This is a genomic window from Pontibacterium granulatum (assembly GCF_029961155.1).
Taxonomy (GTDB): Bacteria; Pseudomonadota; Gammaproteobacteria; order Pseudomonadales; family Balneatricaceae; genus Pontibacterium; species Pontibacterium granulatum.
The window spans coordinates 1-53,602 of the sequence record NZ_JASBRH010000012.1; the positions used below are offsets into that span (position 1 = coordinate 1).

General features: G+C 54.3%; 66 protein-coding genes. 48 read left to right on the top strand and 18 right to left on the bottom strand.

Annotation, left to right across the window (positions count from 1 at the left end; translation table 11 throughout):
* The 29 genes from QKW35_RS12325 to rplQ all read left to right on the top strand — a co-directional run.
* Positions 1-97, top strand: a 97-nt coding sequence (locus tag QKW35_RS12325) for an EF-Tu C-terminal domain-related protein (protein WP_486644356.1), incomplete at its 5' end; no start/stop codon positions are given.
* Positions 98-256: 159 nt separating this feature from the next.
* Positions 257-568: a 30S ribosomal protein S10 gene (gene rpsJ, locus QKW35_RS12330; RefSeq protein ID WP_027857456.1), complete on the top strand. Its 312-nt coding sequence runs from the start codon at positions 257-259 to the stop codon at positions 566-568.
* 123 nt (positions 569-691) lie between these two features.
* On the top strand, positions 692-1,330 hold the full coding sequence (gene rplC / locus QKW35_RS12335) for a 50S ribosomal protein L3 (protein WP_282353474.1): 639 nt from the start codon (positions 692-694) through the stop codon (positions 1,328-1,330).
* Positions 1,331-1,341: 11 nt separating this feature from the next.
* On the top strand, positions 1,342-1,947 hold the full coding sequence (gene rplD, locus QKW35_RS12340; protein ID WP_282353476.1) for a 50S ribosomal protein L4: 606 nt from the start codon (positions 1,342-1,344) through the stop codon (positions 1,945-1,947).
* Positions 1,944-2,240 (top strand): 50S ribosomal protein L23, encoded by a 297-nt coding sequence (gene rplW, locus QKW35_RS12345; RefSeq protein WP_282353477.1) that lies wholly within the window; start codon positions 1,944-1,946, stop codon positions 2,238-2,240. The genes rplD and rplW overlap by 4 nt, the downstream gene beginning before the upstream one ends.
* A gap of 15 nt (positions 2,241-2,255) precedes the next feature.
* Positions 2,256-3,083 (top strand): 50S ribosomal protein L2, encoded by an 828-nt coding sequence (gene rplB, locus QKW35_RS12350; protein WP_282353478.1) that lies wholly within the window; start codon positions 2,256-2,258, stop codon positions 3,081-3,083.
* A gap of 19 nt (positions 3,084-3,102) precedes the next feature.
* Entirely contained in the window at positions 3,103-3,378 is a 276-nt protein-coding gene (gene rpsS / locus QKW35_RS12355; protein ID WP_282353480.1) for a 30S ribosomal protein S19, read from the top strand.
* Positions 3,379-3,391: 13 nt separating this feature from the next.
* Positions 3,392-3,721: a 50S ribosomal protein L22 gene (gene rplV, locus QKW35_RS12360; RefSeq protein WP_282353706.1), complete on the top strand. Its 330-nt coding sequence runs from the start codon at positions 3,392-3,394 to the stop codon at positions 3,719-3,721.
* Positions 3,722-3,743: 22 nt separating this feature from the next.
* Positions 3,744-4,424, top strand: a complete 681-nt coding sequence (rpsC, locus tag QKW35_RS12365) for a 30S ribosomal protein S3 (RefSeq protein ID WP_282353482.1) — start codon at positions 3,744-3,746, stop codon at positions 4,422-4,424.
* Between the two features lie 11 nt (positions 4,425-4,435).
* The gene (gene rplP, locus QKW35_RS12370) at positions 4,436-4,849 is read left to right on the top strand and encodes a 50S ribosomal protein L16 (protein WP_282353483.1); all 414 of its coding nucleotides are present in this window, start codon (positions 4,436-4,438) and stop codon (positions 4,847-4,849) included.
* Positions 4,849-5,040, top strand: a complete 192-nt coding sequence (gene rpmC, locus QKW35_RS12375; RefSeq protein ID WP_282353484.1) for a 50S ribosomal protein L29 — start codon at positions 4,849-4,851, stop codon at positions 5,038-5,040. The genes rplP and rpmC overlap by 1 nt, the downstream gene beginning before the upstream one ends.
* Before the next feature lie 2 nt (positions 5,041-5,042).
* Complete coding sequence (rpsQ, locus tag QKW35_RS12380; RefSeq protein WP_282353485.1) at positions 5,043-5,306, top strand: 30S ribosomal protein S17; 264 nt, start codon at positions 5,043-5,045, stop codon at positions 5,304-5,306.
* Positions 5,307-5,380: 74 nt separating this feature from the next.
* Entirely contained in the window at positions 5,381-5,749 is a 369-nt protein-coding gene (rplN, locus tag QKW35_RS12385; protein ID WP_282353487.1) for a 50S ribosomal protein L14, read from the top strand.
* Between the two features lie 96 nt (positions 5,750-5,845).
* Positions 5,846-6,160, top strand: a complete 315-nt coding sequence (rplX, locus tag QKW35_RS12390; RefSeq protein ID WP_282353488.1) for a 50S ribosomal protein L24 — start codon at positions 5,846-5,848, stop codon at positions 6,158-6,160.
* A 12-nt stretch (positions 6,161-6,172) separates the two neighbouring features.
* Positions 6,173-6,712 carry a 50S ribosomal protein L5 gene (gene rplE / locus QKW35_RS12395; RefSeq protein ID WP_282353489.1) on the top strand — a complete coding sequence of 180 codons (540 nt, stop codon included), beginning with the start codon at positions 6,173-6,175 and terminating at the stop codon, positions 6,710-6,712.
* A gap of 12 nt (positions 6,713-6,724) precedes the next feature.
* Positions 6,725-7,030, top strand: a complete 306-nt coding sequence (rpsN, locus tag QKW35_RS12400) for a 30S ribosomal protein S14 (protein ID WP_282353490.1) — start codon at positions 6,725-6,727, stop codon at positions 7,028-7,030.
* A gap of 81 nt (positions 7,031-7,111) precedes the next feature.
* Positions 7,112-7,504 (top strand): 30S ribosomal protein S8, encoded by a 393-nt coding sequence (gene rpsH / locus QKW35_RS12405; RefSeq protein ID WP_282353492.1) that lies wholly within the window; start codon positions 7,112-7,114, stop codon positions 7,502-7,504.
* 11 nt (positions 7,505-7,515) lie between these two features.
* Positions 7,516-8,049, top strand: a complete 534-nt coding sequence (gene rplF / locus QKW35_RS12410) for a 50S ribosomal protein L6 (RefSeq protein WP_282353494.1) — start codon at positions 7,516-7,518, stop codon at positions 8,047-8,049.
* A 13-nt stretch (positions 8,050-8,062) separates the two neighbouring features.
* Positions 8,063-8,413, top strand: coding sequence for a 50S ribosomal protein L18 (gene rplR / locus QKW35_RS12415; protein WP_282353496.1), 351 nt, complete (start codon positions 8,063-8,065; stop codon positions 8,411-8,413).
* Between the two features lie 11 nt (positions 8,414-8,424).
* Positions 8,425-8,925 carry a 30S ribosomal protein S5 gene (rpsE, locus tag QKW35_RS12420; protein ID WP_282353497.1) on the top strand — a complete coding sequence of 167 codons (501 nt, stop codon included), beginning with the start codon at positions 8,425-8,427 and terminating at the stop codon, positions 8,923-8,925.
* Between the two features lie 6 nt (positions 8,926-8,931).
* The gene (rpmD, locus tag QKW35_RS12425) at positions 8,932-9,114 is read left to right on the top strand and encodes a 50S ribosomal protein L30 (RefSeq protein ID WP_282353499.1); all 183 of its coding nucleotides are present in this window, start codon (positions 8,932-8,934) and stop codon (positions 9,112-9,114) included.
* A 14-nt stretch (positions 9,115-9,128) separates the two neighbouring features.
* The gene (gene rplO, locus QKW35_RS12430) at positions 9,129-9,563 is read left to right on the top strand and encodes a 50S ribosomal protein L15 (protein WP_282353501.1); all 435 of its coding nucleotides are present in this window, start codon (positions 9,129-9,131) and stop codon (positions 9,561-9,563) included.
* A complete protein-coding gene (gene secY / locus QKW35_RS12435) occupies positions 9,564-10,892 on the top strand; it encodes a preprotein translocase subunit SecY (RefSeq protein ID WP_282353502.1) in 1,329 nt (442 codons plus the stop codon).
* Positions 10,893-10,912: 20 nt separating this feature from the next.
* Positions 10,913-11,029 carry a 50S ribosomal protein L36 gene (gene rpmJ, locus QKW35_RS12440; protein WP_007021200.1) on the top strand — a complete coding sequence of 39 codons (117 nt, stop codon included), beginning with the start codon at positions 10,913-10,915 and terminating at the stop codon, positions 11,027-11,029.
* Between the two features lie 153 nt (positions 11,030-11,182).
* Positions 11,183-11,539, top strand: coding sequence for a 30S ribosomal protein S13 (gene rpsM, locus QKW35_RS12445; protein WP_282353512.1), 357 nt, complete (start codon positions 11,183-11,185; stop codon positions 11,537-11,539).
* Between the two features lie 25 nt (positions 11,540-11,564).
* Complete coding sequence (gene rpsK / locus QKW35_RS12450) at positions 11,565-11,954, top strand: 30S ribosomal protein S11 (protein WP_193952514.1); 390 nt, start codon at positions 11,565-11,567, stop codon at positions 11,952-11,954.
* Positions 11,955-11,972: 18 nt separating this feature from the next.
* Complete coding sequence (gene rpsD, locus QKW35_RS12455; RefSeq protein ID WP_282353520.1) at positions 11,973-12,593, top strand: 30S ribosomal protein S4; 621 nt, start codon at positions 11,973-11,975, stop codon at positions 12,591-12,593.
* Positions 12,594-12,619: 26 nt separating this feature from the next.
* Positions 12,620-13,624 carry a DNA-directed RNA polymerase subunit alpha gene (locus tag QKW35_RS12460; protein WP_282353522.1) on the top strand — a complete coding sequence of 335 codons (1,005 nt, stop codon included), beginning with the start codon at positions 12,620-12,622 and terminating at the stop codon, positions 13,622-13,624.
* Between the two features lie 40 nt (positions 13,625-13,664).
* On the top strand, positions 13,665-14,060 hold the full coding sequence (rplQ, locus tag QKW35_RS12465; protein WP_282353524.1) for a 50S ribosomal protein L17: 396 nt from the start codon (positions 13,665-13,667) through the stop codon (positions 14,058-14,060).
* A gap of 186 nt (positions 14,061-14,246) precedes the next feature.
* Here rplQ and uvrA read toward each other — a convergent pair whose 3' ends face one another.
* A complete protein-coding gene (gene uvrA / locus QKW35_RS12470; protein WP_282353525.1) occupies positions 14,247-17,069 on the bottom strand; it encodes an excinuclease ABC subunit UvrA in 2,823 nt (940 codons plus the stop codon).
* Positions 17,070-17,303: 234 nt separating this feature from the next.
* Here uvrA and ssb point away from each other — a divergent pair, with 234 nt between their 5' ends.
* Positions 17,304-17,864: a single-stranded DNA-binding protein gene (gene ssb / locus QKW35_RS12475; RefSeq protein WP_282353526.1), complete on the top strand. Its 561-nt coding sequence runs from the start codon at positions 17,304-17,306 to the stop codon at positions 17,862-17,864.
* 56 nt (positions 17,865-17,920) lie between these two features.
* Here ssb and ohrR read toward each other — a convergent pair whose 3' ends face one another.
* Positions 17,921-18,367: a transcriptional regulator OhrR gene (gene ohrR, locus QKW35_RS12480; RefSeq protein ID WP_282353527.1), complete on the bottom strand. Its 447-nt coding sequence runs from the start codon at positions 18,365-18,367 to the stop codon at positions 17,921-17,923.
* A 360-nt stretch (positions 18,368-18,727) separates the two neighbouring features.
* Between ohrR and QKW35_RS12485 the strand changes: the two genes are divergently transcribed.
* Entirely contained in the window at positions 18,728-18,955 is a 228-nt protein-coding gene (locus QKW35_RS12485) for a hypothetical protein (protein WP_282353529.1), read from the top strand.
* 42 nt (positions 18,956-18,997) lie between these two features.
* Here QKW35_RS12485 and gcvA read toward each other — a convergent pair whose 3' ends face one another.
* The 7 genes from gcvA to QKW35_RS12520 form a co-directional block, all read right to left on the bottom strand.
* Complete coding sequence (gene gcvA / locus QKW35_RS12490; protein WP_282353531.1) at positions 18,998-19,903, bottom strand: transcriptional regulator GcvA; 906 nt, start codon at positions 19,901-19,903, stop codon at positions 18,998-19,000.
* Between the two features lie 28 nt (positions 19,904-19,931).
* Positions 19,932-21,215: an amidase gene (locus QKW35_RS12495; RefSeq protein WP_282353533.1), complete on the bottom strand. Its 1,284-nt coding sequence runs from the start codon at positions 21,213-21,215 to the stop codon at positions 19,932-19,934.
* The gene (locus tag QKW35_RS12500; RefSeq protein ID WP_282353534.1) at positions 21,209-22,396 is read right to left on the bottom strand and encodes an oxamate carbamoyltransferase subunit AllG family protein; all 1,188 of its coding nucleotides are present in this window, start codon (positions 22,394-22,396) and stop codon (positions 21,209-21,211) included. The genes QKW35_RS12495 and QKW35_RS12500 overlap by 7 nt, the downstream gene beginning before the upstream one ends.
* 51 nt (positions 22,397-22,447) lie before the next feature.
* Positions 22,448-23,059, bottom strand: coding sequence for an NAD-dependent dehydratase (locus QKW35_RS12505; RefSeq protein WP_282353535.1), 612 nt, complete (start codon positions 23,057-23,059; stop codon positions 22,448-22,450).
* Positions 23,060-23,101: 42 nt separating this feature from the next.
* Complete coding sequence (locus tag QKW35_RS12510) at positions 23,102-23,977, bottom strand: NAD-dependent epimerase/dehydratase family protein (RefSeq protein WP_282353537.1); 876 nt, start codon at positions 23,975-23,977, stop codon at positions 23,102-23,104.
* Between the two features lie 42 nt (positions 23,978-24,019).
* Positions 24,020-25,003, bottom strand: coding sequence for a PDR/VanB family oxidoreductase (locus QKW35_RS12515; protein ID WP_282353540.1), 984 nt, complete (start codon positions 25,001-25,003; stop codon positions 24,020-24,022).
* Positions 25,004-25,122: 119 nt separating this feature from the next.
* The gene (locus tag QKW35_RS12520) at positions 25,123-26,316 is read right to left on the bottom strand and encodes an aromatic ring-hydroxylating oxygenase subunit alpha (protein WP_282353541.1); all 1,194 of its coding nucleotides are present in this window, start codon (positions 26,314-26,316) and stop codon (positions 25,123-25,125) included.
* A 334-nt stretch (positions 26,317-26,650) separates the two neighbouring features.
* On the opposite strand from QKW35_RS12520, the gene gloA reads away from it, so the two are divergent.
* A complete protein-coding gene (gloA, locus tag QKW35_RS12525; RefSeq protein ID WP_282353543.1) occupies positions 26,651-27,061 on the top strand; it encodes a lactoylglutathione lyase in 411 nt (136 codons plus the stop codon).
* A 55-nt stretch (positions 27,062-27,116) separates the two neighbouring features.
* Here gloA and QKW35_RS12530 read toward each other — a convergent pair whose 3' ends face one another.
* From QKW35_RS12530 to QKW35_RS12555, 6 genes are all read right to left on the bottom strand, one after another.
* Complete coding sequence (locus QKW35_RS12530) at positions 27,117-27,614, bottom strand: universal stress protein (protein WP_282353545.1); 498 nt, start codon at positions 27,612-27,614, stop codon at positions 27,117-27,119.
* Between the two features lie 26 nt (positions 27,615-27,640).
* A complete protein-coding gene (locus QKW35_RS12535) occupies positions 27,641-28,945 on the bottom strand; it encodes a TRAP transporter large permease (RefSeq protein WP_282353547.1) in 1,305 nt (434 codons plus the stop codon).
* Positions 28,946-28,955: 10 nt separating this feature from the next.
* A complete protein-coding gene (locus tag QKW35_RS12540; protein ID WP_282353548.1) occupies positions 28,956-29,504 on the bottom strand; it encodes a TRAP transporter small permease subunit in 549 nt (182 codons plus the stop codon).
* Positions 29,505-29,685: 181 nt separating this feature from the next.
* Positions 29,686-30,690 carry a TRAP transporter substrate-binding protein gene (locus tag QKW35_RS12545; RefSeq protein ID WP_282353551.1) on the bottom strand — a complete coding sequence of 335 codons (1,005 nt, stop codon included), beginning with the start codon at positions 30,688-30,690 and terminating at the stop codon, positions 29,686-29,688.
* Between the two features lie 357 nt (positions 30,691-31,047).
* Entirely contained in the window at positions 31,048-31,938 is an 891-nt protein-coding gene (locus QKW35_RS12550) for a LysR substrate-binding domain-containing protein (protein ID WP_282353552.1), read from the bottom strand.
* Between the two features lie 107 nt (positions 31,939-32,045).
* Positions 32,046-33,119 carry a substrate-binding domain-containing protein gene (locus QKW35_RS12555; protein WP_282353553.1) on the bottom strand — a complete coding sequence of 358 codons (1,074 nt, stop codon included), beginning with the start codon at positions 33,117-33,119 and terminating at the stop codon, positions 32,046-32,048.
* Positions 33,120-33,256: 137 nt separating this feature from the next.
* Here QKW35_RS12555 and QKW35_RS12560 point away from each other — a divergent pair, with 137 nt between their 5' ends.
* The 6 genes from QKW35_RS12560 to rfbD all read left to right on the top strand — a co-directional run bounded on the left by QKW35_RS12560 (position 33,257) and on the right by rfbD (position 40,472).
* Entirely contained in the window at positions 33,257-33,754 is a 498-nt protein-coding gene (locus QKW35_RS12560; RefSeq protein WP_282353554.1) for a formate dehydrogenase subunit gamma, read from the top strand.
* Positions 33,754-35,331 carry a formate dehydrogenase beta subunit gene (locus tag QKW35_RS12565; RefSeq protein ID WP_425608003.1) on the top strand — a complete coding sequence of 526 codons (1,578 nt, stop codon included), beginning with the start codon at positions 33,754-33,756 and terminating at the stop codon, positions 35,329-35,331. The genes QKW35_RS12560 and QKW35_RS12565 overlap by 1 nt, the downstream gene beginning before the upstream one ends.
* Positions 35,331-38,213: a formate dehydrogenase subunit alpha gene (gene fdhF / locus QKW35_RS12570; protein WP_282353556.1), complete on the top strand. Its 2,883-nt coding sequence runs from the start codon at positions 35,331-35,333 to the stop codon at positions 38,211-38,213. The genes QKW35_RS12565 and fdhF overlap by 1 nt, the downstream gene beginning before the upstream one ends.
* Before the next feature lie 3 nt (positions 38,214-38,216).
* On the top strand, positions 38,217-39,068 hold the full coding sequence (fdhD, locus tag QKW35_RS12575) for a formate dehydrogenase accessory sulfurtransferase FdhD (RefSeq protein WP_282353558.1): 852 nt from the start codon (positions 38,217-38,219) through the stop codon (positions 39,066-39,068).
* 22 nt (positions 39,069-39,090) lie between these two features.
* Positions 39,091-39,306, top strand: coding sequence for a formate dehydrogenase subunit delta (locus QKW35_RS12580; RefSeq protein ID WP_282353559.1), 216 nt, complete (start codon positions 39,091-39,093; stop codon positions 39,304-39,306).
* Between the two features lie 236 nt (positions 39,307-39,542).
* On the top strand, positions 39,543-40,472 hold the full coding sequence (gene rfbD / locus QKW35_RS12585; RefSeq protein WP_282353560.1) for a dTDP-4-dehydrorhamnose reductase: 930 nt from the start codon (positions 39,543-39,545) through the stop codon (positions 40,470-40,472).
* 7 nt (positions 40,473-40,479) lie between these two features.
* On the opposite strand, the gene QKW35_RS12590 is transcribed toward rfbD, so the two are convergent.
* Entirely contained in the window at positions 40,480-40,869 is a 390-nt protein-coding gene (locus QKW35_RS12590; protein WP_282353561.1) for a SirB2 family protein, read from the bottom strand.
* 123 nt (positions 40,870-40,992) lie between these two features.
* Between QKW35_RS12590 and moaA the strand changes: the two genes are divergently transcribed.
* The 9 genes from moaA to fusA all read left to right on the top strand — a co-directional run bounded on the left by moaA (position 40,993) and on the right by fusA (position 50,637).
* Positions 40,993-42,003 carry a GTP 3',8-cyclase MoaA gene (gene moaA / locus QKW35_RS12595; RefSeq protein WP_282353562.1) on the top strand — a complete coding sequence of 337 codons (1,011 nt, stop codon included), beginning with the start codon at positions 40,993-40,995 and terminating at the stop codon, positions 42,001-42,003.
* A 117-nt stretch (positions 42,004-42,120) separates the two neighbouring features.
* Entirely contained in the window at positions 42,121-42,660 is a 540-nt protein-coding gene (moaB, locus tag QKW35_RS12600) for a molybdenum cofactor biosynthesis protein B (protein ID WP_282353563.1), read from the top strand.
* 36 nt (positions 42,661-42,696) lie between these two features.
* Positions 42,697-43,914, top strand: coding sequence for a molybdopterin molybdotransferase MoeA (locus QKW35_RS12605; RefSeq protein ID WP_282353566.1), 1,218 nt, complete (start codon positions 42,697-42,699; stop codon positions 43,912-43,914).
* A gap of 303 nt (positions 43,915-44,217) precedes the next feature.
* Positions 44,218-45,336 (top strand): 1-acyl-sn-glycerol-3-phosphate acyltransferase, encoded by a 1,119-nt coding sequence (locus QKW35_RS12610; protein ID WP_282353568.1) that lies wholly within the window; start codon positions 44,218-44,220, stop codon positions 45,334-45,336.
* Positions 45,337-45,351: 15 nt separating this feature from the next.
* Positions 45,352-45,834: a cyclic pyranopterin monophosphate synthase MoaC gene (gene moaC / locus QKW35_RS12615; RefSeq protein ID WP_282353569.1), complete on the top strand. Its 483-nt coding sequence runs from the start codon at positions 45,352-45,354 to the stop codon at positions 45,832-45,834.
* Between the two features lies 1 nt (position 45,835).
* Entirely contained in the window at positions 45,836-46,090 is a 255-nt protein-coding gene (gene moaD, locus QKW35_RS12620; RefSeq protein WP_282353570.1) for a molybdopterin converting factor subunit 1, read from the top strand.
* 3 nt (positions 46,091-46,093) lie between these two features.
* Entirely contained in the window at positions 46,094-46,831 is a 738-nt protein-coding gene (locus QKW35_RS12625) for a lysophospholipid acyltransferase family protein (RefSeq protein ID WP_282353571.1), read from the top strand.
* A gap of 196 nt (positions 46,832-47,027) precedes the next feature.
* Positions 47,028-48,326 (top strand): NCS2 family permease, encoded by a 1,299-nt coding sequence (locus QKW35_RS12630; protein WP_282353573.1) that lies wholly within the window; start codon positions 47,028-47,030, stop codon positions 48,324-48,326.
* Between the two features lie 220 nt (positions 48,327-48,546).
* Complete coding sequence (gene fusA, locus QKW35_RS12635) at positions 48,547-50,637, top strand: elongation factor G (RefSeq protein WP_282353575.1); 2,091 nt, start codon at positions 48,547-48,549, stop codon at positions 50,635-50,637.
* Between the two features lie 304 nt (positions 50,638-50,941).
* On the opposite strand, the gene fabB is transcribed toward fusA, so the two are convergent.
* Together fabB and fabA are read right to left on the bottom strand one after the other, a co-directional pair.
* Entirely contained in the window at positions 50,942-52,159 is a 1,218-nt protein-coding gene (gene fabB / locus QKW35_RS12640) for a beta-ketoacyl-ACP synthase I (protein WP_282353577.1), read from the bottom strand.
* Between the two features lie 149 nt (positions 52,160-52,308).
* On the bottom strand, positions 52,309-52,824 hold the full coding sequence (fabA, locus tag QKW35_RS12645) for a 3-hydroxyacyl-[acyl-carrier-protein] dehydratase FabA (RefSeq protein WP_282353579.1): 516 nt from the start codon (positions 52,822-52,824) through the stop codon (positions 52,309-52,311).
* Positions 52,825-52,949: 125 nt separating this feature from the next.
* On the opposite strand from fabA, the gene QKW35_RS12650 reads away from it, so the two are divergent.
* Positions 52,950-53,576 carry a thiopurine S-methyltransferase gene (locus QKW35_RS12650; RefSeq protein WP_282353580.1) on the top strand — a complete coding sequence of 209 codons (627 nt, stop codon included), beginning with the start codon at positions 52,950-52,952 and terminating at the stop codon, positions 53,574-53,576.
* The last annotated feature ends 26 nt before the right edge of the window (positions 53,577-53,602 follow it).

Consider the following 53,602-nt stretch of genomic DNA (forward strand, 5'->3'; position numbering starts at 1 on the left):
GATCAACCCAATCGCGATGGAAGAAGGTCTGCGCTTCGCTATCCGTGAAGGTGGTCGTACCGTAGGTGCAGGTGTTGTATCTAAGATCATCGAGTAATTCTCTCTGATCTGAAAAAAGGCTCCCATACGGGAGCCTTTTTTTTGGTTAAAAAATAGACTTGACCGTATATGCATATGCAAGTAGTATTTGCGTCCCCTACACCGTAGGGGTGGTCGGCATATGCCGTAATATAATTCGTTAGGAATTGTGATCGAAATGCAGAATCAGAAAATTCGTATTCGTCTGAAAGCCTTTGATCATCGCCTGATTGACTCCTCTGCGCAGGAAATCGTAGATACTGCGAAGCGCACAGGTGCTCAGGTGCGTGGCCCGATCCCACTTCCAACCCGTAAAGAGCGCTACACAGTGCTGGTTTCTCCTCACGTGAACAAAGATGCACGTGACCAGTATGAAATCCGTACTCACAAGCGTGTTCTGGACATCGTTGAGCCAACTGAGAAAACAGTTGACGCACTGATGAAGCTGGATCTTGCAGCGGGTGTAGAAGTGCAGATCAGCCTCGGCTAATCAAAAAAGGCACTGCGCAGATTTAATTTATTAATGAAGCGCTTTTTTAGTGTGGAATGCTCTGGAAAGGGCAGCCGTAGTGGGTAACAGCCCCGTACACAACTGGCAAGAGGTTTTAAGAAAATGTCTGTAGGTCTTATCGGACGTAAAGCGGGTATGACACGCATCTTCACTGAAGATGGTCAGTCCGTGCCAGTCACCGTCATCGAAGTGGAACCGAACCGTATCACTGCTGTGAAAGCAGAAGATACCGACGGCTACGCAGCGATTCAGGTTACTACTGGCTCTAAGAAGGCGAACCGCCTGTCTAAGCCAGAAGCGGGTAACTTCGCAAAAGCTGGTGTAGAAGCAGGTCGTGGTTTGTGGGAGTTCCGCCTGTCAGGTGGCGAAGAAGTCAACGTTGGCGATGAGCTGACTGTTGCGCGCTTCGAAGCAGGTCAGAAAGTAGACGTTACTGGTCAGTCTAAAGGTAAAGGTTTCCAGGGTGGTGTTAAGCGCTGGAACTTCTCTACCCAGGACGCGACTCACGGTAACTCTCTGTCTCACCGTGCTCCGGGTTCTATTGGTCAGTGTCAGACTCCTGGCCGCGTGTGGAAAGGCAAGAAGATGGCAGGTCACATGGGTGCTGCACAGGTAACTGTTCAGACTCTGGAAGTCGTTCGCGTTGACGCAGAACGTAACCTGCTGTTGATCAAAGGTGCTGTTCCGGGCGCAACCGGCGGTGACGTAATCGTTAAACCGGCTGTTAAAGTCGGCGCCTAAGGGGGTTTGAAATGAATCTGAATTTGGCTGGAGCTAACGGTTCGGTAGAAGTTTCCGACCTGGCTTTTGGTAAAGAATTCAACGAAGCGCTGGTGCACCAGGTTGTGACTGCATACCTGGCTGGCGCTCGTCAGGGTACTAAAGCCCAGAAAAACCGCTCTGCGGTATCTGGTGGTGGTGCAAAGCCTTGGCGTCAGAAGGGCACTGGTCGTGCTCGTGCGGGTACTTCCCGTTCTCCAATCTGGCGTTCTGGTGGCGTAACTTTCGCTGCACAGCCACGTGACCACGCTCAGAAAGTAAACAAGAAAATGTACCGCGCTGCTATGCGTTGCATCTTCTCTGAGCTGGTTCGTCAGGACCGCCTGGTGGTAGTAGAAGATTTCGCTCTGGAATCTCCTAAAACTAAACAGTTTGTAGCTAAGCTGAACGAGCTTGAGCTGTCTAACGTACTGCTGATCACTGAAGACGTAGAACAGAATCTGTACCTGGCTGCGCGCAACGTACCTCACGTTGATGTGCGCGACGCTGCAGGTGTAGACCCAGTAAGCCTGGTCGGTTTCGACAAGGTGCTGGTAACTGTTGCTGCACTGAAGAAGGTTGAGGAGGTGCTCGCATGAACCAGGAACGCATCTTTAAAGTGCTGTTGGGTCCGCACATCTCTGAGAAGGCGACCATCGTAGCTGAAGGTTCTCAGCAGGTGGTGTTCCGCGTTACTAAAGACGCTACCAAACCAGAAATCAAGAAAGCTGTTGAAGAGCTGTTTGACGTTAAAGTTTCCGGCGTCAACATCGTCAACGTTAAGGGCAAAACCAAGCGTACAGCGCGTGGTTTCGGCAAGCGCAACGACGTACGCAAAGCATACGTTTGCCTGGCTGACGGCTCTGAGATTGATTTCATCGGTGGCGAGTGATTGGGGGTTTAGAAAATGGCAGTGATTAAAACTAAGCCGACCTCTGCTGGACGTCGTCACGTTGTTAAAGTAGTTGGTGCTGACCTGCACAAGGGTAAGCCACACGCTGCGCTGGTTGAGAAGAAATCCAAAACCGGCGGTCGTAACCACTACGGTCGTATCACTACCCGTCACGTTGGTGGTGGTCACAAACAGCAGTACCGTGTTATCGACTTCCGTCGTAACAAGGACGATATCCCTGCAGTTGTTGAGCGTCTGGAATACGATCCAAACCGTTCCGCACACATCGCTCTGCTGAAATATGCTGACGGTGAGCGTCGTTACATCATCGCACCTAAAGGTGTGGTGGCTGGTGCCAAGATTTCTTCCGGTCAGGATACTGAAATCAAGCCAGGTAACTGCATGCCACTGCGCAACATCCCAGTAGGTTCTGTTGTGCACTGTATCGAGCTGAAACCTGGTAAGGGTGCTCAGATGGCTCGTTCCGCGGGTACTTCTGCTCAGCTGGTTGCGCGTGAAGGTGCATACGCGACTCTGCGTCTGCGTTCCGGCGAAATGCGCAAGGTACTGGTTGAATGTCGTGCGACTCTGGGTGAAGTAAGCAACTCTGAACACTCCCTGCGTCAGCTGGGTAAAGCTGGTGCTAAGCGCTGGCGTGGTGTTCGTCCAACCGTTCGCGGTGTTGCTATGAACCCGGTAGACCACCCACACGGTGGTGGTGAAGGTCGTACTTCCGGTGGTCGTCACCCAGTGACACCATGGGGTGTGCCTACTAAGGGTCACAAGACTCGTAAGAACAAGCGTACCGATAAGCTGATCGTACGCCGTCGTCAAGCCAAATAATTAGGTTGAGGATACAGTTGTGCCACGTTCACTGAAGAAAGGTCCATTTATCGACCTTCACCTGCTGAAAAAGGTAGAGGCTGCAATTGAGAGCAACGACCGTCGTCCGATTAAGACTTGGTCTCGTCGCTCTACCGTCTTCCCGAACTTTGTCGGTTTGACGATTGCAGTACACAACGGTCGCCAGCACGTTCCAGTGTACATCACTGAGGACATGGTCGGTCATAAACTGGGCGAGTTCGCTGCTACACGTACTTACCGTGGCCACGCAGCGGATAAGAAAGCCAAGCGATAAGAGGAGTTAGATGATGGAAGTTGCCGCTAAATTAAAAGGCGCCCGCATCTCCGCTCAGAAAGCCCGTCTGGTAGCAGACCAGATCCGTGGCAAGTCTGTCGGTGAAGCTCTGGACATCCTGGCGTACAGCCCGAAAAAAGGTGCGGCGCTTGTCAAGAAAGTACTGGAGTCTGCGATTGCAAACGCAGAACACAACGAAGGTGCTGACATCGACGAGCTGCGCGTTTCTACTATCTTCGTTGACGAAGGTATGACTATGAAACGCATCAAGCCGCGTGCAAAGGGTCGCGCAGATCGTATTCTGAAGCGTTCCTGCCACATCACCGTAAAAGTGGCTGACTAAGCGACTGCTAGGAGAGTTTGTTATGGGTCAGAAAGTACATCCGACCGGTATCCGACTTGGTGTCGTGAAAGACCACACTTCTGTGTGGTACGCGGACAAGTCAGAATACGCAAGCAAGCTGCTGAATGACCTCGAGGTACGTGCGTACCTGGAGAAGCAGCTGGAAAAAGCATCTGTAAGTCGCATCGAAATCGAGCGTCCTGCACAGAATGCTAAGATCACCATTCACACCGCTCGTCCGGGCATCGTGATTGGTAAGAAAGGTGAAGATGTGGAGAAGCTGCGTAACGCTGTTTCTCAGATGATGGGCGTGCCTGTTCACATCAACATCGAAGAAGTTCGCAAACCTGAACTGGACGGCAAACTGGTAGCGCAGAGCGTTGCTAGCCAGCTGGAACGTCGTGTTATGTTCCGTCGCGCTATGAAGCGTGCGGTACAGAACGCTATGCGTCTGGGTGCTAAAGGCATCAAGATCCAGGTTAGCGGTCGTCTGGGTGGCGCTGAGATCGCGCGTACTGAGTGGTATCGTGAAGGCCGTGTGCCGCTGCACACTCTGCGTGCTGACATCGATTACGCTACTTACGAAGCGCACACCACATACGGTGTGATCGGCGTTAAAGTCTGGATCTTCAAGGGTGAGGTTCTCGGTGGTATCGAACAGGTACGCGCTGAGAAGAAAGCACCTAAGAAGAAAGGTAAGTGAGGTAGACGTCGATGCTGCAACCTAAACGACTGAAATACCGTAAGGTAATGAAGGGCCGCAACCGCGGTCTGGCTCAGCGCGGTAGCAAAGTAAGCTTTGGCGAATTTGGTCTGAAAGCTACTAGCCGTGGTCGCATCACTTCCCGTCAGATCGAGGCGGCTCGTCGTACCATGACACGTCACGTGAAACGTGGTGGTAAGATCTGGATCCGCGTATTCCCTGACAAGCCAATTACCGGCAAGCCTCTTGAGGTTCGTATGGGTAAAGGTAAGGGTAGCGTTGAGTACTGGGTAGCTCCAATTCAGCCAGGTCGTATCCTGTTTGAAATGAGCGGTGTACCTGAAGAGCTGGCATCCGAGGCATTTGGCCTGGCTGCTGCTAAGCTGCCTGTTTCTACAACTGTTGTTAAGCGTACGGTGATGTGATGAAAGCGAACGAACTACGTGAGAAGTCCGTTGATGAGCTTCAGCAGGAACTGTTGGGTCTTCTGAAAGAGCAGTTTAACCTGCGCATGCAGAAAACCACCGGTCAGCTGGCACAGAATCACCTGTTGGGCCAGGTTCGTCGCGACATCGCTCGCGTGAAAACTGTACTCAACGAAAAGGCAGGTAACTAAGAATGAGCGCAGAAAAACGTACTCGTACTGTTACTGGCCGTGTTGTCAGTGACAAGATGGATAAAACCATCACAGTTCTGGTTGAGCGTAAAGAGAAGCATCCGATTTACGGAAAATTCATGAAACGCTCCACCAAACTGCACGCTCACGATGAGAAGAATGAGTGTCAGCAGGGCGATCTGGTAACCATCGCGGAAACCCGTCCTCACTCCAAGTCTAAAACTTGGGCACTGGTTCGTATTGAAGAGCGCGCAGCGAAGGTGTAATATACGCACCCTCGCTCCAATTGTCGGCCCGTCGTTTTGACGGCGGGCTCAACACAGAGTTTGTGGAGTAGACCATGATTCAGACTGAATCTATGCTTGACGTCGCTGATAACAGCGGTGCTAAGCGTGTACAGTGCATTAAGGTCCTGGGCGGTTCTCACCGTCGTTACGCAAGCGTCGGTGACATCATTAAAGTTACCGTCAAGGAAGCAATTCCGCGTGGCAAAGTGAAAAAAGGTCAGGTCCTGAAGGCTGTTGTGGTACGTACCCGTAAGGGTGTTCGTCGTCCAGATGGCTCAGTAATCCGCTTTGATACTAACTCAGCGGTTCTGCTGAACGCTAACGACGCACCAATCGGTACTCGTATCTTTGGCCCAGTAACGCGTGAGCTTCGTTCCGAGAAGTTCATGAAAATCGTTTCCCTGGCGCCTGAAGTGCTGTAAAGATCAAACTCCGAGAAGTTTGATTTATGTAAAAACGCTAACGCCGTAAGGCGTTGGCGTTTTTGAGCATGAGAAGGACGTAGGAAAGAGGTAATTATGCGTAAAATTCGACGCGACGATGAAGTCATCGTTATCGCAGGTAAAGACAAGGGCAAGCGTGGCAAAGTCATGCGTGTCCTGGATAACGACAAAGTTGTCGTTTCCGGCATCAACATGGTGAAAAAGCACACCAAGCCTAACCCGATGCTGGGTAAAGCAGGTGGCATCGTAGAGAAAGAAGCTGCTCTGGCTGTATCCAACGTTGCTATCTTCAACCCACAGTCCGGCAAGGGCGACCGTGTTGGCTTCAAGCTTCTTGAAGACGGCTCTAAGGTTCGCATCTTCAAGTCCACCGGCGAAGTGATCAGCTAAGGGGTTGATGATATGTCTCGATTGAAAGCGCTTTATAAAGAATCTGTTCAGCAGCAGCTGAAAGATGACCTGAACAGCCCTAACATCATGGCTGTGCCTCGTCTCACCAAAATCACTCTGAACATGGGTGTGGGTGAAGCACTGGGCGACAAAAAACTGCTGGAAAACGCAGTTGCAGACATGACTAAGATCGCTGGTCAGAAGCCAGTTGTAACTCTGGCACGTAAATCCATCGCGGGCTTCAAAGTTCGTGAAGGTTGGCCGATCGGTTGTAAAGTTACCCTGCGTGGCGACCGTATGTGGGAATTCCTGGATCGTCTGGTAGACATCTCCATCCCGCGTATCCGTGACTTCCGTGGTCTGAACCCTAAGTCATTCGACGGCCGCGGTAACTACAGCATGGGTGTTAAAGAGCAGATCATCTTCCCTGAGATCGATTACGACAAGGTAGATAAACTGCGTGGTATGGATATTACCGTTACCACCACTGCTCAGAACAATGACGAGGGTCGTGCCCTGCTGGCTGCCCTGGGCTTCCCATTCAAGAAGTGATAGGGGTTTATCATGGCTAAAGAATCTATGAAGGCACGCGAAGTTAAGCGTGCAAAAGCAGTTGCTAAGTACGCTGAAAAGCGTGCTGCACTGAAAGCAATTATCCTGAGCGCGTCTGCATCTGAAGATGAGCGCTGGGATGCACAGGTTGCGTTGCAGAAATTGCCACGTGACGCTAGCCCGGTTCGCCGTCAGCGCCGCTGTCAGGTTACAGGTCGTCCACACGCGGTTTACCGCAAGTTTGGCCTGTGCCGTAACCAGCTGCGTGAAGCCGCTATGCGCGGTGACGTACCGGGTCTGAAGAAGGCTTCCTGGTAGTCCCCAGGTAGTCCCATGGTAAGCGCGACGGACTGGGCCTGAGGCTACCGCGTCGCGCTGCACAACGAGGAAGTAAAAAGCATGAGCATGCAAGATACACTGGCGGATATGTTCACCCGTATCCGTAACGGTCACATGGCTGAAAAGCAGGCCGTATCCATGCCGTCTTCCAAAATGAAGGTTTCTGTCGCTAAGGTTCTGGAATCTGAAGGTTACATCTCCGGCTACTCCGTAGAAGAAGGTGTAAAACCAGTTCTGACCATCGACCTGAAATACTTCGAAGGTAAGGCGGTTATCGAAGAGATCAAACGTGTAAGCCGTCCAGGTCTGCGTATCTACAAAGGCGCTGGTGAGCTGCCTAAAGTAGCAGGCGGTCTGGGTGTTGCGATCATCTCTACGAGCAAAGGTGTCATGACTGATCGCGCAGCACGTTCTGCGGGTGTCGGTGGCGAAGTAGTCTGCACGGTATTCTAAGAGGTTATCCAATGTCTCGTATTGCGAAGAACCCTATTGCTGTACCGGCAGGTGTTGAGCTGAAAATCGACGGCCAGTCAGTTAATGTAAAAGGTAAAAACGGTCAGCTGAGCTTTGATGTTCACCCGTCCGTAGAGATCCAGCAGGGCGAAGCAGGCCTGACGTTTGCGGGCCGTGACGGCTCCAAGCAGGCGACTGCTCTGGCAGGTACCAGCCGCGCACTGATCAACAACATGGTTGTTGGTGTAAGCGAAGGCTTCAAGAAAACTCTGCTGCTGCAGGGTGTTGGTTACCGTGCTGCTGTTAAAGGCAATGCACTGAACCTATCTCTGGGTTTCTCTCACCCAATCGATTATGAGCTGCCTGAAGGTGTCACAGCTGAAGTTCAGGGCCAGACAACTGTAGTTATCAGTGGTAACGACAAGCAGGTTGTAGGTCAGGTTGCAGCTGAGGTGCGTGGCTTCCGTCCACCAGAGCCTTACAAAGGTAAAGGTGTTCGCTACGCTGATGAATATGTTCGCCGTAAAGAAGCGAAGAAAAAGTAAGTAGGGCAGTATCATGAACGCTAAGAAACAAGCTCGTATTCGTCGTGCGCGCCGTTCTCGCCTGAAAATGCGTGAGCTGGGTGCTGCGCGTCTGTGCGTTAACCGCACACCGCGTCACATCTACGCGCAGGTGATCTCTGCTGATGGTGGTACCGTTGTTGCGGCTGCTTCCACCGTAGAAAAAGATCTGCGTGAATCCACTACCGGTAACGTTTCCGCTGCTCAGAAAGTGGGCGAGCTGATCGCTTCTCGTGCGAAAGAAGCCGGTGTTACTAAAGTTGCTTTTGACCGCTCTGGTTTCAAATACCATGGTCGTGTAAAAGCACTCGCTGACGCAGCCCGTGAAGGCGGCCTGGAATTCTAAAGGGGTCGAAAATGGCAAATCACGAACAGAAAGACGGTGACCTGCAGGAAAAGCTGGTTCAGGTTAACCGTGTCGCTAAAGTGGTTAAGGGTGGCCGTATCTTCGGTTTCACCGCTCTGACTGTAGTTGGCGATGGTAACGGCCGCGTAGGTTTCGGTCGTGGTAAAGCGCGCGAAGTACCTGTTGCTATTCAGAAGGCAATGGATCAGGCGCGTCGTAACATGGTTCAGGTTGAACTGAACGGTGACACTCTGCAGTACCCTGTGAAAGCCCGTCACGGTGCTTCCAAGGTATACATGCAGCCTGCTTCCCAGGGTACTGGTGTAATCGCAGGTGGTGCAATGCGTTCCGTACTGGAACTGGCAGGTGTACACAACGTACTGGCGAAGTGCTACGGCTCTACTAACCCTGTAAACGTTGTTCGCGCGACCATTAAAGGTCTGGCGGAGATGCGTTCTCCAGAAGATGTAGCTGCTAAACGTGGCAAGTCTGTAGACGAAATCCTGGGGTAATCGATAATGGCTAAAACTGTAAAAGTTACTCTGGTACGTAGCCCTATCGGTATCCTGCCTAAGCACAAACTGTGCGTTAAGGGTCTGGGTCTGCGCCGTATTGGTCACACAGTGGAGCTGGAAGATACTCCGTCCGTGCGTGGCATGATCAACAAAGTCAACTACATGCTGAATGTAGAAGGCGAGTAAGGGGAGTTCGTCACATGCGTCTGAACACTCTGAGCCCGGGTGAAGGTTCCAAACACGCACCAAAACGCGTTGGTCGTGGTATTGGTTCCGGTCTGGGTAAGACTTGTGGCCGTGGTCACAAAGGTCAGAAATCCCGCTCCGGCGGTTCTGTAAAACCAGGTTTTGAAGGCGGTCAGATGCCGTTGCAGCGTCGTCTGCCAAAATTCGGTTTTATTTCCCGTAAAGCACGTTACGCTGCTGAGATTCGTCTGAACGAACTGGCATCTGTAAATGCTGACGTAATTGATCTGGCTGCGCTGAAAGAAGCAGATATCATCAAGCAGGAAATCAAAGTTGCTAAGGTGATTCTGTCTGGCGAGATCAACAAAGCTGTCACCATCAAAGGTCTGAAAGTGACTAAAGGTGCACAGGCTGCAATCGAAGCTGCGGGCGGCAAAGTCGAGGCGTAAATGGCTAAGCAAGGACCAGTACCAGCAGGCGTACAGAGCGGACTCGGCGAGTTGAAATCTCGTTTGCTGTTCGTGCTACTGGCGATCGTTGTATACCGTATCGGTGCTCACATTCCGGTACCCGGTATCAACCCTGATCGTCTGGCTGCGCTGTTTGACCAGAATCAGGGCACGATCCTGAGTCTCTTTAACATGTTTTCCGGTGGTGCGTTGGAACGAATGAGTATCCTCGCGCTGGGCATCATGCCGTACATCTCTGCATCTATCATTATGCAGCTCATGACGGTCGTCAGCCCAACCCTGGAAGCGCTGAAAAAAGAAGGCGAGGCAGGCCGTCGTAAGATCAACCAGTACACCCGTTACGGTACCGTACTGCTTGCGACTGTTCAGTCTTTCGGTATGGCTGTTGGCCTGGCAAACCAGGGTGTGGCGTTCAGCGCCGATGTCAGCTTCTACTTTGTAGCAGTTGTGACATTGGTAGCCGGCGCGGTATTCCTGATGTGGCTGGGTGAGCAGGTGACCGAGCGAGGTATCGGTAACGGTATTTCGGTTCTGATCTTTGCGGGTATTGTGGCTGGATTGCCTGGTGCAATCGGCCAGTCCTTTGAATCAGCACGTCAGGGTGATCTGAATATCCTGGCGCTGCTGGCCATCGCTGTATTGGCGGTAGCCACTGTTGGTTTTGTAGTGTTTATGGAGCGCGGTCAACGCCGTATCACCATTAACTATGCAAAGCGTCAGCAGGGGCGTCGCGTTTACGCGGCACAGACCAGCCACCTTCCTCTGAAGGTAAACATGGCTGGTGTTATTCCGCCGATCTTTGCATCCAGCATCTTGCTGTTCCCGGCTTCTGTTGGTCAGTGGTTTGGCCAGTCTGAAGGTATGGAATGGCTGCAGGATGTCGCGCTGGCGCTTGGACCAGGTCAGCCGCTGTATATCCTGTTGTTTGCGATTTCTATCATTTTCTTCTGCTATTTCTACACGGCAATTGTTTTCAATCCGCGTGATGTGGCAGATAACCTGAAGAAATCAGGTGCCTTTATTCCCGGGATTCGTCCAGGGGAGCAGTCAGCGCGTTACATCGATACCGTGCTGAGCCGACTGACGTTGTTCGGTGCCCTGTACATCACTGCTGTGTCTCTTATGCCGCAGGCTCTGGTGGTTGCATGGAATATTCCGTTCTATTTCGGTGGTACCTCCCTGCTGATCGTCGTGGTAGTCGTGATGGACTTCATGGCTCAGGTGCAGTCGCACCTCATGTCGCATCAGTATGAGTCCCTGATGAAGAAATCTAATCTCAAAGGTGGCGGCGCAGGAATGATGCGCTAAGCACACCATAGGAGTAGATCATGAAAGTACGTGCGTCTGTTAAGAAGATCTGCCGTAACTGCAAAATCGTTCGTCGTAACGGTTCTGTGCGTGTGATCTGTAAAGTAGAGCCGCGTCACAAGCAGCGTCAGGGTTGATTCAACCCTGATAACAGAAGTGGAGTGCGCGCATCCTTGATTTATTTTTGATCAGGGTGTATTATTGCGCGCCTTCCACGAACTAACGAGTTTTCGGTCCCTAACCTCAACAACTAAACAGAAGGTGACAGGACCCCAATTGGAGTAAATAGAATGGCCCGTATAGCTGGAGTCAATATCCCTGACAATAAGCATGCGGTAATTTCTCTGACTTACATTTACGGGATTGGCCGTACGACCGCTCAGAGCATCTGCGACGCTTGTGGCATTGCCCCAAGCACCAAGATCGCCGACCTGTCTGAAGAACAGCTGGATAATGTTCGTGGTGAAATTTCCAAGCTGACAGTAGAAGGTGATCTGCGTCGTGAGGTGTCTATGAACATCAAGCGTCTGATGGACCTTGGTTGTTTCCGCGGTCTTCGTCACCGTCGTAATCTCCCGGTACGTGGGCAGCGTAGCAAAACCAATGCACGCACTCGAAAAGGCCCTCGTAAGCCGATCCGTAAGTAAGTGGTAAGCGATAGGAATTCCCAATATGGCTAAGCCAGGTAATCGCACACGCAAAAAGGTTAAAAAGCAGGTAGCGGACGGGTTCGCCCACATCCACGCCTCTTTTAACAACACGATCATCACTATTACTGATCGTCAGGGTAACGCTCTGTCTTGGGCAACTGCAGGTGGCTCCGGCTTCCGTGGTTCCCGTAAGAGCACCCCATTCGCCGCTCAGGTAGCTGCTGAGCGTGCTGGTCAGGCTGCACTAGAGTATGGCCTGAAAAACCTCGACGTATTCGTTAAGGGACCTGGTCCCGGTCGCGAATCTGCAGTTCGTGCGCTGAACGCGTGCGGCTACAAGATCGCTAACATCACCGACGTGACGCCAATCCCTCACAATGGTTGTCGTCCGCCGAAGAAACGTCGCGTTTAATCTGGAGACAGTAATAATATGGCTCGTTATTTAGGACCTAAGTGCAAGCTGTCTCGCCGTGAAGGTACGGACCTGTTCTTGAAGAGCGGTGTTCGTGCACTGGATAGCAAGTGTAAAGCTGAAGCTGCTCCAGGTATGCACGGTGCGCGTCGTGGTCGTTTGTCCGACTACGGCCTGCAGCTGCGCGAAAAGCAAAAAGTTCGTCGTATGTACGGCGTACTGGAACGTCAGTTCCGTGGGTATTACAAAGAAGCGGCTCGTCGCAAAGGTGCAACCGGTGAAAACCTGCTGCAGCTTCTGGAAGGCCGTCTGGACAACGTTGTATACCGTATGGGCTTTGGTGCAACCCGCGCTGAAGCACGTCAGGTAGTATCACACCGCTCCATCACTGTTAACGGTCAGGTAGTCAATGTTGCTTCCTACCAGGTACAGGCTGGCGATGTGGTAGCAGTTCGTGAAAAAGCTAAGGCTCAGCTGCGTATCAAAAACGCGCTGGATCTGGCTGCTCAGCGTGCACCAGTTGAGTGGGTAGAAGTTGACGCTACTAAGATGGAAGGTACTTTCAAAGCACTTCCAGAGCGTAGTGATCTGTCTGCTGACATCAACGAGCAGCTGATCGTCGAGTTGTACTCCAAGTAATTGTTGAACTCTTTATTGGTGGAACTATGCAGCGTTCGGTAAACGAGTTTCTAAGCCCACGTCACATTGACGTACAGGAAATCAGCAAAACTCGCGCGAAAGTGACTCTTGAGCCACTGGAGCGTGGTTTTGGCCACACGCTGGGAAATGCACTGCGTCGTATTCTTCTCTCTTCTATGCCGGGTTGTGCCGTAACAGAAGTTGAGATCGAAGGCGTACTGCATGAGTACAGCACTGTAGAAGGGGTCCAGGAAGATGTAATTGAGATCCTCCTGAACCTCAAAGGTGTTGCGATCTTGCTGCACAACGGCGACGACGTAACACTGACTCTGAGCAAGAGCGAAGCGGGTCCTGTGACTGCAGGCGACATCCAGCTGAACCAGGATGTTGAGATCGCAAATCCGGATCACGTTATTGCTCACCTCAGCGAAGGTGCAAGCATCAACATGCAGCTGCGTGTTGAACGCGGTCGTGGCTACGTGCCAGCTGACGCTCGCACTTCTGAGGAAGACGAAACTCGCGCCATCGGTCGTTTGCAGTTGGATGCAACCTACAGCCCGGTACGCCGTGTTTCCTACGTGGTAGAAAGCGCCCGTGTGGAACAGCGTACCGACCTGGACAAACTGGTTATCGATATTGAGTCTAACGGCACAATCGATCCAGAAGAGTGCATCCGTCGTGCAGCGACAATCCTTCAGCAGCAGCTTGCTGTATTTGTTGACTTGGAGGATGGAGCTGATCAGGCGAAGGAAGAGCCGGAAGAGCCAGAGATCGATCCGATCCTGCTGCGTCCGGTAGACGACCTGGAACTGACTGTACGTTCTGCCAACTGCTTGAAAGCAGAGCAGATCTACTACATCGGTGACCTGATTCAGCGCACCGAGGTTGAGCTGCTGAAGACCCCGAACTTGGGTAAGAAGTCGCTGACTGAGATCAAGGACGTGCTGGCCTCTAAAGGTCTGTCCCTTGGTATGCGTCTAGAGAACTGGCCACCGGCTAGTTTGAAAAACGACGACAGAGTCGCGTCTTGATACAGCGATTCGAACTGACTAGTTTGGTAAGGATTTAATCATGCGTCATCGTAAATCTGGTCGTAAATTTAGCCGTACCAGTGCGCACCGCAAAGCGATGTTCAAGAACATGGCAGTGTCCCTGTTTGAGCATGAGTTGATTAGAACAACTCTGCCCAAAGCTAAGGAACTGCGTCGCCACGCTGAGCCGCTGATCACTCTGGCTAAAAACGATACCGTTGCAAACCGCCGTCTGGCATTTGCACGTACTGGCAGCAAAGTAGCTGTTGGTAAACTGTTCAACGAACTGGGCCCGCGCTACGCGCAGCGTCCAGGTGGCTACATTCGCATCTTGAAATGTGGCTTCCGCCCTGGCGATAACGCGCCAATGGCATACGTAGAACTGGTTGACCGTCCGGTAGCATCTGCAGCAGTAGAAGATACTTCTGAAGATTAATACCTGATCGGTTACAAAAAACCCGGCCTTAGCGCCGGGTTTTTTATTGCCTGAATTTTCGATTCACTTCCGGGGTCAGCCGGCGCAGTGGATAACTCCATACGATTGGGCAGGTTACGGCATTTGTTGAGACACGGGCACAAAAAAGGAGAGCCATTGCTCTCCTTTTTAGGTTGTGGATAACCGTTATCTCAGCAGCGGCTTTAGGAAACGGCCGGTGTGGGAATGGCTGCAGGCAGCGACCTCTTCTGGTGTTCCAGTGGCGATGATCTCGCCGCCGTTGATACCGCCTTCAGGACCCAGGTCGACGATCCAGTCGGCGGTTTTGATCACATCCAGGTTATGTTCGATCACTACGATGGTATTGCCGTGGTCGCGCAGGCGATTGAGAACGGTCAGTAGCTGCTGGATATCGTAGAAGTGGAGGCCGGTGGTTGGCTCATCCAGGATGTAAAGTGTTTTACCGGTGTCACGTTTGGACAGCTCTTTAGCCAGCTTCACACGCTGTGCTTCACCGCCGGACAGGGTGGTTGCAGCCTGACCTAAACGGATATAGCTGAGGCCCACGTCCATCAGGGTTTGCAGGCGACGTGCCAGAGCCGGAATCGCATCAAAGAACTCACGTCCTTCCTCGATGGTCATGTCCAGCACCTCGTCGATGCTCTTGCCCTTATATTTGATCTCCAGCGTTTCACGGTTGTAGCGTTTGCCCTTACACACATCACAGGGGACGTATACGTCCGGCAGGAAGTGCATCTCCACCTTGATCACCCCGTCACCCTGACAGGCCTCACAGCGGCCACCCTTAACGTTGAAACTGAAGCGGCCCGGTTTGTAACCGCGGGAACGCGCTTCCTGGGTGCCGGCAAAGAGCTCACGCACTGGCGTGAAGATACCGGTGTAGGTGGCCGGGTTGGAGCGCGGTGTACGACCGATAGGGCTCTGGTCGATATCAATCACCTTGTCGAAGTGCTTCAGGCCTTCAACTTTGTCGTGGGGTGACGCATCCAGTGTGGTGGCGTGATTCAGCTCAGTAGCTGCCACCGGGTACAGGGTGGTGTTGATCAGCGTGGATTTACCGGAACCGGATACACCGGTGATACAGGTAAACAGGCCGACAGGCACCTCAAGGGTCACATTCTTTAGGTTGTTACCGGTCGCGCCCTTTAGCCTCAGCATCTTGTCGCGGTTAATCGGGTGCCGTTCTTCTGGCACTGCTATCTGGCGGGCACCGGAGAGGTACTGACCGGTGAGAGACTCCTCACACTCCATCACATCCTTGGCGGTACCGTGGGCAACGATCTGACCGCCGTGTACGCCGGCACCCGGGCCGATATCTACCAGGTAGTCCGCCATGCGAATCGCATCTTCGTCGTGCTCAACGACGATTACGGTGTTCCCCAGGTCTCGCAGGTGTTCCAGGGTGCCCAACAGGCGTTCGTTGTCACGCTGGTGCAGGCCGATGGAGGGCTCGTCGAGGATGTACATGACACCTACCAGACCTGCACCGATCTGGCTGGCGAGACGGATACGCTGTGCTTCACCCCCGGACAGGGTTTCGGCGTTACGCTCCAGGGACAGGTAATCCAGCCCCACATTTACCAAGAAGCTCAGGCGTTGACGGATCTCTTTCAGGATCTTTTCGGCGATCTCGCCCTGCTTACCTTCAAGCTTCAATTGCTCAAAGTACTGGTAGCATTCACCGATCGGCAGTTTAACGATCTTCGGCAGGGTGATCCCGTCGATAAACACATGGCGTGCATCCCGGCGCAGGCGGCTGCCTTCACAGGATGGACACGGCTGGATGTTCAGGTACTTGGCGAGGTCCTCGCGCACCATCTCGGATTCGGTTTCGCGGTAGCGACGATCCAGGTTGTTCAGCACCCCCTCGAACGGGTGGGACTTGCTGATCATGTCGCCGCGGTCGTTCAGGTACTTAAACGGCACCGGCTCTGTTCCGCTGCCCTGCAGGATGATCTGCTGGTGTTTCTTGGACAGGTCACGGAACGGTGTATCCAGGTCAAAGCCAAAGTGTGCGGCGACGGCTTTCAGTTGCTGGAAGTAATACAGGCTGCGACGGTCCCAGCCACGGATTGCACCTTCTGACAGGGTCAGGCTGTTGTCGTGCACCACCTTGTTGGGATCAAAAAACTGCTTCACCCCCAGGCCGTCACAGGCCGAACAGGCACCGTGCGGGTTGTTGAAGGAGAACATGCGCGGTTCCAGTTCCTGGATGCTATGACCACAGTGGGGGCAGGCAAAACGCGCAGAGAAGATCAGGTCTTCATCTTCGCCGTCCATCCAGGCGATCTTGGCGATACCGTCGGTCAGGTTGAGGGCGGTCTCGAAGGACTCCGCCAAGCGGATCTGCAGGTCGTCGCGCACCTTGAAGCGGTCAACCACTGCCTCGATGTTGTGCTTCTTGTTCTTGTCCAGTTCCGGCGCGCTGTCCAGATCAACCACAATGCCATTGATGCGGGCACGGACAAAACCGTTGGAGCGCAGTTCGTTGATGGTGTGCAGGTGCTCGCCTTTGCGACCCTGCACCACCGGTGCGAGCAGCATCAGCTTGCTGCCTTCCGGCAGTTCCAGGACCTGGTCCACCATCTGGCTGACGGTCTGTGCGGCCAGGGGCAGGTCATGATCCGGGCAGCGGGGTTCGCCAGCACGGGCGAACAGCAGACGCAGGTAGTCGTAAATCTCGGTGATGGTACCCACGGTGGAGCGTGGGTTGTGGGAGGTGGACTTCTGCTCAATCGAGATCGCCGGTGACAGCCCCTCGATATGGTCCACATCCGGCTTCTCCATCATGGACAGGAACTGGCGCGCGTAGGTGGAGAGTGATTCCACGTAACGGCGCTGACCTTCCGCATAGAGGGTGTCGAACGCCAGTGATGACTTGCCCGAACCGGACAGGCCGGTGATCACAATCAGCTGATCGCGTGGGATCTCCAGGTCGATATTTTTCAGGTTGTGGGTACGAGCACCGCGAACCAGTATCTTATCCATGTTCTCTCCGGCCGGAACAAACAAAAGGGCAAATTATAAAGAGTTCGCTCGGTCTAATAAATGTACATTGTGTTGTGGTTACGACACTAAGGTTGAGCTGGATGAATATTTCTGTGGCGGGTTAATGGATGGCTGCAAGCAGAGTGCACAGGTGTTATTCTTACCCCCATTATTCGCCTCTGCGCGAGGCAGTCAGGGACGACGTTAAGCAACGAATTTTAACCGGAGATTTTCATGGCTCGTGGAGTTAACAAAGTAATCCTTGTTGGTAACCTGGGTGGCGATCCTGAGGTTCGTTACATGCCCTCTGGCGGCGCAGTGACTAACGTTACAATTGCGACCAGCGAGAGCTGGAAAGACAAGCAGAGCGGTCAGCAGCAGGAACGTACTGAGTGGCACCGCGTTGTTTTCTTCAACCGTCTGGCGGAAATTGCCGGTGAGTACCTGCGTAAGGGTTCTCAGATCTACATCGAAGGCTCCCTGCGTACCCGTAAGTGGCAGGACAACAGCGGCCAGGACCGTTACACCACTGAGATTGTAGCCAGCGAAATGCAGATGCTGGGCGGCCGTGGCGGTGACAGCGGTGGTTACCAGCAACAGGGCGGTGGTTATCAGCAACAGCCGCCTCAGCAGCAGGGTGGTTACCAGCAGCAGGCTCCGCAGCAGAACTACCAGCAACAGCCGCAGCAGCAGTCTTACCAGCAGCAAGCGCCGCAACAGGCACCTCAGTCTCAGCCTGCGCCACAGCCGCCTGCTCAGGGTTTCGACGATTTCGACGACGATATCCCGTTCTGAGTCCAGGTACAGATATTAAAAAACCCGCATTGGCGGGTTTTTTTGTGTCCAAGTGATCACTGATCACATAGATGTACACGTAGCTTATCGCACAGGGCTTTCAGCTGCGCCGATTCCTCGTCCGTGAGCGGGGCTTTGCAGGCCATCGCTTTTGGTACCTCCAGCGCACGCTCTTTCAGTGCCAGACCTTCATCGGTCAGCTGCAGCAGGCAGGAACGTTCATCCTGTTTGCAGCGTACCCGTTGCAACAAACCTTTGGCTTCCAGCCGCTTCAGCAGCGGGGTGGTGGTGCCGGAGTCCATGTGCAGTCGCTCGCCCATCCGTTTCACGCTGAGGCCGTCTTCCGACCAGAGCACCATCATCGCCAGGTACTGGGGGTAGGTCAGATCCAGCTCCAGCAGGGCAGAACGGTAAGAGCGCACCATCGCATTGGCGGCGCTGTAGAGGGAGAAACAGCTCTGCTTTTCCAGGCAGAGGGCATCGTCATTATTCATTTGGCTCATAAGCTTATCCTAAATTGTTACTTAAATAGCGGTCAAGTAGCTTGCGCGCAACTAAGTTGCTAGTTATTATTGATCGCAAGATGGCTGTGCGCAAGATAATAGCGAGCCACAATTAAAATTCTATCAGGATGATGGTTAATCTCAACAGCAACACGGGTTAGTCATGGTAAGTAACGCAGGCTTTTTCAAATTTGCAGTAATCGGTGCGGTTTTAATGGCACTGGTGGCAGGGGGAGCCGCACTCGAGCCACGTACTCAACTGGCCAGACAGGTGAATGACAGTGGGCTGATGAGAATGATCAACCATCCGGATCCAAACGAACAGAACGAAATCGACAGCTTTATATTGAGGATACACACATGAAAAACATCGCAACTGTAATCGCCCTGACTTCCGCTATCTTTGCCGGTACTGCATCTGCAGCGGTAGAATCCAGCCAGATCAGCCACTTCGGCACCGGTGTTGAGTTTGCAAGCACCTCTCACTACAGCGGTCTGGAGCAGGTGGTGGTAGACAACAGCAACCTGAAAGGTGGTAATGCGCTGGAGCCGGTATACGGCGCGGACCTGTACTTCGGTTCTAACTAAATCCCTCTTTTCACTGCTCGAGATGCCCATGTTAAGCGATCCCTATCCGGATCGCTTTTTTATATCTGGCCTCTGGTTAGCGCAGTCTTGAATCCAGCGGATAAAAGCCTGCGTTTTATTGTCCTTTATGCGACTCTCCGGATAGACCAGATAGTATGCGTAGTCCGGTAGGGACTGCTCAAATAACCGTACCAGCTCGCCACTTGCCAACTCGTTTTGCAGTAGGCGTGGACACCCCAGCATCACGCCCTGGCCATTAATAATGGCTTGTACACGCACATTGGTATCGTCAAAGATCTGACCCCGTGCGGCATCGGTTGGCGGCAGACCGGCCAGTCGAAACCAGGCCTGCCAGGCGCTGTGATCGCTGTCATGTATGAGATTCAAACCGGAAAGTTGCTGAGGAGTCGTGGGCATACCTTCAGTGACTATCAGCTCGCGGCTACAAATGGGGGTGAGGTTGCCGGGAATCAGCATATCCGCTTGCATGCCCGGCCAATGCCCCTTACCCCAGAGAATAGCGACATCGATATTCTCTGAACTAAAGTCCGGCAATGTACTGCGGTGGATCAGGTCAATCTGAATATCCGGATGTTGCGCCCAGAAGCTTTGTAAACGAGGGGCGAGCCAGGATATGGAGAAAAAGGGTCGTAACACAATGTATAGATTCTTCGATTTCCGCCCGTTCATCGTTTCTCGCACAGCCTCGGCAATTGATTTGAACGGTCCCTCCAGGTCGCCATAGAGTTGGTAACCGGCATCGGTGAGAATCATTGTCCGACTGGTACGACTGAACAGTTTTAAACCTAGGTAGTCCTCCAGAATACGTATTTGATGACTGACCGCAGAAGGGGATACCAACAATTCATCCGCTGCCTTCGTGAAGTTCAGGTATTTTGCCGCAACGACAAAGGTCTTGAGGGCGTTCATAAGGGGGATGTATGCCATTGGTTTCCACCTGTGCGGTCAGTGCAACTCAGTTATGGTGAAAGTGCTCGATCCAGGCGGCGACCGCCAGTAACCGTTCATCATCGTGTGGCCGTCCAACAAGTTGCAGACCCAACGGCAAACCTTCACTATCCCTGGCGCCGGGCAGATTAATAACCGGTAGCCCCAACGCCTGCCACGGACGACTCATATGGGGTAGACCGGTGCGCTCGGTACCGAGAGGCGCAACGCCGGGAGCGGAGGGCGCAAGAATCAGATCGGCTTCGGCATGCTGTTTCCACAGCCATACACCGATCTTGCGGATTGACGCCAGTGCATCAAGGTACTCGGCATAGGAGATCTGATCACCGTGCACCATTAGCTCCCTGAATGGCTCGCTGAGCTGTTCTGGATGAGCAGCCTCGTAGGCAAGGTTACGACGTGCTTCGAACGCCAGTATTTGATGATGCAGTGCCACCAGTCGTTTGAGCAAATCGCAGCTATGCAGTTGCTGGATTTCAATACCCTGCACGCGCAGTTCTCGGCTCAATGCAATCAGCGCCTCGGTCATGGCCGGGTCAGTCTCGCCGATGGCGCTACCCAAACAGAGCAAAACCGATTTGGGCTTGACCGGCGCAATCGCTGCCGCCGACTGTCCCAGCAACAGGGTCCGCACCAAACTGGCGTCTTGGGCCGAACGGCTCAGAATACCCAACGCATCCAGTGACTGAGCCAGGGGCTGGACACCCCGTAATGACAACTCGCCGCGAGTGCAGACGTAGCCGCTGATACCGCAGAAAGCAGCCGGGCGGATTACCGAGGCAGCTGTTTGCGAACCCAGTGCTAGCGGAACCATTCCGGCGGCCACCGCAGCGGCAGAGCCGCTGGAGGAGCCTCCCGGCGTACGGCGGGGATCGTGAGGGTTGACCGTATCACCGGGTTTGAAATAGGCAAACTCGGTCGTGACTGTTTTGCCCATGATGATTGCACCTGCCTGTTTCAGACGAACCACGCAGGTTGCATCATCGTGCGGCCGACGCCCCCGATGGATTGGCGATCCGAGTTCAGTCGGCATCTCGGCCGTATCGATGATGTCCTTGATACCGACCGGCAGCCCTTTCAGCGGGCTGCGATCGTAGAACGTGCGGTTATCGCGGTATGTTTGTAGAACCTGCTGGCGGCTACGTAGAAACTGCCATGCGTTCAATTCCGCTTCACGCTGATCCACCGCGTCAAAGCAAGCGTTGATCAAGGTTTCGGTATCCTGCTCACCCTGCTTGATGGCGGCCAGCATGGCAGACAGACTCCATTGGCTCGGATCGGTACTCAGCATAAGCCTGCCTCAGACAAAACGTGTTGGAAGAAGGTTGCCGGAACGTCCACGACACCCCCTCCAATGCGTCCGGCGGTACCGGTCTGTTCGATCATCCCCAACAGTATCAGTGGCCCTGCAGCCTGGTTCACCACCTGGCGGGCACCTGTTATTACGAGGCGCTCCGGTAGGCGTGCTAGCGCTGCAGTCAACGCCTTCTTCGGACGGGACAGGGCATCGTCAGGTAAATATGAGCACAAGGCTTCACGGGACGCCGTCGCTGTATTCAGTACCTGGCCACCCAAACCCAAAAAGTCCACCACGGCACTGTCACCGATTGCGCCCAGTGCGCGATACCCAGCGAACGCATCGTCGACTGCACCTTTTACTTCCGGTGCAGGCATACATATCCATTGGCCTGGCCGCGCTGCGACCTGTACGCCGAAGCTGACACCGTTGCCGCCGGCGCGGGTAATCAGCGAGCTATTTTCACTGCCTTCGGCCGCGCTCAACAGTAGGCTGCTGGCGGCCATCCACACGTTCAGAGCAAAGGCGGGTGAGCTGTGCAGAAAGTCACGGATTGCCGCAGGCGCGGCGCTAGCCTGCACACCAAGTAGGGTCTCCGCCAATAGTTCAGAACCCACCAGAGTGCGGCCGTGACAGTCGTCGCCGGCTTCAAGTGCTGCGCTGATCATCGGCAGCAGTGCGATTGGTGCCAACAGCTGATAGCCGAGCCATTCGGCCAATTCACCATTCAGCCAGCGCAGGTGGTCAGGCAAGTCTGGGTCGAGTTTACCCAGCCGTGTGCAGTGCACCATTCCCTCGTTGATAACGGCATATTTCCGGTGTGTGGGTTGATTGGCGTTGGTCACCACCATCAGCGCCATTGAGGGTGAAGCCACCCCGGCCAGAGGTACCACGATATCGTGATCCTGAGCCGGCGCAACAGCGATCTCACCGGCCAGGATCGCGTCCCGTGCTTGAGCGTAGTCTTCGGCCCAGCCTTCATAAATGGCACCGATACAAAGTGAGTTCATCACCGGTGGTGGAATCTGCTCGGCACTGGTAAAGGGTGGTCCGGCATGCAGCAGGAGTTGGTCAGCATGCAGCAGGACATCGCGTACCCGGCACATACCGCTCCAGCGCGGATCGCAGCGCTTTACTTGCTCAAAAGCTTTCAGATCATCAGTCAGGTTCAGCATTGGGGGCGTTCCCTCCTTTAAATAGAACATCTGCACCAGTCACAGGCGACTTCAGTCGGCGCGCACCCAACTTTCACTGTTGGCGAGGGCTGCGGATTGGGCGATTCGGTCGAGAAAGTCCCGCTCTACGGTCTGGCCGGTGATTGCCTGACCGTTGATCTCGACACAGGCGCTGCTGGCGGGTTGGAACACACAGAACATTTCATGTTCGCCGGTTTGGGTTTCTGCCGGTGGCAGGGCTACCGCGAAGGTGTCCTGAAGGTCTTTCCAAATCATGTCGATCTGAAGGTTATGGCTGTCAGAGGTGGCGCGCTCGGTAACATGGGCTGGATAGTCGGCCAGAGTTTCGAAGCGGGCGTCCGCCACGTATTCCAGCGTATCCAGTGCCACGGCTGGGCGGAACAGACCGAAGCGGCGTACGAACTGATCCACCAGATAACGGGCCAGTTCCAGGTTATCGGTCAGGCACAGGCGCACCGCGTTGGTGTCCTCCTTCTGGTAGGGATTCTCCAGCACCAATATTGCCTGGCCGCGACCGTAGTCGGAGGCGGCAATGCGGAAATACAGGGAGAGGGACGACCAGTCGCCCTTTGGGTCGGTTTTCAGATAGATAAACGGGTTATCACCGGTCCAGTCAACTTTGCCAGTACGGATGGAATTCATTGGGTTATCTCTCACTTAGCGATTTTGTTTTTGTTATGGTGATCAGCGGTGCGCCTTGGACTTGGCCAGGGCCCGCAGTTGCTCGAAGTTGGACGTCGGTTGCCAGCCCAGCAGTTCTTTCGCTTTGGCACTGCTGAAGATCGAGGCACGTGGGTTCTGCTGATATTTGCGCGGATTCTCGATCGGAGGCAGTTCGCCAATGACTTGCCGGTACCAGTCCAGGGTTGGTTGCGGATGCGATGTGTCGTCGGCACTGAGGAAGAAAGCGCCGTATTTCAGTCCCTGAAGTTTTACTGCCGCATGGAATGCGGTGGCTACATCTTCGGCGGTTACGTAGTAGAACAGCCAGTGACGTTCCGGTGCGTCAACAAAGTCGATGTATTGCTGCAGGGTTTCCTCCAGTACCACGGCCAGCGGACGCAGGCAGATCACCTCCATATCGAAACCGTCAGCGAAACTTTGCGCCATCTGTTCCATCACGATCTTACTGACGCTGTAGGCCTGGACTGGTTTGTTGGTATGGGTTTCATCCACAGGCAAGCTCTGTGGTGTCCAGTCCGGTCGCATTTCGGACAGGCCGCAGGCAGAGATGCTGGAACAGAGTACAACTTTCTTGATACCCAGTTCGGAGGCGGCCTGCAGCACGTGCCAGGTACCGCGGACGTTGACGTCGATGTATTTTTCCGGCTCGCAGGCCCAGTCATAATCCAGTGCCGCCAGATGCACGACGGCATCGGCGCCCTGCATCGCCTGCCGCAACTGATCCAGCGCCATGACATTGGTTTCCACAAAGTGAGCGTCTGCATCACCGGCAACCAAGTCGGCGATAACCACCTCGTATTCGGTTAGTAACTGGCGTACTACATAACGACCCACACGACCGGAACCTCCGGTCACTACTACCCGTTGCTTAGACATATAGAACTACCTTAAATAACTGTTGGAAAAGGGTGGTTGTGCTCATAGATCCAGGACTAACTCATCGCTCAGGGCACGCGATACGCAGAGCATCATATAGTCGTTGTCGGCCTTCTCTTCAGGCGAGAGAACCGCATCGCGATGATCCGGTGTACCGGCCAGAACGCCGGTTTCACAGGAACCGCACACACCGTCACCGCATGAGCTGGGAATTTTGAAACCGTTTTCACGCAGTACGCTGAGTACAGAACGGCCTTCGGGGATATGCAGGCGCTGTCCGGTGCTGTTAATCACGACATCGAACGCGTTACCGCGAGTATCCACATCACCGCCACTGAAGCGCTCGATATGCAGGCTCCATTGATCCTGTGTCGCAGCCATGCCCTCCAGTGCATCAAGCAGCCCTTTTGGGCCGCAGGAGTATACGGAGGTATCGGCATCGCATTCGGTCAACAGGGCTGTGAGATCAAGCGGTCCATCTTCGGCATCACCATTGAGACGGATACGGTTACTGTCGTATGCAGTGAGCCGGTCCAACAGCGACATCCGACTCCGGTCTCGGGCCAGATAGACCAAACGCCAGTCGATCCCTTCTGCATCGGCCTGCTGGATCATCGGCAACATCGGCGTGATACCGATACCACCGGCGATGAACAGGACCTTCTTGCGGGGCGCAAACGGGAAAAGGTTACGCGGCTGGGAGACCTGTAGAGTGTCGCCCTCGCGCAGACCTTTGTGGATGAATCGTGATCCACCACGGCCGCTATCTTCGCGTAATACGGCGACCTGCCACTGTGTCTGATCCCGGTAGTCGCTGCACAGGGAATACTGGCGCAGCAAAACATCATCGCTAGACGCAGGTGCAGCACCGTTACGGTAAAGAGAGAGGGCCAGCTCAATATGAGAACCCGGTGTCCAGTGGGGTAAGGGCTGACCGTCTTGGGAGACCAGAGTTAATCCGATCACATCATCGGTTAGTTTCTCCTTACGGGCGACACGCAGCATCAGTCTGTCATCGTTGGACATAAGACCACCCTTTTAAAATAAGTACGGATATAACGATCCGCATTGTTCTTGTTATAACGGGGCCAACGGCACCTCAGAGGGATAGAAACCCGCTGTGCCCCGGTGGAGCGGATTCGTGATCAGGCGCCGTCAGCGGCACTGTCTTCAGCGCGATACTTATCGATCAGCCAGTTTTGCAGACGCTGAATCACTTTTTCGTCGGAGGTCAGACGACCACGGGTTGCATGTTGGGACTGAAAACCCACCTGACAGGAGCGCCAGGCGAAAACATCCTCTTCCATCACCGGCCAGAGGTCGTCGTGTTCTTTCTGGAAGTTGTCCTGGAAGTCGTCCCGCTGCAGAGTGGATTCTGGATACATCCAGGAAACGCCGTACAACGATGTCTTCGCGCCGGTCGGCAACCACATGAAGTACTTCACCTTATCCGGCATGGCGACGATCAGCAGGTTGGGTGCAACCGTGACATAGGACAGCTGGGACCGCTCTGCGTCGGTGAGACCTTCCATCGCTGGCTGCAGAATGGACCCGGTATGGGTTGGTGCAGCGTCCTTATGGGGGCTGATCAGGTTGTAGGACACCAGTCCCCGGCCTACATCGTTGAATTTAACTTCCTCGTCAACATTGCTCTGTGGTAGGGGAAACATGTCACCCCAGGATGAGCCGTGCAGGAAAGAACAGTGGTAGCACTCGTCGTTGAAGATCTTCCAGTTCCAGTCGAACGGTTCCATCTCCAGCGGCTCAGGTGCACGTAACTCGGACATCTTGTAGTTGCGAAGTTGTTCACCCAGATTGCCCAGGCGGTCGCTCAGTGGTGGCAAGCTTTCATCTTGAGTACAGAAGATAAAACCTTCCCATATCTCCGTACGCAGCTTCGGCAGGCACACATCCTTAACATTGAACTCCTCGTCGTCCTTGTCGGTCAGGCCCGGTGCGGAGGTTAACTCACCCTGGGTGTTGTAGACCCAGGCGTGTAGCGGACAACGCAAACGGCGGGTATTGCCACGCCCCTCGACAATCAGCATGCCGCGGTGCTGGCAGACATTAGACACCACATTGATGGAGCCGCTGCGATCACGGATCACCACCAATGGATCGTCACCGACGGTGATGGTGTAGTAGTCACCTGTATCCGGAATATCATTGGCACGACCGACACAGAACCATTCGTGGCTCCATACGGCGTTCATCTCAAACTGATAAAAGTCTTCCGAAGTAAAACACTCCGGTGGCAGAGAATATACCGCACCGCCGTCACTGTAACTGGAATCGAATTCAGCAATAGGGATTGGGCTTTTTATTGTTTTTTTAGTCATACCGCTAAAGCTCCTGCGAAATGTGTTAATAAGTTAATTTGTTTTGATACTGTTTTTTTTGGTTGGCTTTTCAAGGTTGGCTTTTTAAGCCTCGTTAAAAATGTTCTCAAAAATTTGTGAGTATAAGAACAAAGCAAACTTCAATGTGATGTGAATATTTCTCAAACCTGTATGTACAACAAAGGCTGGTGGATAACTGTGAATTTATATTCACGTTGAATCTCAGTGAAGCAAGTAAAGCTCAACCAGCTTTGAGGAAAACTAAACATTGTTGATGGCGGGTTTTTGTACAATAAGATTGCTTAATAGTGTTTGAGATAAAGAGAATAAAAATATGTCTGAAAATATTAAATTTCGTCTGGATCACACCATGATTCGGGTTGCCGATCTTGATAAGTCAATCGATTTTTATACCCGGATTATGGGGATGAAAGTGCTGCGTAAAAATGAATATCCAGGTGGACGATTTACCAATGTGTTTGTAGGGTTCGGGCCGGAAAACGAAACTACAACGTTGGAGCTCACCAATAACTGGGATATTACCGAACCGTATGACAAAGGTGACGCATACGGCCATCTGGCATTTAATGTGGATAACGTAGTAGAGGCGATGGCTTACCTGGAAGCAGAAGGTGTCCGCATTAAAAGCCCCGCCAAAGCTATGAATCACGGTACCCGCATGTTGGGATTTATCTTTGATCCCGATGGTTACGTCATTGAGCTGAACGAACCGCTCAACGGTTAGTAAAGAAAAAGCCAGCCCATCAAGGCTGGCTTTTTTATACCCGGATCCACAGAGACTACTGCGGATAGTCCTTGCCGGTTGGCACGACATAGACCGGAACACGACTGCGCTTGATCACTTTTTGCGTGGTATGACTCTGGCTGTGCAGACCCAGTTTATGTTCGGTCCCCATTACAATCAGGTCTACCTCCTGCTCCCTGGCAACCCGCAGGATCGCTTCATCGTGTTCGCCTTCCACCACCATCGGTGTTACCTGAACGGCGTTGTCCGTACCCAGGTCATACAGCTCCTCATCGAAGAAAAGCTGGACACGGGCGCGCATCTGCTCGGTGATCTTATTGATGCCTTCGTTCTGCACCTGCTTGACCAGTGCGGCTGGCAGATACTGACGAATCAACGCTTCGCCCAGCTCGCCTACAGGACTCATGACATGCAGCATGATCAGCTCGGCGCTGTTCTGCTGTGCCATCTGAATCGCGTGACGGTACACCGCGCGGGTATAAGGGCCCAGCGAAGTTGTATAAAGAATCTTGTTTATATCTGGAAGACTCATAGCAATACCTGTTATCCGGTTGTGGTTTACATCATGTTTGGCAGCACGAGTACAACCTGCGGGAACAGGCTGATGATTACGACGGCGATACACATCAGGATAAAGAACGGAAACGCCGCCTGGACCACCCGTCCGATTGATTGCCCGGTCAGTCCCTGCAGGATAAACAGGTTGAAACCTACCGGCGGTGTCATCTGTGCCAGCTCAACCATCAGTACCAGAAATACGCCGTACCAGATTGGATCGAATCCGGCTTGCAGAATCAGTGGTAGCGTTATCGGCAGGCTCATCACGATGATGGAGATACCATCCAGGAAGAAACCGAGCAGGATATAAAAAGCGGCCAGAATCAGCAGCAGTCCATATGGAGACAACGCCATGCTTTCGATCAGTGTCACCAGCTGTACCGGAATATGCAGATAGCCGATGGCGGTGGATAAAAAGGCTGCCGACACCAGTATTGAGCACACCATACAGGAGGTTTTTACCGCGCCCATCGCCGCTTCAATGACGATATCCCATGAGAAGCTTCCCATCAGAATGATTAGCACGAAAGTGGCCATTACCCCTACGGCTGCAGCTTCCGATGGTGTGGCGATACCGCTGTAAATTCCCCCCAGCACAAGCACGATGAGGGTGACAATCGGCAGCAAATCTTTCAGCCCGGACAGGCATTGCTGCAGGCTGATACGTTCATCGGACGCCGGTGCCAGCTGAGGGCTCATTACGCAACGAACGATGATGTAAGAGGAGTACAAAAAAGCAACCAGCAAGCCCGGCATGATGCCGGCGGCAAACAGTTTGGAGATCGAAACCTCTGCCAGAACACCGTAGATGATCATGACGATGGACGGAGGGATCAACAGGCCAAGGCTACCGGCACCTGCGAGAGAGCCCACGGACAGGGCATTGTTATAACTGCGCTCAGCCAGGGCTGTTGTGGTGATCTTGCCAACGGTTGCTGTGGTGGCCGAAGTGGATCCGCTGACGGCGGCAAACAGGGTGCAGCCGAGCACGTTAGTATGCAGCAGGCGCCCCGGCATCCATTGCACCAACGGTGACAGTCCGCGGAACAGACGGTCTGAGATATCGGTACGGAAGATGATCTCTCCCATCCAGATAAACAGCGGAATGGCGGACAGCTCCCAGGCGCTGGCACTGCGCCAGACAACCGAACGGGCGATAAAACCGATTCGATCGATGGAGAAGTCCGCGATAAAAAACAGGCTGCTAATCGCAACAAGAAACAGGCCGACAAACACCCAGGTTCCCAGTCCGAGAAACAGTATGATCAGGGCCAGCATAAGGCCCATATGCATTAAAACATCCATAACTCACCCATTACTCTTCTGCGGTTTCGGCATTTAAACTGTAACCCGCCATAATCTTGACGATGTAGGACAGCATCTGAATGATGAAAATTGCCAGACCCAGCAAGACAAACGCTTCCGGAATCCATAACGGCACGGCAGCAATGGTTTCGCTGGTGGACCCCCGCTCCCAATTACGAAGCACGGTGCGCCAGAAATAGTTGGCCAGATAACAGGTCAGGCCAAAGGCCGCGAGCACGCACAGCATCTCAACGAAACGGCGCATCAGTTGCGTCCGGATCTTGGCCAACAGAATATTTACCCGGATCAACGCACTGGTTTCGAAGGCGTATCCGAGCGACAGGAAGGTCATGGCGGCAACGCCGTAACCGACAAATTCATCCAGAACAAAGGTTGAAGTACTGAAAAAAGCGCGCAAGCTGATTTCCAGCATCACGTGCAAAGTCATTGCGGCCATGATCAATGCCGCCAGCACCGCACCCGAACGTGACAACCAGGAGGCGAGACAGATAAAGCCATCGACCATCCTGCGAAGCAAAGATGGAGTACTCTCGTTCATAAGCTACACCGGAATTATCGTTATTGTTGTTTCTGTGGCTGAGATATCAGCAGAGCGCCGCTATATCCGCTCACCAGCATAGTGATCATTGCTGATCGGTAGGTGGACCGGGCTAAAACGCCCGGTCCTGCAGTCACTTCAGGCAGTACCTGAAACATCGGACTGCACTTTGAGGTTGTGGTTAATGGGATTTCGCCAATGCGGCACGATACTGCTCGAGCAGTTCTTCGCCTTGAGGCCCCATTTTTTCCATCCATTCAGCCACGACAGCACTTGCCGCTTGTTTGAGTTCGGATCTGAAGTTGGCGGGTACATCTTCCACCACTGTCATGCCCCGTTGACGGGCCAGGGCATAGTTCTCCTGCACGACATTGCTGGTGTTGCTCCAGACATGTTTCTCCGCTTCCTGGGCTGCTTCTGAAACGGCCTGCTGCATCTCTGGAGACAAACCGTTCCAAACATCCAGGTTCATAGTGACCAGGTTGATGGTGCTGTCGTAGTTCAGCGCAGTGAAGTGGGAAACGTAATCGTTAAAACTGGCGCTCAGACCGGCTTCGATAGACGTCAGTACGCCATCAATACCCCCGGTGGAGAGCTGCGGCACGATGTCGGCCCAGCTGAGCTGGATCGGCGCAGAGCCTGCGCTTTTGAATACCTTGGTGCCGTTGGCATCGTAGGTACGCATCTTCAGGTTGTTGATAGCGCCATTGTCTGTCAGTGCGCGTTTACCCCAAAGGCCGCTCGAAGGCCACGGAGAGGAATACAGCAGTTTCTGGTTATATTTGGCCAGCACCTTCTCGTAGTAAGGTTTGGCGACTACGTATAAGGTATGCGCTTCTTCGGTGTTGGAGCTTAGGAACGGCAGAGAGGAGAGCAGGAAAATCGGGTCAACACCACCCAGAGGAGGAATAAAGGTATTGGCCAGTACGACTGCCCCATCACCTACCGCATCCAGTTGGTCCTTGGACTTCAGGCCCAACGCCCCGCCAAAGTGGTGAGCGATCTCAATTTCACCCTTGGATTTTTCTTTCAGCAACCCTGCAAAATATTTATCACCTTCTCCCTGAACTGAAGTTGCCGGATATTCATTCGGCATATCCCATACGGTTGCAGCGTTGGCTGGCAGTGTGTGGGCCGCAGTTAGCAGGGCGGTGAGACCCAACGTCATACTTATTTTTTTAATCATTGTCTTATCCCAGGTTGTAATCTGATTATTGTTATTGCGTTTGCAACAAAGGATTGTTTGTTTAGATCCAGATCAATCATGTCACAATTTATTTTGCTGACCATGAAGCGCTTCTCAAGGAACTGTGAGCTGGATTCACAAACTCTCTGGGATGGTGGGTTTTATGAAATATTTAAGAACTTCTGAGAAGGTATTCTGAGTTCGAATAGTTATTGCAAATGCATTGAAAAATAAGAGATTAATGGGTTTGTTATCGATTAACCCGAATAGGACACTCTGATTTAAGTGTCGGTTTTAAAAGCAGGCGGTTTATGTCACCCGCTGAGGTGACAATTAAAACTTGATATCGGACAAGGATTATTCATAACGCTCGGACTCGGATGTTTGCTTGATCCACTGTACGAAGGTGGCGATGCGCTGAGTATCCTTATGGCTTTTGGGATACGCCAGGTGATAAGAGTATGTATCCAGACAGGTATCAAAAAGCTGTATCAGGCGACCGCTACTGAATTCATTTTTTAATAAGGCGGGACAACCCAGCATGACGCCCTGACCGTTCAGCACGGCCTGCAGGCGTACGTTTGTGTCGTCAATGATCAGGCTGGTTGGTGTGTTGAGCTGCGTCACTCCCGCTTTGCGCAGCCAGTCGTCCCAGGCGGAATGGTCCTCATCATGGATCAGGGTGAATTTCTGCAGGTCTTGCGGTGATTCAACAGGTCCGACCCGGTGCAGCAGGTCGGTGCTGCAGACAGGTGTCAGGTTGCCCGGGATCAGTAGTTCGCTCTCCAGATCCGGCCAGTTGCCTTTGCCCCAGATGATAGCCAGATCGATGTTGTCTGCCAGGAAGTCGGGGACTTTGATGGTATGCATCAGATCGATCTGGATATCCGGATGCTGTCCCCAGAAGCTGCTCAGACGCTGAGCCAGCCAGGCACTGGAAAAGAATGGACGCAGCGCAATATTCAGTGAGTCTCTGCCGCGGTGTTGCACCACATCCTGAATCGCACGCGCGATCTGGTCAAAGGGGCCTTCAAGTGCTGAGTGCAGGTGTTTGCCCTCTGGCGTGAGGATTAAGGTGCGTTTCTGGCGCAAAAACAGCTTTAAGCCCAGATAATCTTCGAGCACACGGATTTGATGGCTTACGGCGGATGGCGATACCAACAACTCTTCCGCCGCTTTGGTGAAGTTCAGGTAATGGCCCGCTACAACAAATGTTTTTAAAGCATTCAGCAAAGGCAGATGTAGCATATGTCACTCTGATTTATTTATTATTTTTGTTTATCCGATTGAGATATAAGGCAGTTCCCGACGCAGGTCAACTGTACTGATACAGCTACACAACGATTCACGCTGCTCTAAATCGTGTTTGTCTTTGACAGCAAGTCATCCAGTGCGACGATTTCACCACAGCACTCCGGGCTGTAGCCCGGTAACTGCATCACCGCCTGCTGGAAAGCCGGGCTGCGGATATTCTGCAGCAGTTGTTCCACGGCGGCCTGCTCGAGACTGCGGTGGTGACAGACCAGCAGGTAGTACTCCTCCTCCAGCGGGATAAAGCCGAGACCAAACTGGCGCGCGGCCGCTTCCACACCCATCCCCGCATCCGCCATACCGGAGGCTACATAGGCCGCTACAGCGGAGTGGGTAAACTCCTCGTTTTCGAAGCCCTCGATCTGGCGACTGTTGATCTGCCGTTGCTTCAACATCTCATCCAGCAGTACGCGGGTGCCGGACTCTTTCTGGCGGTTGATAAAACGCACGCCTGCTTTGGTCAGGTCTTCCAGACCGGTGATCCCATGGGGATTATCCGACTTCACCATCAAGCCCTGGCGACGGGTGATAAAGCGGATCACCTTGTGCACCCGTGGTTTCAGGTAGCGGCTGTAGCTCTCGATCAGTTTCGGGCTGACCACGCTGGTGGGCAGGTGAAAACCGGCGATATCGCAGGTGCCACGGCCCAGTGAGGCCAATGCATCTTCGGCGCTTTTGTACTGCAGGTCCAGCTGGATCCCTTCGGCAAAATCCGGCAGCAGGGCGACCGCATAGCCGTGGCTGGCGTTAATGCGCAGCAGCGGGCTAACCCCCTCCAGAGCGCGGTGGATCTCCATGTTCAGATCCGAGGCCAGGCTTTCCAGCTGGGGTTTCAGACGGGCGACAACCCTTTGCTCGGCCCAGATCAGTTTTTCACCCAGGGCGGTCAGCTGGGCGCCGCGGCCTTTTTGCAGCTCAACCAGCGGTACGCCAAAAAACGCCGCCCAGGTGTTGAGCAGGTTCCAACCGTGACGGTAGGAGATGCCCGCTTTTTTTGTTGCCGCCGTCAACTTGCCCTCTTCGTGTATTGCACGCAGCAGGGAAAATAATTGCGGATTCAACTGGTTACCACTGCCGTCACGAAACGACCAGGTGGGTACAACTTGTATTCTCTTCATATGAACAACATTTCATATTTTTAATGATTGGCACGAGTGCTACTTTAAGAACATAAAACAGACATTATCACGTTTAGATAATGTTCAAATATGTAATTTAATGCATATATAAAAACAAGAGCCGAGTAACAGAACAGATGACTACACACGCTTTCGATGAGCAGCGCGAGCAACGTGTGGTCGGTATCATCGCCGAGCTGAAAGACAAGCCCGGTGCACTGCTGCCGATCCTGCACGGAATTCAGGACAGTGAGGGTTACATTCCTGAAAGCTCAGTCGCTATGATCGCCGCTGAACTGAACCTGTCACGGGCCGAGGTACACGGTGTAATCAGCTTCTACCACCACTTCCGTACTACCCCACCAGGCCGTCATGTGATGCAGGTTTGCGTTGCCGAGGCATGCCAGGCGCGTGGCTCCCGCGAGCTGGAGAGTTACGCCCAGGAAAAGCTGGGTGTGGGTTTCCACCAAACCACGTCTGACCGCGAAATCACCCTGGAGAAGGTGTACTGCCTGGGCAACTGTGCCTGCGGACCTTCCGTGCGTGTGGATGACGACATCGTTGGTCGTGTCAGCAATGCGCGTTTCGACGAACTGGTTGAAGAGCTCACCACCCAGACCGTGGAGTTGAAGTGATGGTTAAAGTATTTATTCCGCGTGATACCACATCGCTGGCGCTGGGTGCCGATAAGGTGGCCCGTGAATTTGCGGTGGCTGCTGAGCAGCGTGGTGACAGTGTAGAGATCGTGCGTAACGGTTCCCGTGGTCTGTTCTGGCTCGAGCCGATGCTGGAGGTGGAAACCCCGGCCGGTCGCGTGGCGTACGGTCCGGTGACTCATGCCGATATCGACAGCCTGCTGGAGCAGGGGGTGTTGCAGGGCGAACAGGGTCACCCGCTAAGCCTGGGGCTGACCGAAGAGATCCCGTACCTGAAAAAACAGCAGCGCCTGACCTTTGCCCGTGCCGGTATTACCGATCCGGTATCGCTGGACGACTATCAGGCACACGACGGCTTTAAAGGCCTGCGCAATGCACTGCAGATGGATGCCCAGGCGATTGTGGATGCGGTGAAAGCCTCCGGCCTGCGTGGTCGTGGTGGTGCGGCATTCCCTACCGGCATCAAATGGCAGACCGTACTGGATGCAGTGCCAACCGATGCTGTTAACGGTGAGAGTGGCCAGAAATACATCGTCTGTAACGCCGACGAGGGTGACTCCGGGACCTTTGCCGACCGTATGGTGATGGAAGCCGATCCGTACATGTTGATCGAAGGCATGACCATCGCCGGTCTCGCCGTGGGTGCGACTCAGGGTTACATCTACCTGCGCTCCGAATACCCGGTGGCACACCAGATCCTGAACGAAGCGATCGCCAAAGCAGAAGCGGCCGGTTTCCTGGGTAACGATATCCTCGGTAGCGGCCGACGCTTTGACCTGGAAGTTCGTCTGGGGGCTGAAGCGTACATCTGTGGCGAAGAGACCTCCCTGCTGGAGAGCCTGGAAGGTAAGCGGGGTCTGGTGCGCGCCAAGCCGCCGCTGCCAGCTATTGTGGGTCTGTTTGGTCAGCCAACCGTCGTGAACAACGTGCTGTCTCTGGCGGCGATCCCGTACATTCTGGACAAAGGCCCGCAGGCTTATGCCGACTACGGTATGGGGCGCTCTCTGGGGACCCTGCCGTTCCAGCTGGCGGGCAACATCAAGCAGGGTGGTTTGATTGAACTGGCGTTTGGTCTGACCCTGCGTGAACTGATGGAAGATTTTGGTGCCGGTACCTTCTCCGGACGCCCGGCGCGTGCGGTACAGGTGGGTGGCCCGTTGGGTGCCTACCTGCCGGAAAGCCAGTGGGATACGCCGCTGGACTACGAGGCCTTTTCTGCCATGGGGGCGGTATTGGGTCACGGTGGTGTGGTGGTGTTTGATGACACTGTGGATATGTCTGCGCAGGCGCGTTTCTCCATGGAGTTTTGCGTGGCGGAGTCCTGCGGTAAATGTACCCCGTGCCGTATCGGTTCCACCCGTGGCGTGGAGGTGATCGACCGCATCCGCAACAACGAAAACCGCGAAGCCAACCTGGAGTTGCTGACCGATCTGTGTGACACCATGATCGACGGCTCCCTCTGTGCGATGGGCGGCATGACCCCGTTCCCGGTGATGAGTGCCGTGAAGCACTTCCCGGAAGATTTTGAACCTCAGACTGCTGAAGGAGGTGCCTGATGACTTTGCAGTATTTTGATCCGAACAAGGACTACGGTACCCCGGCACGTCTGTCGGAAAAGATGGTGACCCTGCAGATTGACGGTGTGGAAGTGACCGTACCGGAAGGCACCTCAGTGCTGCGCGCTGCGGCGGAAGCGGATATCAATATCCCGAAACTCTGTGCCTCCGACAACCTGGAAGCGTTTGGGTCCTGCCGTATCTGTGCGGTAGAGATCGAAGGTCGCCGTGGTACCCCGGCATCCTGTACCACCCCGGTGGAAGCGGGCATGCAGGTGAACACCCAGACCGACAAGCTGGCCCGTCTGCGCCGCAATATCATGGAACTGTACATCTCCGACCACCCGCTGGACTGTCTGACCTGTCCGAGCAACGGTGACTGCGAGCTGCAGGACATGGCCGGTGCCGTAGGCCTGCGTGAGGTGCGTTACGGTTTTGCCGGCAACAATCACCTGGATGCCGAGAAAGACGAATCCAACCCGTATTTCACCTTCGATCCGAGCAAATGTATCGTTTGCTCCCGCTGTGTGCGTGCCTGTGAAGAGGTGCAGGGTACCTTTGCGCTGACTATCGATGGTCGTGGCTTCGAGTCCAAGGTTGCAGCGGGTCAGGATCAGCCGTTCCTGGAATCTGATTGTGTATCCTGTGGTGCCTGTGTCCAGGCGTGTCCTACCTCCACCCTGATGGAAAAATCGGTCATCGACCGCGGCCAGCCGGAACACAGTGTAGTGACCACCTGTGCGTACTGTGGTGTGGGCTGTCAGTTCAAGGCGGAGATGAAGGGTTCGGAAGTGATCCGCATGGTGCCATACAAAGACGGTCAGGCGAACCACGGTCACTCCTGTGTGAAAGGGCGCTTCGCGTTTGGTTATGCCACCCACGAAGACCGTATCACCCAACCGATGATCCGTGACTCCATCGACCAGCCTTGGCAGGAAGTATCCTGGGATGAAGCGCTGAGTTTTGCCGCCAACAAACTGCGCGGTATTCAGGAGACATACGGCCGTGAAAGTATCGGTGGTATCACGTCCTCCCGTTGTACCAACGAAGAAACCTACCTGGTGCAGAAACTGATCCGTGCCGGTTTCGGTAACAACAACACCGATACCTGTGCCCGTGTCTGTCACTCACCAACCGGTTACGGTCTGAAAACCACCCTGGGTGAGTCTGCCGGTACCCAGACCTTCGATTCCGTAATGCACGCCGATGCCGTGATGGTGATCGGCGCGAACCCAACGGATGCGCACCCGGTATTTGGTTCCCTGCTGAAGAAACGCCTGCGTCAGGGCGCCAAACTGATCGTGGCCGACCCGCGTCGTATCGATCTGGTGAAGAGCCCTCACGTAGAGACCCAGCATCATTTGAAACTGCGTCCGGGCAGCAACGTGGCGTTTATCAACGCCATGGCACACGTGGTGATCACCGAAGGCCTGGAAGATACCGCATTTATCGCCGAGCGTTGTGAGGACAGCGCCTACCAGGCGTGGCGCAGCTTTATCAGCGAAGAACGTCACTCTCCGGAGAACACCGAGTCGATTACCGGTATCCCGGCAGGCGAACTGCGCGGTGCGGCACGTATCTACGCCGAGGCGAAAAACGCTGCAATCTACTACGGTCTGGGCGTAACCGAGCACAGCCAGGGGTCCAGCATGGTCATGGGTATTGCCAACCTGGCGCTGGCGACCGGCAACATCGGCCGTGAAGGTGTGGGTGTGAACCCTCTGCGTGGTCAGAATAACGTACAGGGTTCCTGCGATATGGGCTCCTTCCCGCACGAGCTGCCGGGCTACCAGCACGTTGCCGATGACACAGTTCGTGCCCGCTTCGAGGCGGCCTGGGGTGTGACCTTGGACAACGAGCCGGGCCTGCGTATTCCGAACATGTTTGATGCTGCGCTGGATGGGACCTACAAGGGTATGTACTGCCAGGGCGAAGATATCGCCCAGTCTGACCCGAACACCAACCATGTTGAGGCGGCGCTGCGTTCCCTGGAATGTCTGGTGGTGCAGGATATCTTCCTCAACGAAACGGCGAAGTTTGCCCACGTCTTCTTGCCGGGTGCGTCCTTCCTGGAGAAAGACGGTACCTTCACCAACGCCGAGCGTCGTATCAACCGCGTCCGCAAGGTGATGCCACCGCTGGCTGGTAAGCAGGACTGGGAAGTGACCCAGGCGTTGTCCAACGCGCTGGGCTATGAGATGAACTACGCGCATCCGTCCGAAATCATGGACGAGATTGCCAGCCTGACCCCAACCTTCACCGGCGTCAGCTACGATCGCCTGGAAGAACTGGGCAGTATCCAGTGGCCATGCAACGATGAGGCGCCGGAAGGTACACCGATCATGCATCTGGAGAGTTTCCCGATCGGTAAAGGTCACTTTGCGATTACCGAGTACGTGGCAACCGAAGAGCGCTCAAGCCGTAAGTATCCGCTGTTGCTGACCACCGGTCGTATCCTGTCGCAGTACAACGTGGGTGCACAGACCCGCCGTACCGACAACCAGGCATGGCACGACGAAGATGTGCTGGAACTGCATCCACAGGACGCTGAAGATCGCGGCATTGTGGACGGTGACTGGGTGGGGATTGCCAGCCGCGCTGGCGAAACCGTGATGCGTGCCAAGGTTTCCGACCGTATGCAGCCGGGTGTGATCTACACCACTTTCCACCATCCGGGCAGCGGTGCCAACGTGGTAACCACCGACAACTCCGACTGGGCAACCAACTGTCCGGAGTACAAGGTGACCGCGGTACAGGTTGTGAAGGTAAACCAGCCATCCGAATGGCAGCAACGCTACCGCGACTTTAACGAGCAGCAGAAAGCGGCGCTGGCACAGGCCCGGGCCGAAGGCCGTGACCGTAAATCCCGGAGCCGGGTGTAAGTCATGGCTGCCCGACCAGAACCGCATATGACTGACAGCAAGCATCCTTGCCGTGAAGACAGTGTCTGTGCCGTACCGGTGCAGCGTTGCCGCCCCGGCGAGGATGAGCTGGCGGAAGACCTGATCGCCCAGGAAGTGCCGGTAGCATTGGTCTACAACGGTATCTCCCACGTGGTGATGATGGCCTCGCCGCTGGATCTGGAAGACTTTGCGGTGGGGTTCAGCCTGAGTGAAGGGATCGTCGAGCAGATCGGCGAGATCTACGATATCAGCCTCGACTATGACCCTGCGAATCTGGTGCTGGGGGTGGCGGTCAACCTGACCATCGCCGCCCAGCGCCAGATGGAGCTGAAGCGTCGCCGTCGCAACCTGACCGGCCGTACCGGCTGTGGTTTATGCGGCACTGAATCCCTGCAGGACGCGGTGCGACCGGTCTCGCCGGTTACACCGCAACCCTTGGTGGGTGGCGAGGCCGTCGAACAGGCGGTCGCCACTCTGGTGGAGAACCAGCCGCTGCAGGCAATGACCGGTGCCTTCCACGGCGCTGCCTGGTGTGACCTGCAGGGCAATATCCTGCAGTTGCGCGAAGATGTCGGGCGGCATAACGCGCTGGATAAACTGCTGGGGCACCTGCGCCGCAGTCACGTGGATCTGGCGCAGGGCTTTGTGCTGGTATCCAGCCGGGCCAGCTACGAAATGGTTTATAAAAGCAGCCGGTGTGGGGCAGCAACGCTGGTGGCCGTATCGGCACCCACTGCACTGGCACTAAAACAAGCGCGGGAAGCGGGGTTAAACTTAATTGGCTTCGCCCGTCCCGGCCGTCACGTGGTGTATCACCGCGCGATCGAAGAATAAGATTTTGGAGGAATACCGGACTATGGGCAGCCATCAGTTAGCCAGCCTGATCCGAATGGCCAATCAGATTGCGGACAACAACCGCCATGTGGGCGACGATACTGCAGTTGCGCAGGTTGTCAGCAGCCACCTGAGCCGCTTTTGGGCGCGCTCGATGAAAGAGCAGATTCGCGAGTATCTGCAGGCCGGTGGTGAAGAACTGCACCCTGTGGTGAAACAGGCGGTACAGCAACTTTAAGTAAGGAAGGAGCAAATAAGTCCTTTAGGCACTCACGGGACTTATGCGCTCCTTCCTAAGTCAAGGATATCAATTTTCGCCAGTGCGAAACGCTTTTGCTTTACAGCAAAAGATAAAACTCTATTATCGAAAGAACGTGAGTTCTGAATTAACGCAGAGGTGCTATTCAGAATCCGCTGTGTGGTGGGTGGCCACAACTCTCGTTGACGTTATGAAGGATGGGTTTTTCGCCTGGTATGACATTCGAAGATTACACAAAACCGGTAAAGATCCTGGTGACCGGTGCAACCGGCCAGGTGGGTTCCTCCATTGTGCAGAGGAGCGAAGACGATAGTTTTTTTTCCGTGGTGGGGCTGGGCCCAAAGGAGCTGGATATCACCTCGGAGGAGCAGATTCACGAAAAGCTGGATCTCTATCTACCGGACTACGTAATCAACTGTGCTGGCTACAACGGTGTGGATGCCGCGCAACACGAACATGAGCGCTGTTATGCGGTGAATACAGCCGGTGTGGATAAACTGGCCCGCGCCTGTGGTGATCTGTCGATCCCGATGGTGCATATTTCCAGCGACTTTGTGTTTGATGGCCACTACGAAAGTGGTTATCGCGAGGATGATGAAGTCTCGCCGCTGGGCGTCTACGGCGACAGCAAATGGTTGGGCGAAGAGGCGCTGCGCCAAGTGCTGCCACAACACATTATTCTGCGCGTCAGTTGGGTGTTCAGCGAAACCGGCAACAACTTTGTGACCCGGACCTTGGAGCGGGCACGGAGCCAACTGGAGATCCGTGCGGTCAGCGATCGCATCGGATGCCCAACCGCCGCGTCCGATGTGGCACGGGTGGTGCTGGCGATGCTGAAGCAGATCCATAATGGCGCAGAAGCCTGGGGAACCTACCACTACTGTGGTGGCGAGGTGAGTAACCGTTACAGCTTCTGTAAAGAGATTATCTCGCTGGCAATGGGGTACGAAGAGCTGGCGATGGAAAAGCTGACGGCGGTCAGCGCCAGTCAGTACGCGAAAGAGGTGCAGCGTCCCGGTTCATCGGTTCTGGAGTGCAAGAAGCTGTTGAATACCTTTGGTATCCATCAGCGTCCGTGGCGCAGTGACCTGTCTGAAGTAATCCGCTTTCACTACAACCTGCGCAAGCAGGCGGTGGAAAGCTAATATTTAGTTACAGCCACACCGTCCAGGGTTGTGGATGGTGTGTAATGGCAACCGCGACGATATAAGCGGCGGCCAGCATTGCCCCGGTAAGGGCAACAATACGAATGGCCCGGGTGCGTCCCCGGCGCAGGGCGACACTGCCCAGGACGATATATAACAGCAGGCCGAGAACTTTTGCCGTCAGCCAGCTGTCCACAAAAGGATACTGCTGCAGCTTATATGCCAGCAGACCGGCACTCACCAGCAGTACGGTGTCGATGCTATCCGGACCAATGCGCATCCAGCGTTTGTTGAGCAGACGCGGTTTCTGCAGCATGCACCAGCCACGGAACAGGAAGAAGGTCAGGCTCAGGACTACAGCCGTGACATGGATATGTTTAATCGCCAAGTAGCTCATTTTGGAATATCTAAACGGTATAAGGTTGTATCTGAATCTGCTGTACTAGGATGAGCGAATAAAGTTTACACAGGTTTTTATCGTAAAGTTGGATAAAAACCTGTTCATTGATATTGGTTAGTTATGAGTACTCAGTCCGAACAACAAAAACAAGCGCTGATTGATGACTTTGGCCGCCGGGTTGATTACGTGCGGTTGTCGGTGACCGACCGGTGTGATTTCCGCTGCGTATACTGCATGAGTGAAAACATGCAGTTTCTGCCCAAGCAGCAGGTGCTGACCCTGGAGGAGATCTACAACGTCGCCGAGTCGTTTGTCGAACTGGGTGTGAAAAAGATCCGTCTTACCGGCGGTGAGCCACTGGTGCGTCGCGGTGTGATGGATCTGATCCGTGCGATTGGTAAGTTGCCGGTGGAGTTGGTAATCACCACCAATGGCTCCCAGCTGGGTCATATGGCGGGTGACCTGCGCGATGCCGGTGTCTCGCGCCTGAATATCAGCCTCGACAGTCTGCGTCGGGATCGCTTCCAGCGAATGACCCGTAGTGATCGTCTGGATCAGGTATTGGCCGGTATTGATGCTGCCCGTGAAGCGGGCTTTGAGAAGATCAAGCTGAACGCCGTGGTGATGAAGGGCCGTAACGATGACGAAGTACTGGACCTGGTCGATTACGCACGTAATAAACAGCTGGATGTAAGCTTTATTGAAGAGATGCCGCTTGGTGGTATCACTGAGCATGACCGGGCCGAAGCCTACTGCTCCAGCGATGAAGTGCAGCAGATTATCGAACAACGTTATCCGTTGATGGCCACCACCGAACGCACTGCCGGTCCATCCCGTTACTTCCGTATGGCTGACAGTGAGAGCCGTATCGGTTTTATCTCGCCCCACAGCCATAACTTCTGCAGTGAATGTAACCGCGTACGTGTCACCGTGGAAGGGCGTTTGCTGCTCTGCCTGGGCAACGAGCATTCGGTGGACCTGCGCAAGATCATGCGCGCCAATCCGGGTGATCAGGAGCTGCTGCGCCAGACCATCATCGATTCCATGGGCCTGAAGCCGGAGCGTCACTGGTTTGATCTGGAAGAAGATGAGCCACAGATCCTGCGCTTTATGAACATGACCGGGGGCTGACCAGCATCAGCCTTCGTCCTCACCACTGTTGTGATACAGTGGTGCCATTCTCAGATTCGCACGCCCTGATAAGCCGGGCGCGCCAGCCAATGTGTAACAGATTCAGGAGTTTCAACCATGGGCCATGCATCCGCACAGGCAGAGTTTATCCCGCTTAATATCGCCGTTCTGACGGTATCCGATACCCGCGATGAGGCCACCGACAAATCCGGTCTGGCGTTGGTGGAGTGTCTGCAGACGGCAGGGCATACCCTGGTTGAGAAAATCATCGTTAAGGACGATGTATACCAGATGCGCGCCGTAACCTCCCAGTGGATCGCCGACCCCAAGGTGCAGGTGATCATCTCCACCGGTGGTACCGGTTTTGCCAACCGCGATTCTACGCCGGAAGCGATGCAGCCGCTGTTTGATAAAGAGATTGAGGGATTTGGTGAGCTGTTCCGCCAGATCTCCTTCGAAGAGATCGGCACCTCTACCATCCAGTCCCGTGCGATGGGTGGTCTGGCTAACGGTACCGTGATCTTCTGTCTGCCGGGTTCCACCGGTGCGTGTCGCACTGGATGGGAGAAGGTGATCAAGGATCAGTTGGATAACCGTTTCCGTCCGTGCAATTTCGTCGAAATGATCCTGAAGCATAGCGCAAACAGCGCCGTTTAAGACCCCAGCTTGCCCGAGGGAAGAAGGAGAGTAGCGATGAGCAGTTGTGATAATCCGGGGTTGATGCCTATCGACGAGGCGTTGGCGCGCCTGCTGGACAACACCGCAGTAACGGCCGGTGTGGAAACGGTGCCGGTGCAATCCGCAATCGGACGTGTGTTGGCCGAATCGCCGATTGCGGCAGTGGATGTGCCGCCGGCGGACAACAGCAGTATGGACGGTTACGCGGTGTGTATTGCGGATCTGGATGCCGAACAGGAAACCGCCTTGCCGGTCAGCGCCCGTATCCCTGCAGGGCAAGCACCGGGAACGCTGCAGCCGGGTACTTGTGCCCGCATCTTTACCGGTGCCGAGATACCGGCGGGGGCGGATGCGGTGGTGATGCAAGAGCAGACCCGCGTTGAAGGCGACCAGGTCGTGTTTCCGGCTGGCGTAAAAGACCAGCAGAACATCCGTCCTAAAGGGCAGGATATAGAGCAGGGCGCCGCAACGCTGGCCCGGGGCACCCGTTTGCAACCGGCAGACTTGGGTGTGCTGGCTTCGACGGGCCTGGCTGAAGTCAACGTCTATAAACCGTTGCGCGTGGCGTTGCTTTGCACCGGTGATGAACTGGTCGAGCCGGGTGAGCCGCTGGCGGCGGGTCAGATCTACAACTCCAACCGCTTCCTGCTGGCGGGTCTGCTGGCGAAGCTGGGTATGGAGTTAGTGAACCTGGGACGGGTGCAGGACACTGCCGAAGATACCGAGCGCGCCCTGCGCACAGCGGCGGCTCAGGCGGATGTGATCGTCAGCACCGGTGGCGTCTCTGTGGGTGAAGAGGATCACGTCAAAGCCGTTGTTGAGAAACTGGGCCGTCTCGATCTGTGGCGTATCAGGATCAAACCGGGCAAACCGCTGGCCTACGGTCAGGTGCAGGGGGTGCCGTTCTTTGGCTTGCCGGGTAACCCGGCTTCCAGCCTGATCACCTTCTGTCTACTGGCCCGCCCATGCCTGCTCAAGCAGCAGGGTGCAAATGTGGAAGCGCCGATGATGTTGCAGGCGCCGGCCGGATTTACCCGTTCCCGTGCCATCGTGCGTCAGGAATACCTGCGTGCGCGATTTGACAATGGCCGTGTCGAGCCGTTCGGCAACCAGAGTTCCGGCATGCTTTCGTCTGCCAGCTGGGCCAATGGTCTGGCGGTGATTGCGCCGAATACCCAGGTGGTGGAAGGCGATCTTGTGGGCTTTATCCCGTTTTCAGAACTCCTTTCTTAAACTCTTTCGCGATGCGAGGATATTGATCCGTGTCGCGGATTAAGGAACCAGCGAACAGGTCCGAAACGCCTCTGAATACCCCGAAGGGAGGGCGCTAAAACAGCTTTCTGCTTTGTCAGGCCGCTTGGAAAGGACCAGTCATTCCGCTGCACTGCCTTTCGCGCATAAAGCCGTTTTATCGACCGCAGAGAAAGTATCGGACTTATTCGCAGGTTCCTTGATCTTTCCACGCTGTAAGTTGCCGCTTAAAACGGTAAAATAGGCGCCTTTTTTCAACATATGGCAATTTAAACAGAGGGGCTAATGGCAGATCAGCAGGATCCGTTTCGCGAGATTCGTCCATATAGGGATCAGGAAGTAGCGGAGGTGCTCAACCGGCTGCTGTACAACGACGAGCTGATCAGCGCGATTACCGGCTACCAGTTTCCTAATGCCTCCAAGTTCTTCGGTTGGGCGCTAAAGCCGATGGTACGTATTGCCTTGGCACGTGAAGTGGGTGAGGTGAACAGCATCGCCGAGTTCCAGATGCTGGTGGCCAAGTACATGGAGAAGATGATCGCCCGTACCACCACCAAGCTGACGGTGTCTGGTATCGACGAGCTTGATCCTGAGGAGTCCTACCTCTTTATCTCCAATCACCGTGATATTGCCATGGACCCGGCGTTTGTAAACTGGGTCCGTCACCAGTTTGGTATGGACACAGTGCGCATCGCCATCGGTGATAACCTGCTGCGCAAGCCGTACATCTCGGACCTGATGCGCCTCAACAAAAGCTTTATCGTAAACCGCTCGGCCACGGCGCCGCGTGAGGTGATGAAGGCGCTGACCCAGCTGTCTCAGTATATCGACCACAGCATCGTACAGGATGGCCAGTCAATCTGGATCGCCCAGCGTGAAGGACGCGCCAAAGACGGCAACGACCGGACTGATCCGGCGATCCTGAAGATGTTCTACATGTCCCACCGCAAGGCGAAGCGCAGTTTCAGCGAAGCGATGGAGCGGTTGAACATTGTGCCGGTTTCCATCTCTTACGAATATGATCCGTGTGACGCGCTGAAGGCGAACGAGCTGAATGCACTGGCACAGGACGGCGCCTATGAGAAAGGCCAATTTGAAGATATCGAAAGTATTGTAAAAGGGATCACTGGCAACAAAGGCCGGGTCCATGTTGCCTTTGGTGAGGTAATACGCGGCGAATTTGAAACGCCGGAAGCGATGGCGGAAGAGATTGACCGTCAGATCCTGAAAAACTACCACCTGCACAGCTCCAACCTGATCGCTGCCGGTCGTGGCGACGACACCAGTGCGGAAGAGCAGGCTGAATTTAATGCCCGGTTGGAATCGGTGGAGGGCGGCGCGCGCGATATTCTGCGTGCCATGTACGCCAACCCGGTCACTAACCAGGACAAGGTGAAGGGCTAACGCCCGGGAGACCCCATGAGCCGTTTGACGCACTTGGATGAACAGGGCAACGCCAACATGGTGGATGTGTCCGAAAAAGCGGTAACCAGCCGTGAAGCGACTGCCTGTGCCGAGGTCCTGATGACCCCGGAAACCCTGCAACTGATCACCGAAGGTGGTCACAAGAAAGGGGATGTGCTGGCGGTGGCGCGTATTGCCGGTATCCAGGCCGCAAAACGCACCAGCGACCTGATTCCGCTCTGTCATCCATTGATGCTGAGTAAAGTAACCGTTGATCTGCAGCCAAATGCCGAGCGCAACAGCGTTCAGATCACTGCCACCTGCAAGCTGGCAGGCCAGACCGGTGTGGAGATGGAAGCGCTGACCGCTGCATCCGTGGCGGCACTGACTATCTATGACATGTGCAAAGCAGTGGATAAAGGCATGGTGATCAGCGAAGTGAAGCTGCTGGAGAAAAAAGGCGGTAAGAGCGGCCACTGGCAGGCAGGAGACGAATAAGATGATTACTCTGGTCTATTTCGCCAGCTTTCGTGAGAAGCTCGGTCAGGATCGCGAGCAGGTGACGCTGCCGGAAACCGTAAGCAATGTCAGTGAGCTGACCGCTCACCTGGTGGCGGATCGTGACGCGGTGTGGGCAGATACCCTGCAGGCGGCAAATGTGCTGGTGGCGGTTAATCAGGAGATGGTGGAAGCCGATCACCCGGTGGTTGACGGTGACGAGGTGGCGTTTTTCCCACCTGTAACTGGAGGTTAATGGATGTCACAGCAAGCTTCTCCGCTGTTGTATGTGCGGGCGACCCTCTATTACATCGGCTTTTACCTGGTGACGATCGTATATTCCAGCATGTGTTTGCTGATCGCGCCGTTCCTGCCGTTCCGCGCCCGTTTTAAGCTGATCACCGGTATCAACTTCTTCTATATCTTCTGGCTGCGGCTTTGTTGTGGCGTGAAGGTCAAGGTGGAAGGTGCCGAGAAGCTGCCAAAAGACGGCGGTTACGTCGTGGTCTCCAACCACTCCAGCGAATGGGAAACGCTCTATTTCCAGACCCTGGTGCGTCCTCAGAGCTGCGTGCTCAAACAGGAACTGCTGAAGATCCCGTTCTTCGGGTGGGCGCTGGGCCTGCTGAAGCCGATTGCTCTGGACCGCAGCAAGCGTCGCGGTGCGTTGAAACAGTTGCTGCAGCAGGGAAAAGAGCGCCTGGCAGAGAAGATTCCGGTACTGATCTTCCCGCAGGGCACCCGCGTGCCTGTCGGCAAAACCGGTAAGTTCAACAAAGGTGGCGCCATGCTGGCGGCCAGTGCTGGCGTGCCGATCATTCCGATTGTGCACGACGCCGGTATCTACTGGCCGGGTAAAAGCTATGTGAAGTATCCGGGTACCGTAACCGTCAAGGTTGGGCCTGTGGTAGATACCCACGAACGCAGTGTTGATGACGTCCACGAAGACTCTGCCGGCTGGTTGCTGGAAGAGATGAAAAAGATGAACGTGGCATAATCCCTGTTGCTGAACGGTAAAAAGGGGCTGACCAAATGGTTGGCCCTTTTTTGTTGTTTATTTGAACTACCCTATAGAGTCAGATAGTGGCGTTAAGCCGAACGATCTATTGACATAAACAGATGTTATTAGGGGCAAAGCCTGATAGGCTTGCCGCCTTCAAAATCCATGCAGACCAAAACACGGTACTGACTGAATGAATGCGCTGAATACTTACTTTAAGATTTCAGAACGCGGTAGTGATATCCAGACCGAGATCCGGGCGGGTTTCACCACGTTCCTGACCATGTCCTACATCCTGTTCGTAAACCCGCAGATCCTGGCTCTGGCCGGAATGCCGGCGAACGATGTAGCGATTGCGACCGCTCTGGCAGCGGCGATTGCCACCCTGATCATGGGTGTTTTCGCTAACTTCCCGTTCGCGCTGGCGCCGGGTATGGGCCTGAATGCCTACTTCACCTTCGGGGTCGTAAAAGGCATGGGCGTCGACTGGCAGGTTGCGCTGGTGGCGGTGTTCATTGAGGGCCTGATCTTTATGGCATTGGCGATGACCGGTGTGCGTACCAAGCTGATCAACGCCATTCCGCATTGCATTAAGATCGCCACGATGACCGGTATCGGTCTGTTCCTGGCGATTATCGGTTTCCAAGGGGCAAACCTGACCGTGGATCACCCGGCGACACTGGTGACCCTGGGTGACCTGCATGATCCGGCAGTGCTGCTGGCGCTGGCTGGTATCGTACTGACCGCATCACTGGTGGTTAAGCAGGTTAAAGGTGCGATCCTGATCGGTATCGTCAGCTTGACTCTGATCGCCTGGTTCACCGGCCTGTCGCCGATGCCGGAAAGTATCGTGTCGATGCCAAGTCTGCCGAAAGAGACCTTCATGGCGCTGGATTTCAGTCAGATCTTTAACGCGACCCTGATCACTGTTGTGATTGCGTTCCTGTTCGTGGACATCTTTGATACCGCCGGTACCCTGATGGGTGTGGGCCGTCTGGGTGGTTTCCTGAACAGTAAGGGTGAGCTGCCAGGCGCGGATCGTGCCTTTATGGCAGACGCGACCGGCACCACTGCGGGTTCCCTGCTGGGTACCAGTACCGTGACTACCTACATCGAATCCGCTACCGGCATCGAAGAGGGTGGTCGCACCGGTCTGACCGCTGTTGTGGTGGCTGCTCTGTTCCTACTGGCGCTGTTCTTCACGCCGTTGTTCACTGCCGTTCCTGCACTGGCCACTGCGCCGGCGCTGATTGTGGTGGGCGCGATGATGATGTCTGCGGCCCGTGAAATGGACTGGAGCAAACTGGAAGATGGCGTACCGGCATTCCTTACTATCATTGCGATGCCGTTCACCTACTCCATTGCGCACGGTATTACCCTGGGTGTGATCTCCTATGTGCTGATCCACACCTTCACTGGTAAAGCTAAGGATATCCATCCGCTGATGGTTGTGCTGGCTGTTGCGCTGATTGCATACCACGCATTTATCTAAATTAGCAGTCCTGGCGGGGGAGTGTGGCTCCCTCCCGGGCTGAAGTGACTACGGCGGCGCGAAAAGGGCATTGGATCGTGCAGGATATAAGTTCTTAGATGACAAGAACTTATTCGAAGTGTACGAAAAATGCTCGTTTTTCATACTGAATGACTCCACTTATGGAGCAAATTCCTGTATCCTTTCGCGCAAAATACGCCCCCAAATATCGAGAGATGAAATGGCAGATTTATCCCATTACCGTAATATTGGTATTTTCGCCCACGTTGACGCGGGCAAAACGACTACTACTGAACGTATCCTGAAACTGACCGGTAAGATCCACAAGACCGGTGAGGTACACGACGGTGCGGCTACTACTGACTTCATGGAGCAGGAAGCGGAGCGTGGTATTACCATCCAGTCCGCAGCGACTACCTGTTTCTGGAAAGATCACCGCATGAACATCATCGATACTCCGGGGCACGTTGACTTCACCGTTGAAGTATACCGTTCCCTGAAAGTACTGGATGGTGGTGTAGGTGTATTCTGTGGTTCCGGTGGTGTAGAGCCTCAGTCCGAAACCAACTGGCGCTATGCGAACGAATCCGAAGTAGCGCGTCTGATCTTCGTAAACAAGCTGGACCGTCTGGGTGCAGACTTCTACCGCGTTGTAGATCAGGTGAAGAAAGTACTGGGTGCTAACCCACTGGTTATGACTCTGCCAATCGGTACTGAAGATCAGTTCGTGGGTGTTGTAGACGTACTGTCTCAGAAAGCGTACGTATGGGATGACACTGGTCTGCCAGAAAACTACGAAATCACCGATATCCCAGCGGATATGGTTGACGACGCAGAAGCTTACCGTGAAGAGCTGATCGAAACTGCGCTGGAGCAGGACGAAGACCTGATGATGGCTTACCTGGAAGACGGCGAAGAGCCTTCCATGGAAGACATCAAACGTTGCATCCGTGAAGGTACTCGTAAGCTGGACTTCTTCCCAACTTACTGTGGTTCTGCATTCAAGAACAAAGGTGTTCAGCTGGTTCTGGACGCGGTTGTTGACTACCTGCCGTCCCCAACTGAAGTTGATGCTCAGCCTCTGACTGACGAAGAAACCGGTGAGCCAACTGGTGAAGTAGCAACTGTATCTGTTGATCAGCCGCTGCGCGCGCTGGCATTCAAGATCATGGATGACCGTTTCGGCGCCCTGACCTTCATCCGTATCTACTCCGGTGTAATGCGTAAGGGTGACACCATCCTGAACTCCTACACTGGCAAAACTGAGCGTATCGGCCGTATGGTTGAGATGCACGCGGATGACCGTACTGAGCTGGATTACGCTCAGGCGGGTGACATCATCGCAGTTGTCGGTATGAAGAATGTTCAGACTGGTCACACTCTGTGTGATCCTAAAAACCCTTGTACTCTGGAACCAATGATCTTCCCTGAGCCAGTAATCTCCATTGCTGTATCTCCTAAGGACAAAGGTTCTGTTGAGAAAATGGGTATCGCGATCGGTAAGATGGTTGCAGAAGACCCGTCTTTCCAGGTTGAGACTGATGAAGACTCCGGTGAGACCATCCTGAAAGGTATGGGTGAGCTGCACCTGGACATCAAAGTAGACATCCTGAAGCGTACTTACGGCGTTGAGCTGGAAGTAGGTCAGCCACAGGTTGCTTACCGTGAAACCATCACTCAGGCGATCGAAGACAGCTACACACACAAGAAGCAGTCTGGTGGTTCCGGTCAGTTCGGTAAGATCGACTACCGCATCAAGCCTGCTGAGCCTGGTACTGGCTTCAAGTTCTCCTCCACTGTTGTGGGTGGTAACGTTCCTAAGGAATTCTGGCCTGCAGTAGAGAAAGGCTTTGCGTCCATGATGGAGCAGGGTGTTCTGGCTGGCTTCCCTGTACTGGACGTTGAGGTCGAGCTGTTCGACGGTGGTTACCACGCGGTTGACTCCTCTGCAGTGGCATTCGAAATTGCTGCTAAAGGTGCATTCCGTCAGTCCATCCCTAAAGCGGGTGCGCAGCTGCTGGAGCCAATCATGAAGGTTGACGTGTTCACTCCAGAAGACAACGTGGGTGACGTAATCGGTGACCTGAACCGTCGTCGCGGCATGATCAAGGACCAGGAAGCAGGTACTACCGGCGTTCGTATCAAGGCAGACGTTCCTCTGTCCGAGATGTTCGGTTACATCGGTCACCTGCGTACTATCACGTCCGGTCGTGGTCAGTTCTCCATGGAGTTCTCCCACTACATGCCTTGCCCAGCAAACGTTGCTGAGACTGTGATTGCTGCAGAAAAAGAGAAGAAAGCAGCTAAGTAATCTGGCTTAAGCTGACGCATCTTAAGAAACCCCGGTGACGAACGTCATCGGGGTTTTATTTTGTCTGTAAAAAGGCAATGAAAAATGTAGGTTGGCCATTACGAAGTAATGCCCAACATAATGAATTGTTGTCATGGCAGGTCATGGTGTGTAGCGGCGGGCTTTAAGGTGTGCGGCCAAGATAATGCCTCATATTCTGAAAATGTCGCCCTCAGAGCGGGCTGCTACAGCTGATACTGAATCGCAGGCACAAAAAAACCGCCCGAAGGCGGTTTTTTATCGCTTCCTGAAGTCAGGCAGTTGATTAGTCGTGGTACTTCTGGAATACCAGGGTGGAGTTGGTGCCGCCGAAGCCGAAGCTGTTGGACATCACGCGCTCCAGGTTTACACCGTCGCGACGCTCGGTCACAACTGGCAGGCCTTCCGCTTCCGGATCCAGTTCTTCTACGTTTGCAGATGCGCAGATGAAGTCGTTCTGCTGCATCAGCAGGCAGTATACGGCTTCCTGTACGCCTGCAGCACCCAGGGAGTGACCGGACAGAGACTTGGTGGAGCTTACTGGTGGCATCTTGTTACCGAAGGTCTCTTTCATCGCCTTCAGTTCCTGCATGTCGCCCGCAGGGGTGGAGGTGCCGTGTGCGTTGATGTAGTCGATAGGGCCGTCCACGGTTGCCATCGCCTGCTTCATGCAGCGAACAGCGCCTTCGCCGGAAGGAGCAACCATGTCGTAGCCGTCGGAGGTTGCGCCGTAGCCAACCAGTTCCGCATAGATCTTCGCGCCGCGTGCTTTCGCGTGTTCCAGCTCTTCGATAACCAGAACGCCGGCGCCGCCTGCGATCACGAAACCGTCACGGTTTGCGTCGTATGCGCGGGATGCTTTCTCTGGAGTATCGTTGTACTTGCTGGACAGTGCGCCCATCGCGTCAAACATTGCAGTCTGAGCCCAGTGCAGTTCTTCACCACCACCGGCGAATACTACGTCCTGTTTGCCCAGCTGGATCTGCTCCATTGCGTTACCGATACAGTGTGCGCTGGTCGCACATGCGGACGTGATGGAGTAGTTAACGCCCTTGATCTTGAAAGGGGTTGCCAGACAAGCGGAAACGGTAGAACCCATGGTGCGGGTTACGCGGTAAGGGCCTACGCGCTTAACGCCTTTCTCGCGAGTGATGTCTGCGCTTTCAACGATGTTGGCTGCAGATGCGCCGCCAGAGCCTACGATCAGGCCGGTGCGCTCGTTGGAAACCTGGTCTTCTTCCAGGCCTGAATCTGCAATCGCTTCGTTCATAGCGATGTAAGTGTATGCCGCGGCATCACCCATGAAGCGCAACAGCTTGCGGTCGATCTTTTCAGCAAAATCGATGTCGATGCTGCCTGCTACGTGGCTGCGGAAACCGCGTTCTTTGTAATCTTCCTGGAATTTGATGCCGGAGCGCCCCTGCTGCAGTGACTCCAGGACAGACTCCTTATCTGTGCCCAGGCAGGACACGATCCCCATACCGGTAACAACTACCCGTCGCATGTGATGCCTCTCTTATTCCACTCGGTTGTATTTATACAGCAAATGACCCGCTATTTTCCGATAATCTGCGCCGCTTGGCTACTCGTCGAGGATGAGGATTATCGAAGTAGAGGGTATCAGCGGTCTTGTAAGTAAGACCGCTGAAATGATCAGAAGTCGTCAGTCGAAGTGAACAGACCGACACGCAGATCTTTTGCGGTGTAGATTTCACGGCCGTCAACAGACATGGAAGCGTCTGCGATGCCCATTACCAGCTTGCGCTCGATAACACGCTTCAGCTGAATGTGGTAGGTAACTTTTTTGGCGGTTGGCAGTACCTGGCCGAAGAATTTTACTTCACCGGCACCCAGGGCACGACCGCGGCCTTTGTTTCCGCGCCAGCCCAGGTAGAAACCTACCAGCTGCCACATGGCGTCCAGGCCCAGGCAGCCTGGCATAACAGGATCTTCCTCAAAGTGACATGCGAAGAACCACAGGTCAGGGTTGATATCCAGCTCGGCAATGATTTCGCCTTTGCCAAATTCGCCACCGTCTTCAGTGATCTCCAGGATGCGATCCATCATCAGCATGTTGCCGATTGGCAGGCGGGCGTTGCCCGGGCCAAACATTTCGCCGTGGCCGCAAGAGAGCAGCTCATCGCGATTAAAAGAGGAAGGTCTTGTCATTGGAAACTGTTTACCCAAATTTTTCTTAAAATATCGCGTGATTATACCGATTTGGGCCCTGCGTGGCACGGTCTAGGTCAGTTAAAATCCGCAAAAAGTTTAAAACTTAGGGCTTAGGGGTCGTTATGGAGCACGCTTTTTGGCATGCGCGTTGGGAAGAGGGGCGCATTGGCTTTCATCAGCGGGAGTTCAACCGGCAACTGCAGAGGTACTGGTCGGCACTGAATGTGGAGGCAGATACTCAGGTGCTGGTGCCGCTTTGTGGTAAAAGCCGCGATATGCTTTGGTTGCGGGAGCAAGGGCACTCAGTCGTGGGTGTGGAGCTGAATCGGGGCGCTTGTGAGGCGTTCTTTGCAGAAAATGGTGCCGAAGTCGAAGTTGCCGAAAGTGGGTTGTATAAGGCGTTTCGTTGCGACGGAATCGAATTGTTGTGTGGGGATGTGTTTGCATTGGAGGTGGCGCGCTTCGATACGATCGGGGCTGTCTATGATCGTGCCGCATTGGTGGCCTTGCCGCAGGAGATGCGAAAAGCGTATGCGCAGATGCTGTGCCAAAAGTTGCCGGTGGGGGTGTCGATGCTGTTGATTACCATGGAGTTTGCTGGTGAACAGGGGCCGCCATTTGCAATTGGTGAATCGGAGGTGCGTGAGTTGTACGGCGAGCGTTTTGAGATCCGTCGTCTGGGTGAAACCGAAGACGGGCCAAAGGGGAACGATGTGGCTTACCTGTTGCTGGACAGGTCGGGGGAATAGAGCGGGGAGATTGCACCGGGCCGGTC

Excerpts from the sequence above, each read along its gene's own strand:
- rpsJ (WP_027857456.1), top strand. The coding sequence starts at position 257 with ATGCAGAATCAGAAAATTCGTATTCGTCTGAAAGCCTTTGATCATCGC.
- rplC (WP_282353474.1), top strand. The coding sequence starts at position 692 with ATGTCTGTAGGTCTTATCGGACGTAAAGCGGGTATGACACGCATCTTC.
- rplD (WP_282353476.1), top strand. The coding sequence starts at position 1,342 with ATGAATCTGAATTTGGCTGGAGCTAACGGTTCGGTAGAAGTTTCCGAC.
- rplW (WP_282353477.1), top strand. The coding sequence starts at position 1,944 with ATGAACCAGGAACGCATCTTTAAAGTGCTGTTGGGTCCGCACATCTCT.
- rplB (WP_282353478.1), top strand. The coding sequence starts at position 2,256 with ATGGCAGTGATTAAAACTAAGCCGACCTCTGCTGGACGTCGTCACGTT.
- rplV (WP_282353706.1), top strand. The coding sequence starts at position 3,392 with ATGGAAGTTGCCGCTAAATTAAAAGGCGCCCGCATCTCCGCTCAGAAA.
- rpsC (WP_282353482.1), top strand. The coding sequence starts at position 3,744 with ATGGGTCAGAAAGTACATCCGACCGGTATCCGACTTGGTGTCGTGAAA.
- rplP (WP_282353483.1), top strand. The coding sequence starts at position 4,436 with ATGCTGCAACCTAAACGACTGAAATACCGTAAGGTAATGAAGGGCCGC.
- rpmC (WP_282353484.1), top strand. The coding sequence starts at position 4,849 with ATGAAAGCGAACGAACTACGTGAGAAGTCCGTTGATGAGCTTCAGCAG.
- rpsQ (WP_282353485.1), top strand. The coding sequence starts at position 5,043 with ATGAGCGCAGAAAAACGTACTCGTACTGTTACTGGCCGTGTTGTCAGT.
- rplN (WP_282353487.1), top strand. The coding sequence starts at position 5,381 with ATGATTCAGACTGAATCTATGCTTGACGTCGCTGATAACAGCGGTGCT.
- rplX (WP_282353488.1), top strand. The coding sequence starts at position 5,846 with ATGCGTAAAATTCGACGCGACGATGAAGTCATCGTTATCGCAGGTAAA.
- rplE (WP_282353489.1), top strand. The coding sequence starts at position 6,173 with ATGTCTCGATTGAAAGCGCTTTATAAAGAATCTGTTCAGCAGCAGCTG.
- rpsN (WP_282353490.1), top strand. The coding sequence starts at position 6,725 with ATGGCTAAAGAATCTATGAAGGCACGCGAAGTTAAGCGTGCAAAAGCA.
- rpsH (WP_282353492.1), top strand. The coding sequence starts at position 7,112 with ATGAGCATGCAAGATACACTGGCGGATATGTTCACCCGTATCCGTAAC.
- rplF (WP_282353494.1), top strand. The coding sequence starts at position 7,516 with ATGTCTCGTATTGCGAAGAACCCTATTGCTGTACCGGCAGGTGTTGAG.
- rplR (WP_282353496.1), top strand. The coding sequence starts at position 8,063 with ATGAACGCTAAGAAACAAGCTCGTATTCGTCGTGCGCGCCGTTCTCGC.
- rpsE (WP_282353497.1), top strand. The coding sequence starts at position 8,425 with ATGGCAAATCACGAACAGAAAGACGGTGACCTGCAGGAAAAGCTGGTT.
- rpmD (WP_282353499.1), top strand. The coding sequence starts at position 8,932 with ATGGCTAAAACTGTAAAAGTTACTCTGGTACGTAGCCCTATCGGTATC.
- rplO (WP_282353501.1), top strand. The coding sequence starts at position 9,129 with ATGCGTCTGAACACTCTGAGCCCGGGTGAAGGTTCCAAACACGCACCA.
- secY (WP_282353502.1), top strand. The coding sequence starts at position 9,564 with ATGGCTAAGCAAGGACCAGTACCAGCAGGCGTACAGAGCGGACTCGGC.
- rpmJ (WP_007021200.1), top strand. The coding sequence starts at position 10,913 with ATGAAAGTACGTGCGTCTGTTAAGAAGATCTGCCGTAACTGCAAAATC.
- rpsM (WP_282353512.1), top strand. The coding sequence starts at position 11,183 with ATGGCCCGTATAGCTGGAGTCAATATCCCTGACAATAAGCATGCGGTA.
- rpsK (WP_193952514.1), top strand. The coding sequence starts at position 11,565 with ATGGCTAAGCCAGGTAATCGCACACGCAAAAAGGTTAAAAAGCAGGTA.
- rpsD (WP_282353520.1), top strand. The coding sequence starts at position 11,973 with ATGGCTCGTTATTTAGGACCTAAGTGCAAGCTGTCTCGCCGTGAAGGT.
- QKW35_RS12460 (WP_282353522.1), top strand. The coding sequence starts at position 12,620 with ATGCAGCGTTCGGTAAACGAGTTTCTAAGCCCACGTCACATTGACGTA.
- rplQ (WP_282353524.1), top strand. The coding sequence starts at position 13,665 with ATGCGTCATCGTAAATCTGGTCGTAAATTTAGCCGTACCAGTGCGCAC.
- uvrA (WP_282353525.1), bottom strand. The coding sequence starts at position 17,069 with ATGGATAAGATACTGGTTCGCGGTGCTCGTACCCACAACCTGAAAAAT.
- ssb (WP_282353526.1), top strand. The coding sequence starts at position 17,304 with ATGGCTCGTGGAGTTAACAAAGTAATCCTTGTTGGTAACCTGGGTGGC.
- ohrR (WP_282353527.1), bottom strand. The coding sequence starts at position 18,367 with ATGAGCCAAATGAATAATGACGATGCCCTCTGCCTGGAAAAGCAGAGC.
- QKW35_RS12485 (WP_282353529.1), top strand. The coding sequence starts at position 18,728 with ATGAAAAACATCGCAACTGTAATCGCCCTGACTTCCGCTATCTTTGCC.
- gcvA (WP_282353531.1), bottom strand. The coding sequence starts at position 19,903 with ATGGCATACATCCCCCTTATGAACGCCCTCAAGACCTTTGTCGTTGCG.
- QKW35_RS12495 (WP_282353533.1), bottom strand. The coding sequence starts at position 21,215 with ATGCTGAGTACCGATCCGAGCCAATGGAGTCTGTCTGCCATGCTGGCC.
- QKW35_RS12500 (WP_282353534.1), bottom strand. The coding sequence starts at position 22,396 with ATGCTGAACCTGACTGATGATCTGAAAGCTTTTGAGCAAGTAAAGCGC.
- QKW35_RS12505 (WP_282353535.1), bottom strand. The coding sequence starts at position 23,059 with ATGAATTCCATCCGTACTGGCAAAGTTGACTGGACCGGTGATAACCCG.
- QKW35_RS12510 (WP_282353537.1), bottom strand. The coding sequence starts at position 23,977 with ATGTCTAAGCAACGGGTAGTAGTGACCGGAGGTTCCGGTCGTGTGGGT.
- QKW35_RS12515 (WP_282353540.1), bottom strand. The coding sequence starts at position 25,003 with ATGTCCAACGATGACAGACTGATGCTGCGTGTCGCCCGTAAGGAGAAA.
- QKW35_RS12520 (WP_282353541.1), bottom strand. The coding sequence starts at position 26,316 with ATGACTAAAAAAACAATAAAAAGCCCAATCCCTATTGCTGAATTCGAT.
- gloA (WP_282353543.1), top strand. The coding sequence starts at position 26,651 with ATGTCTGAAAATATTAAATTTCGTCTGGATCACACCATGATTCGGGTT.
- QKW35_RS12530 (WP_282353545.1), bottom strand. The coding sequence starts at position 27,614 with ATGAGTCTTCCAGATATAAACAAGATTCTTTATACAACTTCGCTGGGC.
- QKW35_RS12535 (WP_282353547.1), bottom strand. The coding sequence starts at position 28,945 with ATGGATGTTTTAATGCATATGGGCCTTATGCTGGCCCTGATCATACTG.
- QKW35_RS12540 (WP_282353548.1), bottom strand. The coding sequence starts at position 29,504 with ATGAACGAGAGTACTCCATCTTTGCTTCGCAGGATGGTCGATGGCTTT.
- QKW35_RS12545 (WP_282353551.1), bottom strand. The coding sequence starts at position 30,690 with ATGATTAAAAAAATAAGTATGACGTTGGGTCTCACCGCCCTGCTAACT.
- QKW35_RS12550 (WP_282353552.1), bottom strand. The coding sequence starts at position 31,938 with ATGCTACATCTGCCTTTGCTGAATGCTTTAAAAACATTTGTTGTAGCG.
- QKW35_RS12555 (WP_282353553.1), bottom strand. The coding sequence starts at position 33,119 with ATGAAGAGAATACAAGTTGTACCCACCTGGTCGTTTCGTGACGGCAGT.
- QKW35_RS12560 (WP_282353554.1), top strand. The coding sequence starts at position 33,257 with ATGACTACACACGCTTTCGATGAGCAGCGCGAGCAACGTGTGGTCGGT.
- QKW35_RS12565 (WP_425608003.1), top strand. The coding sequence starts at position 33,754 with ATGGTTAAAGTATTTATTCCGCGTGATACCACATCGCTGGCGCTGGGT.
- fdhF (WP_282353556.1), top strand. The coding sequence starts at position 35,331 with ATGACTTTGCAGTATTTTGATCCGAACAAGGACTACGGTACCCCGGCA.
- fdhD (WP_282353558.1), top strand. The coding sequence starts at position 38,217 with ATGGCTGCCCGACCAGAACCGCATATGACTGACAGCAAGCATCCTTGC.
- QKW35_RS12580 (WP_282353559.1), top strand. The coding sequence starts at position 39,091 with ATGGGCAGCCATCAGTTAGCCAGCCTGATCCGAATGGCCAATCAGATT.
- rfbD (WP_282353560.1), top strand. The coding sequence starts at position 39,543 with ATGACATTCGAAGATTACACAAAACCGGTAAAGATCCTGGTGACCGGT.
- QKW35_RS12590 (WP_282353561.1), bottom strand. The coding sequence starts at position 40,869 with ATGAGCTACTTGGCGATTAAACATATCCATGTCACGGCTGTAGTCCTG.
- moaA (WP_282353562.1), top strand. The coding sequence starts at position 40,993 with ATGAGTACTCAGTCCGAACAACAAAAACAAGCGCTGATTGATGACTTT.
- moaB (WP_282353563.1), top strand. The coding sequence starts at position 42,121 with ATGGGCCATGCATCCGCACAGGCAGAGTTTATCCCGCTTAATATCGCC.
- QKW35_RS12605 (WP_282353566.1), top strand. The coding sequence starts at position 42,697 with ATGAGCAGTTGTGATAATCCGGGGTTGATGCCTATCGACGAGGCGTTG.
- QKW35_RS12610 (WP_282353568.1), top strand. The coding sequence starts at position 44,218 with ATGGCAGATCAGCAGGATCCGTTTCGCGAGATTCGTCCATATAGGGAT.
- moaC (WP_282353569.1), top strand. The coding sequence starts at position 45,352 with ATGAGCCGTTTGACGCACTTGGATGAACAGGGCAACGCCAACATGGTG.
- moaD (WP_282353570.1), top strand. The coding sequence starts at position 45,836 with ATGATTACTCTGGTCTATTTCGCCAGCTTTCGTGAGAAGCTCGGTCAG.
- QKW35_RS12625 (WP_282353571.1), top strand. The coding sequence starts at position 46,094 with ATGTCACAGCAAGCTTCTCCGCTGTTGTATGTGCGGGCGACCCTCTAT.
- QKW35_RS12630 (WP_282353573.1), top strand. The coding sequence starts at position 47,028 with ATGAATGCGCTGAATACTTACTTTAAGATTTCAGAACGCGGTAGTGAT.
- fusA (WP_282353575.1), top strand. The coding sequence starts at position 48,547 with ATGGCAGATTTATCCCATTACCGTAATATTGGTATTTTCGCCCACGTT.
- fabB (WP_282353577.1), bottom strand. The coding sequence starts at position 52,159 with ATGCGACGGGTAGTTGTTACCGGTATGGGGATCGTGTCCTGCCTGGGC.
- fabA (WP_282353579.1), bottom strand. The coding sequence starts at position 52,824 with ATGACAAGACCTTCCTCTTTTAATCGCGATGAGCTGCTCTCTTGCGGC.
- QKW35_RS12650 (WP_282353580.1), top strand. The coding sequence starts at position 52,950 with ATGGAGCACGCTTTTTGGCATGCGCGTTGGGAAGAGGGGCGCATTGGC.